This window comes from Gemmatimonadales bacterium (assembly GCA_036500345.1).
Classification (GTDB): domain Bacteria; phylum Gemmatimonadota; class Gemmatimonadetes; order Gemmatimonadales; family GWC2-71-9; genus Palsa-1233.
On the sequence record DASYCE010000032.1, the window covers coordinates 56,585 to 113,097 of the forward strand.

Annotated in this window: 57 protein-coding genes, 1 tRNA gene and 1 pseudogene (2 of these 59 running past the window's edge); 33 read left to right on the forward strand and 26 right to left on the reverse strand. The window is 66.7% G+C overall.

Features of this window, described 5'->3' with window-relative positions; all coding sequences use genetic code 11:
* The 3 genes from VGM20_14580 to VGM20_14590 all read right to left on the reverse strand — a co-directional run.
* Positions 1-226 carry the beginning of an HD domain-containing phosphohydrolase gene (locus VGM20_14580; protein HEY4102094.1) on the reverse strand. The gene continues 869 nt to the left of window position 1, outside the view, so the window shows 226 of its 1,095 coding nt (coding positions 1-226); its start codon is at positions 224-226; the stop codon falls past the left edge of the window.
* A gap of 259 nt (positions 227-485) precedes the next feature.
* A complete protein-coding gene (locus VGM20_14585; protein HEY4102095.1) occupies positions 486-1,331 on the reverse strand; it encodes an MqnA/MqnD/SBP family protein in 846 nt (281 codons plus the stop codon).
* Positions 1,331-2,167 carry a zinc ribbon domain-containing protein gene (locus tag VGM20_14590; GenBank protein ID HEY4102096.1) on the reverse strand — a complete coding sequence of 279 codons (837 nt, stop codon included), beginning with the start codon at positions 2,165-2,167 and terminating at the stop codon, positions 1,331-1,333. The genes VGM20_14585 and VGM20_14590 overlap by 1 nt, the downstream gene beginning before the upstream one ends.
* A gap of 110 nt (positions 2,168-2,277) precedes the next feature.
* Between VGM20_14590 and VGM20_14595 the strand changes: the two genes are divergently transcribed.
* The 10 genes from VGM20_14595 to VGM20_14640 all read left to right on the forward strand — a co-directional run bounded on the left by VGM20_14595 (position 2,278) and on the right by VGM20_14640 (position 10,097).
* Positions 2,278-2,541 carry a hypothetical protein gene (locus tag VGM20_14595; GenBank protein HEY4102097.1) on the forward strand — a complete coding sequence of 88 codons (264 nt, stop codon included), beginning with the start codon at positions 2,278-2,280 and terminating at the stop codon, positions 2,539-2,541.
* 68 nt (positions 2,542-2,609) lie between these two features.
* Complete coding sequence (locus VGM20_14600; GenBank protein ID HEY4102098.1) at positions 2,610-4,178, forward strand: BamA/TamA family outer membrane protein; 1,569 nt, start codon at positions 2,610-2,612, stop codon at positions 4,176-4,178.
* 45 nt (positions 4,179-4,223) lie between these two features.
* Positions 4,224-4,568: a copper resistance CopC family protein gene (locus tag VGM20_14605; GenBank protein HEY4102099.1), complete on the forward strand. Its 345-nt coding sequence runs from the start codon at positions 4,224-4,226 to the stop codon at positions 4,566-4,568.
* Positions 4,565-5,173 carry an SCO family protein gene (locus tag VGM20_14610; protein HEY4102100.1) on the forward strand — a complete coding sequence of 203 codons (609 nt, stop codon included), beginning with the start codon at positions 4,565-4,567 and terminating at the stop codon, positions 5,171-5,173. The genes VGM20_14605 and VGM20_14610 overlap by 4 nt, the downstream gene beginning before the upstream one ends.
* 33 nt (positions 5,174-5,206) lie before the next feature.
* Positions 5,207-6,001, forward strand: a complete 795-nt coding sequence (locus VGM20_14615) for a cytochrome c oxidase assembly protein (protein ID HEY4102101.1) — start codon at positions 5,207-5,209, stop codon at positions 5,999-6,001.
* A complete protein-coding gene (locus tag VGM20_14620) occupies positions 5,994-6,401 on the forward strand; it encodes a hypothetical protein (protein HEY4102102.1) in 408 nt (135 codons plus the stop codon). The genes VGM20_14615 and VGM20_14620 overlap by 8 nt, the downstream gene beginning before the upstream one ends.
* Positions 6,402-6,466: 65 nt before the next feature.
* A complete protein-coding gene (locus VGM20_14625) occupies positions 6,467-7,558 on the forward strand; it encodes an AI-2E family transporter (GenBank protein ID HEY4102103.1) in 1,092 nt (363 codons plus the stop codon).
* 163 nt (positions 7,559-7,721) lie between these two features.
* Positions 7,722-8,174 (forward strand): plastocyanin/azurin family copper-binding protein, encoded by a 453-nt coding sequence (locus tag VGM20_14630; protein ID HEY4102104.1) that lies wholly within the window; start codon positions 7,722-7,724, stop codon positions 8,172-8,174.
* A gap of 79 nt (positions 8,175-8,253) precedes the next feature.
* Complete coding sequence (locus VGM20_14635; protein ID HEY4102105.1) at positions 8,254-9,372, forward strand: histidine kinase; 1,119 nt, start codon at positions 8,254-8,256, stop codon at positions 9,370-9,372.
* On the forward strand, positions 9,369-10,097 hold the full coding sequence (locus VGM20_14640) for a LytTR family DNA-binding domain-containing protein (protein HEY4102106.1): 729 nt from the start codon (positions 9,369-9,371) through the stop codon (positions 10,095-10,097). Before VGM20_14635 ends, VGM20_14640 begins: the two co-directional genes overlap by 4 nt.
* Here the strand turns inward: VGM20_14640 and VGM20_14645 are convergent.
* Positions 10,089-10,652, reverse strand: a complete 564-nt coding sequence (locus VGM20_14645) for a DUF2127 domain-containing protein (GenBank protein HEY4102107.1) — start codon at positions 10,650-10,652, stop codon at positions 10,089-10,091. The two genes, VGM20_14640 and VGM20_14645, sit on opposite strands and share 9 nt — an antisense overlap.
* A 184-nt stretch (positions 10,653-10,836) precedes the next feature.
* On the opposite strand from VGM20_14645, the gene VGM20_14650 reads away from it, so the two are divergent.
* From VGM20_14650 to VGM20_14660, 3 genes are all read left to right on the forward strand, one after another.
* Complete coding sequence (locus VGM20_14650; protein HEY4102108.1) at positions 10,837-12,435, forward strand: hypothetical protein; 1,599 nt, start codon at positions 10,837-10,839, stop codon at positions 12,433-12,435.
* A gap of 37 nt (positions 12,436-12,472) precedes the next feature.
* Positions 12,473-12,543: transfer RNA gene (locus tag VGM20_14655), tRNA-Cys, on the forward strand.
* 84 nt (positions 12,544-12,627) lie between these two features.
* Entirely contained in the window at positions 12,628-13,692 is a 1,065-nt protein-coding gene (locus VGM20_14660; GenBank protein HEY4102109.1) for a hypothetical protein, read from the forward strand.
* A 3-nt stretch (positions 13,693-13,695) separates the two neighbouring features.
* On the opposite strand, the gene VGM20_14665 is transcribed toward VGM20_14660, so the two are convergent.
* Together VGM20_14665 and VGM20_14670 are read right to left on the reverse strand one after the other, a co-directional pair.
* Positions 13,696-14,403 (reverse strand): hypothetical protein, encoded by a 708-nt coding sequence (locus VGM20_14665; GenBank protein HEY4102110.1) that lies wholly within the window; start codon positions 14,401-14,403, stop codon positions 13,696-13,698.
* Complete coding sequence (locus VGM20_14670) at positions 14,400-15,455, reverse strand: zinc-binding dehydrogenase (protein HEY4102111.1); 1,056 nt, start codon at positions 15,453-15,455, stop codon at positions 14,400-14,402. Before VGM20_14670 ends, VGM20_14665 begins: the two co-directional genes overlap by 4 nt.
* Before the next feature lie 115 nt (positions 15,456-15,570).
* On the opposite strand from VGM20_14670, the gene VGM20_14675 reads away from it, so the two are divergent.
* The 7 genes from VGM20_14675 to VGM20_14705 all read left to right on the forward strand — a co-directional run bounded on the left by VGM20_14675 (position 15,571) and on the right by VGM20_14705 (position 20,569).
* On the forward strand, positions 15,571-15,987 hold the full coding sequence (locus VGM20_14675; GenBank protein HEY4102112.1) for a hypothetical protein: 417 nt from the start codon (positions 15,571-15,573) through the stop codon (positions 15,985-15,987).
* Between the two features lie 68 nt (positions 15,988-16,055).
* The gene (locus tag VGM20_14680) at positions 16,056-17,363 is read left to right on the forward strand and encodes an amidohydrolase family protein (protein ID HEY4102113.1); all 1,308 of its coding nucleotides are present in this window, start codon (positions 16,056-16,058) and stop codon (positions 17,361-17,363) included.
* Positions 17,364-17,382: 19 nt separating this feature from the next.
* Positions 17,383-17,610 carry a hypothetical protein gene (locus tag VGM20_14685; GenBank protein ID HEY4102114.1) on the forward strand — a complete coding sequence of 76 codons (228 nt, stop codon included), beginning with the start codon at positions 17,383-17,385 and terminating at the stop codon, positions 17,608-17,610.
* 26 nt (positions 17,611-17,636) lie between these two features.
* On the forward strand, positions 17,637-18,239 hold the full coding sequence (locus VGM20_14690; protein ID HEY4102115.1) for a ribonuclease H: 603 nt from the start codon (positions 17,637-17,639) through the stop codon (positions 18,237-18,239).
* A complete protein-coding gene (locus VGM20_14695) occupies positions 18,236-18,916 on the forward strand; it encodes a zinc ribbon domain-containing protein (GenBank protein ID HEY4102116.1) in 681 nt (226 codons plus the stop codon). Before VGM20_14690 ends, VGM20_14695 begins: the two co-directional genes overlap by 4 nt.
* A 52-nt stretch (positions 18,917-18,968) precedes the next feature.
* Positions 18,969-19,826 carry a hypothetical protein gene (locus VGM20_14700; GenBank protein HEY4102117.1) on the forward strand — a complete coding sequence of 286 codons (858 nt, stop codon included), beginning with the start codon at positions 18,969-18,971 and terminating at the stop codon, positions 19,824-19,826.
* The gene (locus VGM20_14705; GenBank protein ID HEY4102118.1) at positions 19,823-20,569 is read left to right on the forward strand and encodes a hypothetical protein; all 747 of its coding nucleotides are present in this window, start codon (positions 19,823-19,825) and stop codon (positions 20,567-20,569) included. The genes VGM20_14700 and VGM20_14705 overlap by 4 nt, the downstream gene beginning before the upstream one ends.
* Positions 20,570-20,582: 13 nt before the next feature.
* Here the strand turns inward: VGM20_14705 and VGM20_14710 are convergent, their stop codons facing one another.
* On the reverse strand, positions 20,583-21,377 hold the full coding sequence (locus VGM20_14710) for a DUF116 domain-containing protein (GenBank protein HEY4102119.1): 795 nt from the start codon (positions 21,375-21,377) through the stop codon (positions 20,583-20,585).
* Positions 21,378-21,430: 53 nt separating this feature from the next.
* On the opposite strand from VGM20_14710, the gene VGM20_14715 reads away from it, so the two are divergent.
* From VGM20_14715 to VGM20_14725, 3 genes are all read left to right on the forward strand, one after another.
* Positions 21,431-23,035, forward strand: coding sequence for an FAD-binding oxidoreductase (locus VGM20_14715; GenBank protein ID HEY4102120.1), 1,605 nt, complete (start codon positions 21,431-21,433; stop codon positions 23,033-23,035).
* Between the two features lie 9 nt (positions 23,036-23,044).
* The gene (gene thyX / locus VGM20_14720; protein ID HEY4102121.1) at positions 23,045-23,797 is read left to right on the forward strand and encodes an FAD-dependent thymidylate synthase; all 753 of its coding nucleotides are present in this window, start codon (positions 23,045-23,047) and stop codon (positions 23,795-23,797) included.
* A gap of 226 nt (positions 23,798-24,023) precedes the next feature.
* Positions 24,024-25,553, forward strand: coding sequence for an ATP-binding protein (locus tag VGM20_14725; GenBank protein HEY4102122.1), 1,530 nt, complete (start codon positions 24,024-24,026; stop codon positions 25,551-25,553).
* On the opposite strand, the gene VGM20_14730 is transcribed toward VGM20_14725, so the two are convergent.
* The gene (locus tag VGM20_14730; GenBank protein HEY4102123.1) at positions 25,550-26,563 is read right to left on the reverse strand and encodes a GAF domain-containing protein; all 1,014 of its coding nucleotides are present in this window, start codon (positions 26,561-26,563) and stop codon (positions 25,550-25,552) included. The genes VGM20_14725 and VGM20_14730 overlap by 4 nt on opposite strands.
* Before the next feature lie 110 nt (positions 26,564-26,673).
* On the opposite strand from VGM20_14730, the gene VGM20_14735 reads away from it, so the two are divergent.
* The 3 genes from VGM20_14735 to VGM20_14745 are packed head-to-tail and all read left to right on the forward strand — an operon-like array spanning position 26,674 to position 29,534.
* On the forward strand, positions 26,674-26,886 hold the full coding sequence (locus VGM20_14735) for a heavy-metal-associated domain-containing protein (GenBank protein HEY4102124.1): 213 nt from the start codon (positions 26,674-26,676) through the stop codon (positions 26,884-26,886).
* Positions 26,887-26,892: 6 nt separating this feature from the next.
* A complete protein-coding gene (locus VGM20_14740) occupies positions 26,893-29,238 on the forward strand; it encodes a heavy metal translocating P-type ATPase (protein ID HEY4102125.1) in 2,346 nt (781 codons plus the stop codon).
* The gene (locus tag VGM20_14745; GenBank protein HEY4102126.1) at positions 29,235-29,534 is read left to right on the forward strand and encodes a metal-sensitive transcriptional regulator; all 300 of its coding nucleotides are present in this window, start codon (positions 29,235-29,237) and stop codon (positions 29,532-29,534) included. The genes VGM20_14740 and VGM20_14745 overlap by 4 nt, the downstream gene beginning before the upstream one ends.
* Here the strand turns inward: VGM20_14745 and VGM20_14750 are convergent, their stop codons facing one another.
* From VGM20_14750 to VGM20_14765, 4 genes are read right to left on the reverse strand one after another with little or no spacing between them, the layout of a single operon-like run.
* Entirely contained in the window at positions 29,535-30,314 is a 780-nt protein-coding gene (locus VGM20_14750; protein HEY4102127.1) for a hypothetical protein, read from the reverse strand. It lies immediately after the preceding gene.
* 41 nt (positions 30,315-30,355) lie between these two features.
* Positions 30,356-31,900 carry an MFS transporter gene (locus VGM20_14755; GenBank protein HEY4102128.1) on the reverse strand — a complete coding sequence of 515 codons (1,545 nt, stop codon included), beginning with the start codon at positions 31,898-31,900 and terminating at the stop codon, positions 30,356-30,358.
* A 3-nt stretch (positions 31,901-31,903) separates the two neighbouring features.
* Entirely contained in the window at positions 31,904-32,665 is a 762-nt protein-coding gene (locus VGM20_14760) for a TIGR00730 family Rossman fold protein (protein ID HEY4102129.1), read from the reverse strand.
* Positions 32,658-33,806 (reverse strand): aminotransferase class V-fold PLP-dependent enzyme, encoded by a 1,149-nt coding sequence (locus VGM20_14765; protein HEY4102130.1) that lies wholly within the window; start codon positions 33,804-33,806, stop codon positions 32,658-32,660. Before VGM20_14765 ends, VGM20_14760 begins: the two co-directional genes overlap by 8 nt.
* Before the next feature lie 136 nt (positions 33,807-33,942).
* On the opposite strand from VGM20_14765, the gene VGM20_14770 reads away from it, so the two are divergent.
* The 5 genes from VGM20_14770 to VGM20_14790 are packed head-to-tail and all read left to right on the forward strand — an operon-like array spanning position 33,943 to position 37,862.
* Positions 33,943-34,227 (forward strand): hypothetical protein, encoded by a 285-nt coding sequence (locus VGM20_14770; protein HEY4102131.1) that lies wholly within the window; start codon positions 33,943-33,945, stop codon positions 34,225-34,227.
* Positions 34,227-35,510: an NAD(P)/FAD-dependent oxidoreductase gene (locus VGM20_14775; protein HEY4102132.1), complete on the forward strand. Its 1,284-nt coding sequence runs from the start codon at positions 34,227-34,229 to the stop codon at positions 35,508-35,510. Before VGM20_14770 ends, VGM20_14775 begins: the two co-directional genes overlap by 1 nt.
* Positions 35,511-35,512: 2 nt before the next feature.
* Positions 35,513-36,457, forward strand: a complete 945-nt coding sequence (gene queG, locus VGM20_14780) for a tRNA epoxyqueuosine(34) reductase QueG (GenBank protein ID HEY4102133.1) — start codon at positions 35,513-35,515, stop codon at positions 36,455-36,457.
* Complete coding sequence (locus tag VGM20_14785; protein HEY4102134.1) at positions 36,454-36,831, forward strand: VOC family protein; 378 nt, start codon at positions 36,454-36,456, stop codon at positions 36,829-36,831. The genes queG and VGM20_14785 overlap by 4 nt, the downstream gene beginning before the upstream one ends.
* A complete protein-coding gene (locus VGM20_14790) occupies positions 36,828-37,862 on the forward strand; it encodes an aminotransferase class I/II-fold pyridoxal phosphate-dependent enzyme (protein ID HEY4102135.1) in 1,035 nt (344 codons plus the stop codon). Before VGM20_14785 ends, VGM20_14790 begins: the two co-directional genes overlap by 4 nt.
* Here VGM20_14790 and VGM20_14795 read toward each other — a convergent pair.
* A complete protein-coding gene (locus VGM20_14795; GenBank protein ID HEY4102136.1) occupies positions 37,840-38,721 on the reverse strand; it encodes an ABC transporter substrate-binding protein in 882 nt (293 codons plus the stop codon). The genes VGM20_14790 and VGM20_14795 overlap by 23 nt on opposite strands.
* On the opposite strand from VGM20_14795, the gene VGM20_14800 reads away from it, so the two are divergent.
* The gene (locus tag VGM20_14800) at positions 38,720-39,370 is read left to right on the forward strand and encodes a phosphatase PAP2 family protein (protein ID HEY4102137.1); all 651 of its coding nucleotides are present in this window, start codon (positions 38,720-38,722) and stop codon (positions 39,368-39,370) included. The two genes, VGM20_14795 and VGM20_14800, sit on opposite strands and share 2 nt — an antisense overlap.
* A gap of 1,013 nt (positions 39,371-40,383) precedes the next feature.
* Here VGM20_14800 and VGM20_14805 read toward each other — a convergent pair.
* The 13 genes and pseudogenes from VGM20_14805 to VGM20_14865 all read right to left on the reverse strand — a co-directional run bounded on the left by VGM20_14805 (position 40,384) and on the right by VGM20_14865 (position 56,357).
* Positions 40,384-41,175: pseudogene (locus tag VGM20_14805) on the reverse strand (serine/threonine-protein kinase).
* 91 nt (positions 41,176-41,266) lie between these two features.
* Positions 41,267-42,763: a D-alanyl-D-alanine carboxypeptidase/D-alanyl-D-alanine-endopeptidase gene (gene dacB / locus VGM20_14810; protein ID HEY4102138.1), complete on the reverse strand. Its 1,497-nt coding sequence runs from the start codon at positions 42,761-42,763 to the stop codon at positions 41,267-41,269.
* Positions 42,764-42,827: 64 nt separating this feature from the next.
* Positions 42,828-43,988: an acyl-CoA dehydrogenase gene (locus VGM20_14815; GenBank protein ID HEY4102139.1), complete on the reverse strand. Its 1,161-nt coding sequence runs from the start codon at positions 43,986-43,988 to the stop codon at positions 42,828-42,830.
* A 79-nt stretch (positions 43,989-44,067) separates the two neighbouring features.
* Positions 44,068-45,903 (reverse strand): bifunctional homocysteine S-methyltransferase/methylenetetrahydrofolate reductase, encoded by a 1,836-nt coding sequence (locus tag VGM20_14820; protein ID HEY4102140.1) that lies wholly within the window; start codon positions 45,901-45,903, stop codon positions 44,068-44,070.
* Positions 45,900-49,598: a methionine synthase gene (gene metH, locus VGM20_14825; GenBank protein HEY4102141.1), complete on the reverse strand. Its 3,699-nt coding sequence runs from the start codon at positions 49,596-49,598 to the stop codon at positions 45,900-45,902. The genes VGM20_14820 and metH overlap by 4 nt, the downstream gene beginning before the upstream one ends.
* Before the next feature lie 4 nt (positions 49,599-49,602).
* The gene (locus tag VGM20_14830; protein HEY4102142.1) at positions 49,603-50,184 is read right to left on the reverse strand and encodes a YggT family protein; all 582 of its coding nucleotides are present in this window, start codon (positions 50,182-50,184) and stop codon (positions 49,603-49,605) included.
* Positions 50,185-50,190: 6 nt separating this feature from the next.
* Complete coding sequence (locus VGM20_14835; GenBank protein HEY4102143.1) at positions 50,191-51,165, reverse strand: acyl-ACP desaturase; 975 nt, start codon at positions 51,163-51,165, stop codon at positions 50,191-50,193.
* Between the two features lie 206 nt (positions 51,166-51,371).
* On the reverse strand, positions 51,372-51,641 hold the full coding sequence (locus tag VGM20_14840) for a hypothetical protein (GenBank protein ID HEY4102144.1): 270 nt from the start codon (positions 51,639-51,641) through the stop codon (positions 51,372-51,374).
* A 57-nt stretch (positions 51,642-51,698) separates the two neighbouring features.
* Positions 51,699-53,132 carry a magnesium transporter gene (gene mgtE, locus VGM20_14845; GenBank protein ID HEY4102145.1) on the reverse strand — a complete coding sequence of 478 codons (1,434 nt, stop codon included), beginning with the start codon at positions 53,130-53,132 and terminating at the stop codon, positions 51,699-51,701.
* Positions 53,133-53,204: 72 nt separating this feature from the next.
* On the reverse strand, positions 53,205-53,591 hold the full coding sequence (locus tag VGM20_14850; protein ID HEY4102146.1) for a hypothetical protein: 387 nt from the start codon (positions 53,589-53,591) through the stop codon (positions 53,205-53,207).
* A 46-nt stretch (positions 53,592-53,637) separates the two neighbouring features.
* A complete protein-coding gene (locus VGM20_14855) occupies positions 53,638-54,423 on the reverse strand; it encodes a heme ABC transporter ATP-binding protein (protein ID HEY4102147.1) in 786 nt (261 codons plus the stop codon).
* Positions 54,416-55,480, reverse strand: a complete 1,065-nt coding sequence (locus VGM20_14860) for an iron ABC transporter permease (GenBank protein HEY4102148.1) — start codon at positions 55,478-55,480, stop codon at positions 54,416-54,418. Before VGM20_14860 ends, VGM20_14855 begins: the two co-directional genes overlap by 8 nt.
* 1 nt (position 55,481) lies before the next feature.
* The gene (locus VGM20_14865) at positions 55,482-56,357 is read right to left on the reverse strand and encodes an ABC transporter substrate-binding protein (protein ID HEY4102149.1); all 876 of its coding nucleotides are present in this window, start codon (positions 56,355-56,357) and stop codon (positions 55,482-55,484) included.
* 100 nt (positions 56,358-56,457) lie between these two features.
* Between VGM20_14865 and VGM20_14870 the strand changes: the two genes are divergently transcribed.
* On the forward strand, positions 56,458-56,513 hold the beginning of the coding sequence (locus VGM20_14870) for a hypothetical protein (GenBank protein ID HEY4102150.1). 298 nt of this gene lie beyond the right edge of the window; 56 of the gene's 354 nt are visible here — the first part of the coding sequence; its start codon is at positions 56,458-56,460; its stop codon lies beyond the right edge, outside the window.

The following is a 56,513-nucleotide window of genomic DNA, read 5'->3' on the forward strand; positions in this document are numbered from 1 at the left end:
CGAGTCCGGAGCCGTCGGGAAGGCGCACATCGAGAAGAATGCACGAGACCTTGCGGCGCGCGAGTTCGCCGAGCGCCCCCGCAGCAGAATCCGCGGTGACCACTTCATGCCCGATGCTGGTCAGAAAGCGCTGCAGCGTCCCGCGGACCGGTTCTTCGTCATCGACGACAAGCGTCGTGACCAGCGAAACTTCGCCTGGCGCGGTCGAGGTGGATGCTGAATACATCATTCCTCCGAGAGCGGCATCACGATCCCTGCGGGAGCAGCAGGGAGACCAGCATCAGCTTCGTTGCGCCGACCCTGGCGCTGGAATCTTTGCAAGAGGCGTTCCCACGGCCGGGCGCGGCGCCATGGCCGCGCCACTGCCCCGATGACGGGGCAGAGCGAAGCTTCAGTACCGATTCATGGGTATCGGCTCCAACGGGCCGGGATGGAAGGTTGCGACTGGGCCGCGAATCGCGAGGGGCCTCGACCTGTCCGGTCGGTTACACGCCTGCAAAGTCGACGGCGACCCGCTGCGGAATGATCCCCGCGTCGGCGGCGCGGTCGAGGAGCAACTGGACGGCCGCGCGTCCGCGATCGCCGTAGTCCACCGTCCACTGATTCACGTACATGCCGACGAAGGTGTCGGTGCGCTCGTCGGAAATGCCCCGGTTGAACTGCCGCGCGTGATCAAGCGCGCGTTGCCGGTGCTCGAGTCCGTAGACGATGCTGTCTCGCAGGTCGCGCGCGACCTGGTCGATGATGACAGGACCGAGGTCGCGGCGGACGGCGTTGCCGCCGAGCGGCAGCGGGAAGCCGGTGTCGTGCAGCCACCACTCGCCCAGATCGGCCCACAGCTGCAGGCCGTCATCGGCATACGTGAGCTGGCCCTCGTGAATCAGGAGTCCGAGATCGACCTCGCCGCGATGCACCGCGTCCTCGATCTGGTCGAACGGCACCACCACCGCATCGAACTCGGGCTGATAGAGTCGCAGCGCGAGATACGCCGTGGTGAGCAGCCCCGGCACCGCGATCCGGCGACCGCGGACGCCATCGCGCGGGTCGCCGGCCGGCGCGTCGCGACCGACAATGCGCGGCCCGTATCCGTCGCCCATCGATGAGCCGCTGTTGAGCAGCGCGTAGTCCTGCGCGATATACGCGTACGCGTGAATCGACACGGCGGAGACGTCGAGCTCCTTGCGGCGGGCGCGCTGATTGAGCGATTCGATATCGGACAGTTCATGCTCGTAGCGCAAGTCGCCGGTGTCGATCTTCCCTTCGGCGAGTGCGTAGAACATGAAGGCGTCGTCCGAATCGGGTGAGTGCGCCACACGGATCGTCCGCGGCATCAGTGTGCTCCGTCCCCCTGGCGATACTGCTGCAGCAGCGCCAGATGTTCGGTGTATTCCGGCCGCTGCTTCTTCATCTCGGCGTCGAAATGGGAGCGGAATCCCGCGCGGGCACTTTTTGCGGCGGCGGAATCACCCGCAAATCCGGCGACGGCCGCGCGGATGTAGTAGCCGAAGAGATCGTCGGGTGCGAGTTGCATGATGGTATCGGCGAGCGCCTTGGCGTTGTCGAACATGCCGACCTGCGCCTCGAGGATGGCGGCGTGGAACCGGGCGTCGATGTCGCGATCGCCGGCCGGGAGGTTGGCGTAAGCGCCGAGTGCCATCGGAGTGAAGGTGATCACCGTCGCAGTGTCGCCCTTGTCCATCGCCTGCGAAATCCGGTCGACGAGCCGGGTGTACTGCTCCTTCGGCGTGAGACTGGAGATATCGGGGGCGCGCCCGGCCGGTGCGTTGGCGGTCGGATCATCCGCGACACCCTGCACCGCGTTGCCGGCATTGGCCATCGTCGGCACCACCGGCGCGTTGCGATGCCGCGCCGCGAGGACCACACCCACGATCACGACCACGACCAGCAACCCGGCGATCATCCACGGCGTGCGATCGCCCGCGGGGAGCGGAACGGCACCTCCGCGTCCCGGCCACGTCGCGCCCGGCGCCGGTCGCGCTCCGCCGCCGGCCGGTGCGCCGCACTTGTGGCAGAAGCTGGCATTGGGTGAGAGCGTGGTTCCACAGGCCGAGCACGTGGCGGCGCCAAGCGGCGCTCCGCAGGCGGCGCAGAAATTACCGCTCGCCGCGTTGCCGCAGCGAGCACATGTCGTCGGGGTCGGGGTCACCTGCGCTCCGGATCAGTCCCGCCGCTGTGGCGGGTGCCGCCCAATATAGTGCTCCTGCTGGCGCAGGCCGCGAGCTTCGGCTACCCTTGAGAACCTTTTGGGGCAGACCGATGACCACTCCGTCACCCGATACCATCGACCTCTCCAGCGCGGACCACATGGGCGATCTTGCCCGCGGTGGCACGACGTGGTCGGTGCATCTCGAGACCCGCCAGGACGGACCGGTCACGGCAGGACGCGTGCACTTCGTCGCCGGAGAGATCCGGCGATCCTCCGCCTGGATTTTTCGTGAATGGACCGTCCCCGACGTGAAGGCGCGATTCGCCGAATTTTCGCCGCTGGAACTCTGGCGATTGCTGGAGAGCCTGAGCTGAATTCCAGGAAGAGATCCTCCGCTGGGCCGATTCTCCGTCTGCGATATCCCTGGCTTCTCCTGCTCCTCGTGATCGGCCGCGCCGGTGCGCAGCAGGTCAGCCGCGATTCGACCCCCCGCATCACCGCCGTCACCCTCGATCGCTTCAGCATCTTCGATCGTTCGGACTCGAGCTGGCTGGCGCGATTCGGCAATTCACTGCACTACACCACGCGCGCCGGCATCATCCGCGAAGAGCTCCTCTTCCATCAGGGCGAACGATACGATTCGGCAAAGGTCGCCGAGACCGAACGCAACATCCGGGCACTCGGAGTATTTCGTGATGTCACCATCGATTCGGTGCCGTCGGATTCCGGCGTCACGGTGCACGTCGTGACCCGGGACGGGTGGACGACGCGACCGGATTTCCGGTTCCACTCGACCGGCGGTTCGGTCGCCTACACCGCCGCGCTGATCGAAGACAATCTCCTCGGCACCATCACGCAGACCGAGTTGCTGTACCAGAAGGATCCCGATCGCACCACGACGGTACTCGGATTCCACCGCAACCGTCTCATCGGCGGCAAGGTCCTCGCCGCGACGCAGTTTGCCAACCGTTCCGACGGCGAGCTCTTCTCCGCCGAACTCGCGGTGCCGTACTTCGCAATCGCGTCGCCGAGCGCGGCGTCGATCCTCCTCGACGACCGGCGTGACCGGATCCTCCAGTACCGCGATGGCGAAGCAGTCGCATCGGACACGACGCAGAACCGCTACCTGCTGGTGCGGGGCGACGCGGGGTGGGCGCTGCACGCGAACTCGAAGGGATATCTGAGGCTCGGCTTCGCCGCGCAGGTGCGTCGCGACGATTACGAGACCGAGCAGCTCTTCGACCAGGGCGCCGGACGGTTCGCCGGCAAGTCGGTGACCGGTGCCGCCGGCGTGTACCTCGAGGCGCGCCACGTCAACATCCCGAAGATTCGCGGATTCCAGTCATTCGGTCGGGCCGAGGATGTCGACCTGAGCACCATCGTCCGACTGTCCCTGTTCGCCGCACCGTCGTTTCTCGGTTACGACGCAGGCGGCGTCGCTCCAGGAATCTCGGCGCACATCGGCGCCCGCGCCGGGCACGCGCTCGGGTGGGCCGACGGCATCGCCGACGGGCTCTACACCTCGCGGGGACTCGACTCGGGACAGGTCTCCATCGCCGGGACCGTTGCGTTGCTGCCGTCACCGCGGCACGAGTTCATCGCGCACGGCGAGTTTGCAGCACTTCGCAATCCGCTCCCAGGAACCGAGTTTGATCTGGGACTTGGCGCGGGACCGCGTGCCTTCACGCAGCACTCGTTCACCGGGGATCGCGAATTCTTCACCACCGCCGAGTATCGCTACACCGTGTCACCCGAACTGCTCAAGGTGGTTGGTGTCGGGCTGGCGGCATTCGTGGACTATGGCGGCGCGTGGTGGTCTGATGAGGCGCGGCGAACCGGGTGGGACTACGGAGTCGGGCTGCGCCTCGGCGCATCGCGCGCGCCCGACGTCGAGGTCAACCGGATCGATCTCGCGTGGCGAGCCCCCCGTCCGGGGATCCCCGGAGGGTGGGTTCTCGCCGTCGGCAAAGGCTTCGTTTTCTCGACCGGACCACGCGGAACGTCGCGGTGAAGGGCATTATCTTGCGCTCGTGGTGACACCAACCGCGGAGTGATCGTGAATTTCCTTCTCACCCTGACGCTTGCCGCCGGGACCTTCTTCCATACCGCGCTCAAGTCGTCGATTCCGGCCAAGGGCGCCTCGGTGCACGCGCCGGCCAGAATTTCACTGACCTTCACTGAAAAGGTGATCCTGGCGCAATCCTCGATCTCCGTGCTCACCGGTGATTCGACGCTGGTGGAGAAGCTCGTGGTCAAGGGAACCAGCGATCCCGCCACGATCGAAGGGGCGGTCACCAAGCACCTCACCCCCGGCAAGTATGTGGTGCGATGGAAGACGGCATCGGACGACGGGCACGTGGTGCGTAACGTCTTCGGCTTTACCATCACCGCGGGACAGTGATCCGCCCAGCGGTCCCGCTCGCCGCCGCGCTCCTCTTCGGATGCGGCGGGGGCGGGGACCCGCCCCGTTCGCCGCACGGATTCGCCGGAACCGAACTCGCCACCCCGGTTCCCAAGCCCGACTTCCGCTTCACCGATTCGCGCGGTGCGCCGTTCAACTTCGATTCGGCGACCGCCGGCCGCGTCACGCTGCTGATGTTCGGGTACACCAACTGCCCTGATGTCTGCCCGGTCCATCTCAACAACCTCGCTGCGGTGCTCGACAAGATGCCGGACGAGATCCAGCGCCAGGTCACTGTGGTATTCGTTACTACAGACCCGCGGCGCGATTCGTTGCCGGTGCTCGATGCATGGGTGAAGGGGTTCGATCCCACGTTCGTGGGCCTCACCGCCCCTGACTCGGTGATCGAGGCGGCGCAACGGATGGTGCGGATACCGGCGGCGGAGCCGGGAGCGCCCGATGCCAAGGGGAAGTACGCCGTGGGGCATTCGAGCGTGGTGATCGCCTACACCAGGGATGGCGAGGGGCGTGTGGAGTATCCCTTCGGTACACGTCAGCGGGATTGGGCGCACGATCTGCCGCTGCTGGTGCGCTATGCCAGGTAGCCTCGCGGGAGCGGCGCGCGGCGGCGGCAGCTGATGCAATGGTGGTGTTCGGCCACGGATACGCCGTGGAGCTGGAGCTGGCAGTGGTACCCGGGAGTCGATCTGTTGATGGTGCTGGTCGCGATCGCGTGGTGGAACCTCGGACGGACGGGGCGGTGGGCGGCGCGTCCATGGGGGTGGTTTCTCGCCGCATGGCTGGTGCTCCTTGCGACCCTCGACTGGCCGATCGGCAAGCTCGGCGCCGGGTATCTCGCCAGCGTACACACCGGACAGTTCCTGCTGATGACGCTCGCGGTTGCACCGCTCCTCATCCGGAGCGTTCCGCGCGAAGGTTGGCTCGCGCTGGCGCCTGCCGGTTCGCGCGCATGGCGCGTGCTCCGGTACATGGGGCGGGCGCTTCCGGGCCTGCTGTGCTACAACGTCCTCGTCCTCTCGTCCCACATTCCCGGCGTCGTCGACACGGCGATGCGGTCCCAGCTGGGCTCGTTCGCCCTCGATCTTGGCTGGTTGGTTGCGGGGCTCTCGCTCTGGTGGCCGATCATCGCGCCGGAGGAGTTCATCAGTCTCGGGGTGTTCGGCAAGATCGGCTATCTCTTCGGCGCCACGATCGGCCCGACCATTCCGGCGATGATGATGGTCTTCTCCGACTGGCCGCTCTACCGCCTCTACGAGCTCGCGCCGCGCGTTGCCGCGCACTTCAGCGCCAACGATGATATCAAGCTCGCCGGCCTCTCCATGAAGCTGATTGGCGACCTCCCGATCTGGGGGGCGGCGATCGTCGTGTTCTTCCGGGGAACGTCGGCACAAGGAGAACTGGTCGATGCCTGAGCGTCATGTCCTGGTGAGTCTGTCCGCGCCCGGCGTCGAGCCGGCTCGTGCCGACGGCATGTTCGAGGAGTTCACGGTCGCCCACCGGGTGCGTCGCGCCGGCGTGGTGATGCTGTGCGGGATCGGCGTGGCGGCGATGCTGATTCCGATCCCGATCGTGCACCTCCTCGGCATTCCCCTGGCACTGGCGATCGGCGCGATCACCGCCGTCCGGCAGCTCTCGATGATCGGCCGCCTCAAGCCGCTGCGGATTCCCTGTCCCAAGTGTGGCGAGCCGAACCGCGTGGGTGGCGGTCTCGGCTATCGGTCGCTGGCACCCCGCGAGCGGATCTGCGACAGCTGCCGGCGCGGATTGACGCTCACGATCGACGTTGATGGCGGTGGCGTGGCCCCCAAGTGAGATGAGACGTCCTATGTGATGCGGTCTCGCCAGGGATCGTCCATCACTTGCCAGGGGCGAATCGCATGGCCGCTGTGACGCACCCGGCACCGCCGCGTCGGATTCGTGAACGTGCGTTGCATCAGCCGCGCGGCTGGATGCTCGCCGGGATCCTCGTCATCCTCATGATGGCGGTGCTGCGTCTCGCCAGCGCCTTCTTTCTTCCCGTGTTTGCCTCCGCACTTCTCGCGTTGCTGCTCGCCCCGCCGGTTCGCTGGCTGAGCCAGCGTCGCGTGCCCGCCGGACTCGCAGCCGGCCTGGTCGTCATCGCGGTGGTCCTGGTCACCACGACAGTCATCATTTCGCTGGCGCGACCCGCCGCATCGTGGCTGGCGCGGGCTCCGGAGACACTCGAGCAGGTGCAGCACCGGTTGCAGCAGATCGCCACGCCGTTGCACAACCTGCAGCGCACCGCAGCCAAGGTGCAGGAAGTGACCAGCACCCCGACGCCGGGCGATGTACGCGCCAAGGTGGAGGTGGCGCCGCCAGGCGTTCTCTCCTCGGTGCCAGGGACGACCATAGGGGTGCTTGGTGCGATCTCGTCGGTGATCTTCCTGACCTTCTTCCTGCTCGCTGCGGGTGAACGCTTCCGACAGAAGCTGGGCGACATCATGCCGGAGCGATACCGTCGCGAGACGGTCGACGGACTTCGCGACCTGCAAACGCAGATGTCACGCTACCTCTCTACCAGTGTCCTCATTCATGTCTCGCTCGGTACCGCGACGTGGGCGGTGCTGAAGGTGATCGGCCTCCCGAATCCGGCGCTCTGGGGCGCACTCGCGGCGATCCTCAATTTCATTCCCTATCTCGGGTCGCTGGCGATGCTCGCGGTGATCGGCGTGATGTCGCTCGCGACATTCGACGACACCCGGCATGTGCTGTACGCCGTTGGTGCATTCCTGGTGATCTCGGTGCTCGAGGGTAACGTGATCACGCCCCTCCTCCTCGGACACCGTCTGCCGCTCAATGCGGTGGCGATCTTCCTCGGCCTGCTGTTCTGGGGGTGGATCTGGGGGATTACCGGGGCCGTGCTCGCGGTGCCGCTGACGGTGCTGATCAAGGTGATCGCCGATCGGGTTCGGCCGCTGGCTCCGCTCAGCGTCCTGCTGGGCAACTGACCCGCCTCGGGCGCCACGTTCGTGGGGCTTTGGCGGGTGCCGGTCAGGGCCGGATAGCGCTTCGTCGTGCCGCCGTAGGTCTTCCGCAAGCCTCAAGCGATTCTTTGGGTACGACTGGCCTCGCCATCGCGACGCCGGATGCTCTTCGGACCATGAGGAATCTATGATCGGGACCAGGTGGCAGCGGGTTCTCACCGCGCTCGCGGCGGGTGGCGCGGTCGCTGGATGCAGCGGCAGCTCGCCGACGTCGCCAGGGACGGGCGGCGGAAACGGCAACAACGTCCAGGCGTCGGCGAACCTGACCTTTTCACCCAGCGTGATCACCATCCAGCCCAACCAGTCGGTGACCTGGGTCTTCGGGACCGTGGGACACACGGTCACCTTTGACGCGGTTGCCGGCGTGCCGGACAACATCGGCGCCGTCAACGCGCCCAATGCCAACACCAGCGCGTCGCGGACCTTCACGACGGCGGGCACCTACAACTACCACTGCTCGATCCACCCCGAGATGACCGGGTCGGTGGTGGTGACCAGCAACAGTGTGACCCCGCCGCCGCCCCCTCCTCCGCCACCGCCACCGGATTCGAACTACCCGTACGGTCGCCGAGTGCCGTGACCGGACATGACGGCCTTCCTCTTGCTCCGGACGCAGCGCAACGCCACACTTGACCAGTCCGGAGCTTGAGGGCGCCCCCATGTCACGCCGTGTACAGATCACCTCCCTTGCCGCACTCCTCGCGACCGCGATCGGGGGGGTCTTCGCCGTGCAGGAACAGGCGGTAATGCTCGCCGCCGGGCGCCCGATCTCCTTCGCCGCCGCGTTCGCGACCCAGGCGGTCCCCTGGTACATCTGGGTGCTGTTCGTCCCGATCATCCTGTACATCCCTGATCGCTGGCCGGTCTGTCCCGGATTGGTGCGGCTCCTCGCGATCAACATCTCGCTCGGCTTGACCCTGACCGGGATTCACCTCTTCCTGAGTCATGCGATTCTGACGACGCTCCAGATCGCCCCCGGTCCGGTGCCGCTCGGGTTCCCAGGCCTCGGCCCGCCGACGCCGGCCCAGGTCGCCGGCGGGATGATGATCTATGGCGTCCTGGTCGGGCTGGCCTATCTGGCGCACTACAGCCGTGCCTTCCACGAGTCGCAAGTGCAGTCGGCCCAGCTCAAGGCCCAGGTGGTCACCGCGGAGCTCACTGCGCTGCGCGCGCAGCTCTGTCCGCATTTCCTCTTCAACACGCTCAACTCGGCATGCGGCTTGATTCCGTCCGAGCCGGAGCGGGCCGAACTGATGATCACGCGGCTCAGCCAGTTGCTGCGGTTTGCCCTGCAGTCCGAGGGGATCGCCGAGGTGCCGTTGAGCAAGGAGATCGAATTCGCGCGTGCGTATCTCGACGTGGAGCGGATCCGATTCCAGGACCGGCTGCACGTCGCGATTCATGTCGACCCGGAGGTACGCGACGTCCTGGTGCCGAACTTCCTGCTGCAGCCGTTGGTCGAAAATGCGGTGCATCATGCGGTGGCACCGTCGCGCGAGCCGCGGACGCTCGAGCTCATCGCGCGGCGCGAGCGGGATTCACTGGTCATCGAGGTGCGGGATGACGGTCCGGGGCTTCGGCCCGGGGCGATCGAACATCGACGGGAAGCGATCGGGCTCAAGACCACGCGGGCGCGGCTCGAGCACCTTTACGGCACGGGCTTTTCCTTCGCCGTTCGCAACCGGAGCACGGGGGGCGCCGAGGCCGAGGTGATCATTCCGCTGCGGCCGGCGCGGGTCCCCGAGCCGCTCACGCAGCCGCAGGTGGCCTTCGCATGAACCGGATCCGGACGCTGATCGTCGACGACGAGGCGCTTGCCCGGCAGCGGATCCGCGAACTGCTGAGCGGCGACGACGATCTGGAAATCGTGGGTGAATGCGCCTTCGGGGAGGATGCGATCGCCGCACTGCAGCGCGACGCGCCCGACCTCGTCTTCCTCGACATCCGGCTCCCCGATGTCGACGGATTCGGTGTGCTCGAACGGATTGCCGGCCAGCCGTATCCGCTGGTGATCTTCGTCACGGCGTTCGACGAGCACGCGGTCAAGGCATTCGACGTCCGGGCGATTGATTACCTCGTCAAGCCGTTCGAACGCGATCGTCTCTACAGCGCAGTGGGGCGCGCCAAGCAGGCGCTCCGGTCCAGGCCGGCGGTGGCTGTGCCGCCGCGGGCACCGGGTGGCCGGATCGCGGTCCGGACCGATGGTCGCGTCGTCCGGGTGCGCCTGGATGACATCGAGCGGGTGGAGGCCGATCGCGATGTGTCGCACTTTCATCTGCGCGGCGGCACCACGCTCCTTGCGCGCGAGAGCCTCACTAGCGTCGAGCAGCGGCTCCCACCGGCGAACTTCCTGCGGGTGCATCGCTCGCATATCGTGAACGTGGCGCGGGTTCGCGAAGTGCAGCCGTGGTTCCAGGGCGAGTCGGTGCTGCTGCTGGAGGATGGCAGCAAGGTGGTGACCGGTCGAACCTACCGGGACAAGATCCGCGTCCTGCTACGATAGACCCCACCGCGATCCGCGCCGCAGCAGCACCACCAGATAGATCAGCACGCCGATATTGATCAGCAGCGCCCCGGCGCGCGGATACGTCACCCGTTTCACGAGTTCGAACACCTCGAACGGGATGAACGACGCGGTCGCGATCACCGTGAAGTATTCAGCCCACCGCCGTTGACGCCACAGGCCGATCCCCTCGGTGAGAAAGAGGGCGGCGTAGACGAACGCACCAACCCCCACGAGCCTCAGCTTTCCCGCCGGCAGCGCGCCAATGTTGCGCAGCAACCGAAGCACCGGCACCACATCGACGGCGGAGCCGAGCCCCTCGAAGACAGTCTGCGCCTGCTCGCGCACCGACGGCCGGATCAGCTGCAGCGCGCCGAGTCCGAGGGCGATCAAGGTGGTCGCCTTCACGAACTTGAAGAGCGCAATCAGCGTGAGGATCGGGTTCTGATCATGATGATTCGTCTGCTCTGATGATTGATCGCTGGTCAATTCGCCGCCACGAGTGATGCCAATGACGTGCTCTCCATCATGTGAGTCGACGGATGGGCGAGCCATGTCCCGGGCGTCGCGTCGTCGAGTAGTATTGTGGTCCACCGGTCGCGGGTCAGACCACGAGGAGCAATCCCTGCATCTTAGCGACGACATCCCGCGCGGGGACAGCACCGATCGGGATCATGGTCCGGCGCGGAGGCTCCGGATTGACCGTCTTGCCGTCGGATCTGCGGCTCTTGCGTGTGCCGTGGCGTCCTTCGTCGCGTGGGGGAATCGCTATCAGCTGAATCCCGACGGAATCAGCTATATCGACCTGGCCCGCGCGGTGGCCACGAACGGCCCGCACGCCGCCATCAACGGATACTGGAGTCCCGGCTACCCGTTGCTCCTCCTCCCGATCGTCGCTGCCTTCCGCGGGGATGTAGGCCTCCTCATTCCGGCCGTGCACGTCGTCAACCTGGTTCTTTCCGTGCTGGCGGTTGCGCTCTTCGCCGCCGTGCTGCGCACGCTCGCCTCGCGACCGCCGGCGGCGACGCCGCTGGCGCGACATGCAACCACCCTCGCCATCGCCGTCGGTGCCGTGACCGCAATCGAAACGATCGGTTTCGGGTTGCTCACCCCCGACGTTGCCGTGATGCTGGTTGTCGTGGCGACGGTGGCGTGCGTGTTCGCCCTCGAACAGGATGGTGCACGAAACGCCCCGTTCGTCGCGCTTGGTGTGGTCCTGGGCATCGGGTACTGGATCAAGGGAATCCTGCTGCCACTTGATCTGCTGCTGCTGTCGCTGTTGCTGACATTTCCGCCGCGCATCCGGGGCGCGCGCGCCCGGCTGATCGTGACGGGGATCGTGTTCACGATCGTTGCGGCGCCGCTGTTCATCGCGGTGAGCCATCACCTCGGCCGGATATCACCCGGCGACGTCGGCAAGCTCAACTACGCGTGGGCAGTCGACGGGATCACACCGTTCAGCGGATGGCAGGGTGATTCGGTGACGAGATTCGGCGCGCCGACACACGGGCCGAGAACGCTCTGGCCGGTGCCGCGCGTGATCGAATTCGCCACTCCTGTTCCGGGCACCTATCCACTCTGGTACGATCCCTCGTACTGGTACGCGGGTGTGAAGCCGGCATTCGATCTCGCCGGGCAGTGGAGTGCGATCCGGCAGGGCGCGCTGGATCTTGGCGTCGTTCTGCTCCAGCAATGGGCAACGATCGTTGCGGTGCTGCTGGTGTGGGGCGCGACCCGGCGCCGGCCCGGCGATACTGCGCGGTCGCGGATGCCGCTGGTCCTCGGGCTCTGGAGCGCCGGCGCAACGATCCTCTACGCCGCGGTGCACGTCGAGTCACGATATCTCGCCGGATTCATCCTCGTGGCGATTGCGGCGGGCTGGGCGTCGCTGGTCCAGCGCGAAGAGCGACCGCGATGGAACGTGCGACGCGCGGCTTCCGCGGCGCTCGGAGTCCTGGCGATCTCCCTGGCGATCAACGTCGAAGAGAACAGCGGCGCGCCGTCGCCGAGCTACCGTCCTCCCTATGTTGCCGAAGGGGATTCGCTTCACGCACTCGGCGCGCGATCCGGGAGCCCGGTGGCGGCAGTTGGCGACGCCTTCGAGCAGTATGCGACGTTCACCGCCGCGACACCGGTCCTGGCTCAGGTGCTCGATTCGACCGGCTTCTGGGGAGCAGCACCGTCGGTGCGCGCTGCGATCGCGCAGCGCCTCGCGCAGATCGGCGTCCGGGCGATTGTCGCCAACAATGTGGCGGCCGAATTCGGGGGCGAGGGGTGGCACATCATCGCGCGCCCGGACTCCGCAAATCTCGGCGTCCTGCCACTGTCACCTCCCTAGCCGCTCCGCGCGGGACCCGATAGCTTCCTCGCCATTCGGCGCCGTAGCCAAGTGGTAAGGCAGAGGTCTGCAAAACCTCCATCACCGGTTCGACTCCGGTCGGCGCCTCTCCCGCCATTTGCCATCTCACCGATCAGATTCCGCCACCCGCTCGAACGCCATTTGTCATCGCAGCACCGTATCTTCTGATCCATGCGACGCAGTCTCCTGCCACTTCTGGCCGCCGCCGCGGCCTGCTCGGCACCGAAACCGCCTCCGCCGGCAGTCGTCGTCGGTGCGACGGTCGATACCCTGGTCGTTCCAGCAGTCGAGGTCACGACGGCCATCGCGCAGCCCGATGGGAAATGGGTGCTCCTCGCGCCGATCGACAACAAGCTCTTCGTCGCGGATTTCGGCGCCAGGAGCGTTGCACCGGCGGCAGGAATCACCGCAACCGATGTTCCGCATCCGATCACGCTGATCGAAAGCGGCGATACCACCATCGTCAGCGATTGGGGGCTGCGCCGGTTCACTGCATGGGTCGGTGGACAGCGGATCGCGGCGTGGCCTGCACCGGAAGCGCTGCACGGCGCATTTCCCCGGGCACGGGATGCGGCTGGCCAATGGTATTTCCAGCTCTTCCCCGACGCGAAGGCCGATGGCAGCGGGTTGCTCGACAGCAGCTTTGTGGTGCGCGGTGATGCCCAGCTCACCCGGTTCGACACACTGGCGCGCATCTCGCCGGCGTCGGTGGTGCAGGTCATGGGTCCCGACGGCGAGCACTATCAGCGACGCGCGCTCGCGGGCGATGACGCATGGGGCGTTCTCCCCAATGGCACGCTGTGGATTGCGCGGGTCTTCCAGAATCAGCTCGAATGGCACCGGCCCGGCGTGAAGAAGGTCCTTCGTTCGCCGATGCTCCCCGATCCGGTGCTGACCGTGTCGATAATGGACCGCGAACTCTGGGTCCGCCGTTTCCCCGAGGATCAGCGCGATAACGCGCGCCAGATGCCGAACGTCGCAACCAAGCCGCCGTTCGAGCACGTCTTCGTCACGCCGGACCATCGGTACTGGCTCGCCAAGAGCGACACCGCTCTCGCGCCGGTCCGGCACTTCCAGGTGGTCGACAGCACCGGCGTCCTCGCCCTCGTCGCGGTTCCGAGCCGCGGTTCGGCGCTCGGTGTCGACGGGAACTACATCCTCATGGGCGAGGAATTTCCCGGCGGTGTTCGACTGCTGCGCTATCCCGTCCCGGCCGAGGCGAAGGGGCAGCAGTAACGATCATTCGTCGAGTGCTTCGGCGGCCCGTCGCGCCGCCTCGGCTTGGAGCCGGCGATCGCGATACGCCTGATACCATCGTCGCGTGACCTCCCCGGCCAGCGTGGTGTTGCCGAGCCCGAACGCCAGACCGACCGCGAGTGCCACGGCGCCAAGGACCACGGTGAACGCCGCGGTGATCAGTTCCTCGGCGACACCAAGCTGCTGCAACGCCATGAAGATGGCGATCACGACGACCGATCCCTTGGCGACATTGGCGAGGATCGGCACACCCTCGACGCCGCCCGCCGAGGCCATGATCAGACCTCGAACGAACTCACCCACCACGATGCCGAGGATCACGATCACGATCGCCGCGATCAGCGTCGGGATGAATCCGAGCATGATGCCGAACATGCGGTTGATGCTGTCGAGGCCGAGGGCCGCCGACGCCAGCAGGATCACCACCAGCATCACCAGCCAGAAGAAGAGCTTCCCGACGGCATGTACCGGATCGAGCCCGCTGGACGTGCGATCGACTGCTTCGCGCAGGCCGCCCGCTTCCGCCACCTTGTTGAAGTCGAGGCGCTTGAGGAGGCGATCGGTCCATTTCTCCAGCTGCTTGGCCACCAGGTAGCCGACCAGCAGGATCAGCGCGGCGACGAGCAGCGCCGGGAGGACGGACCACATCTGTTGCGCACCTTCGCGGAGGCGATCAGCCAGTTCGTTCACGGGGATACCTCAAGGACGAGTTTGCCGAATTGCTCACCGTGGGCCATGCGACGATAGGCCGCGGCGGCGGAAGTGATCGGGACAACCTGATCGATTTGCGGTCGAAACGATCCTGCATCGCCGAGGGCGGCAATTTCGGCGAATTCGCGCGAGGTTCCCATCGTCGACCCGAGGAGAGACCACTGGAACCAGAAGAGGCGACGAAGGTCGAGGTCGACAATCGGTCCGCCGGTGGCGCCGCACGTCACCAGCCTTCCGCCGGGACGAAGTGCCCGGAGCGATCGACTCCACGTCGGCGCGCCGACACTGTCGACCACGACATCGACACCGCGACCGAAATGCTGCTTGACCGCGCGTGGGACGTCGTCCTCCGCAGCGTGATTGACTCCCAATTCGGCGCCGAGCTGTCGGGCACGCTGCAGCTTTGCCGGTGAAGACGACGTCACGGCGACCCGGGCACCCAGGGACCGCGCGATCTGAAGTGCGGCAATCGCCACGCCGCCCCCGATCCCCCAGATCAGCGCCAATTCGTCGCGGCGCAGTTGTGCGCGGGTGGTCAGCATCCGCCACGCTGTGAGCGTCGAAAGTGTGAAAGCCGCGGCCTCGGGCCAGGTCCACGCGTTCCGGATCGGGATCACGTTTCGGCCGGGGACAACCACCTCTTCGGCCGCCAACCCGGGACGGTGCTCGCCAAGAATACCGAAGGAACGGCAATGGACGTCCTCGCCGGCCCGGCAGCTGTCGCATTCGCCGCAGGAGACTCCCGGATTGATCAGCACCCGGTCGCCGGGAACGACATGGGTCACATCGCTGCCGGTTTCGAGGATGACACCGGCGCCGTCGGTCCCCACGATGTGCGGCAGCGACGGCGGCGAGACACCCGGCGCCCCATCGGCGAGCCAGAGATCGAGGTGATTCAGTGCCGCGGCCCGGATGCCGATCCTCACATCTCCGGGGCGTTGCAGCGCCGGAGGCGGGAGATCCAGCACGGCAAGAGCGTCGGGTCCGCCGACGGCGGTGAGGCAGAGCGCGCGCATTCGACCGGGCGACACCTTGCAGAAGCGAGAGAGTGACGCGACATATAATAGCGATTCGCACCGCTCGACACGGTGCCGTCCCGCAGGCCACCCACAACCCTACTGACTGCTGCACAGCAGGAGAGCACCGATGGTGATGAGCGAAGGATCGTTCGACTTCCAGTACGGGTCGCTCGAAGGAGCGGCCGCCATGCCGGCGCCGTCGCCCCGGTTCGACATCCCCGAGCCCGCACCGGGGAAGGTCGTGTCCAAGCCCCGCAAGAAGGCGGCAAAGCCCGTTGCAAAGTCCGCTGCGAAGCCGGTGGCGGCGAAGCCCGCGGCGAAAGCGGCGGCCGCGCCCAAGCGAACCGCGCCGAAGAAGGCCGCCAGCAAGCGCGCCAAGAAGACGGCGAAGAAGGCCGCCAGCAAGCGCGCCGCGAAGAGCGCCAGGAAGAGCGCTCGCAAGCCCGCCAAGAAGCCCGCCAAGAAGGCCGCCAAGAAGAGCGTGAAAAAGTCGGCGAAGGGTGCGGCGAAGCGCGGCGCCAAGAAGGCGAAGAAGCGTCGGTGAAGCTGCGGGCTCCCGGTTCCACACTGCGCTCCGGTTGCTCCGGGGCGCGATGTGTTTTGGGCCTCGCGGTGCTCCTCGCCGCGTGTTCCCAGCCGCCCGGGGCGGGGATGGAAGCGCTGGTCGGCGCGACGGTGATCGACGTCGTCACCGGCCGCTCCCTCCCCGATGCGGTGGTGCTGGTGCGCGACGGGCATATCGTCGCGGTCGGCGACAGCGGCGCGGTGTTGGTTCCCCTCGGCGCGCAGGTCACCAATCTCGCCGGGCGTTGGATCATCCCCGGGTTGATCGACGCGCACATCCATCTGCAGCCCTGGGCGATCCCGCTGGTATTGCACTACGGCGTGACCACGGTGCGCGATCTACACGACGGCGAGCCGCTGGCGGACTCTTTGCGCGCCATCGCCGCGCGAGCGCCTGCGCCGCGCCTCTTCATGGCGGTGGCGATGCTGGATGTACCGCCCACGACCTATCCCGACGCGATTCCGGTGGCATCTCCCGATTCGGCCGCCGCTGCGGTGGCACGGGTGCAGCGGCTCGGCGCCACGTGGGTCAAGGTGTACACCCATGCGACGCCGGCGATTCTCGACGCGATCGTCAGTGCGGCACGCGCGGCGCACCTCCCGGTCGCCGTGCATCTCGGCCTGACCGATGCCGTGACCGCCGCGACCCTCGGCGTCACCTCGATCGAACATCTGAGCGGCATTCCCGAAGCGGCCGGCGATTCGGTCGCGCTCGACTCGGCGCACACCCAGAAATTCTTTCACGGTTGGACGGCGTTCGAACACAGCTGGGCCGGTCTCGACACCGTCGCACTCGGGCGCGTCCTCGAAGAGCTCGCGGCGCGCCGCGTCTATCTGGTGCCGACGCTCATCCTGCATGAGACCTTCGCGCATCTCGACGATTCCGCGACCTACCATCCGCCGGGGATCGAACTCGTTCCCGATTCTGCACGCCGCAACTGGAATGTTCCCGGGATGATTCAACGGGCGGGATGGACCGCCGATGATTATCCGGCGTTTCGCGCCGCGCGACCGGTTCAGGATCAGGCGGTGCGCGCCTTCGTTGCCGATGGCGGACGGATTGCGGCCGGGACCGATGCGTCCAATCAACTGCTCGTCCCCGGCAGCGCGCTCCACAGTGAACTGGCCCTCCTGGTCCGCGCCGGACTGCCGCCGCTCGATGCATTGCGGGCGGCGACGTCGTGGGCCGCCGATCTCCTCGGTGCCGATTCGCTCGGCCGCATTCGCGCCGGCGCAGTCGCCGACCTCGTCGTGCTGCGAGCCGATCCGCTCGCCGATATCACCAACACCCGATCGGTCGATCGCGTGATGCTGGGTGGCGTGTGGGTTGCACCGCCGATCGCGGCGAATCACTGAGGCGCACTACTTTCCTGTCATGGGGACTTTTCGCTGGACGCCGGAACGGATGGAACAACTGGAGCATGCCGTGCAGCATCACAAGCGCGTGACGCTCCGCCGTCGCGGCAACGAATACGTCGTCGTGGCATCGGCGATCACGCAATCACGAGGACGCGACGCCCTCGCGGGCGAGCTCGCCATGACCGGTGACGAATTGATCTTCGTGCTGGACGAACTGGACCACTTTCAGGTGATCGACACCTGACGCGGGCCGGCGCACAGATCGCCGTGGTGCATCTCGACGAGAGCTGCCTCGGCAACGGCAAGCCCGGCGACAATCGCGGCGGGGCGGGCGGCCTGATCGAAATCCGCGTCCGCGGCGCGATCGAACGGCGCGACGTCTACCTGCACTCTCCGGCGACGACCAACAACCGGATGGCACTGAGCGGTGCGATTGCCGCGCTGCAGTTGCTGGGCCAGAAGGGAAACCGGCTTCGCGTCTTGATCGTCTCCGATTCGGAATACCTCGTGAAGGGGATCCGCGAATGGGCACCCGCGTGGCAGGCGCGCAACTGGACCCGGAAGAGTGGCCCGATCGAGAATCTCCAGTTGTGGCAGACGTTGTGGTCGTCCGTGGAGAAGCACGAAACGCAGTTCACCTGGGTCCGGGGACATGCCGGGCATCCGAAGAATGAATACGCCAACGATCTCGCCGTGCGAGCGGCGACAGATCAGACGACATCCGCCGGAATCGTGACGTCCGGATTTCCCGAATGGCTGGCAACTCGCCAAGCTCGCGGAACCTTCCCGGGGTACGATCCCGACGAGGCGTTCGGCGCGCTCGAGCAGCGAATTGCGTCGGAGAAGCCGATCGGTCTCGCGGAGGACACATGACCGAATTGCAGCGTTTCACGGCCGCTGTCCTGGCTCAATGGCATGCGCGCGGAGGCAGTGGCGGCGGACCGATTGCCGTGGCTGATCTCCTGGAGCGGGTCCTTCCCTATCGCGTGGCCCGGCGCGAACTCGGGATAGATGTCAGCGAGGACTACGAAGCCATCATGCTTCGTCTCATCGCCGAAGAAGACCAGCTGGTTCGCACCGACCCGGTCGACGCCGCCGACATGGCGAAGGCGACGATCAATTCAAAGCTCCCTGACCTCGACGTTCTTCAGCTTCTTCGGGCCGCGACGATCACCGTGACGCCGCGAACGCTGGCGATCATCGCCGGCGAGGAGTCGCTCGAATCCGCCAGCGCAGTTGCCGTCGAGGAGACCGCTCCGGTCCAGCTTCCCGTGGTGGTTGATGCGGATCCCGAATCAACGTGGGCGCCGCCGCGTCCGCTTCCCTCAGCCGATCATGAGGAGCCGACTCCAGTGACGACGACGCCAGGTGCCGCGGACGAAAGCTGCTGGAGTTGCCACGAAGCGCTGCCGCCGTCGCGGAATGCCAAGTATTGCCCGCAATGTGGTGCCGATCAACGGGAGCCGAACTGCGCCGCGTGCGGTGGCGCGGTGGAGCGGCGATGGAAGCACTGTCCTGATTGCGGAGCAAAGCTCTGGGCCCAATCCTGAGCCGGGCCCGCGAATCGTCGCAACGGCTCCCCAGCGGCGCCATATTACCCGAATGGAACCGAACGTCCCCGTTCGCATCGACCGCGAGGCCTTCGACCGCATCCTGCAGCGAGCGGCGGAACTGCAGGGTGCGTCGCGAGACATCGGTGACGGGCTGACCGACGAGGAACTCCTCACGCTCGGCACCGAGGTCGGCATCCCGGTGCAACACCTCCGGCAGGCACTCCTTGAAGAACGCACGCGGATCACGGTGGCGAACCCCGATTCCACGCTCGACCGCTGGGTCGGCCCCGCCGATCTGGTGGCGCAGCGAGTGGTGCAGGGAACTCCCGAGACGATTTCGGCGGCGCTGACACGCTGGATGGAACGACAGGAACACTTCATCGTGCAGCGCGTCACCAGCGAACGACTCACCTTCGAGCCGATGGATCCCTTCGCCGGCGCCATGCGACGCGTGGCGCGAATGTTTGACGCGAAGCGGGGACGTCCGTATCTCGACAAGGCCGAGCTCGTCACCGCAGCGATCATGACACTCGAGCCGGGATTCTGCCATGTGACGCTCGCAGCATCGCTGCGTCGAGCCCGGGCAAGCCTCGTGGCAGGGGGTCTCGGCCTGTCGTTCACCGGACTCGCCACCGGCGGCGCGATCGCGGTGCTCGGCGCACCGATCTGGTTCGCTGCCCTGCCGTTCGTGCCACTCGCAGCGGTCGGGTGGGGAGTGGCACGAACCTTCCGCGGCCGTTCATCGCGCGCGCAACTCGGACTCGAGCGGGCGCTCGACGAACTCCAGCGACGGCCAGCGCTCCCGGGCCCGGGGCCGCAGCCGCCGATCACCGGCGGTCTCGCCCGGGGCGTGGGACAGGTGGTTCGCGAGGTTGCACAGGAAGTTCGGAAGGCGCTCGACAAGTGACGATCTCGGTGCGCGGGATCGCCATCGTCGCCGTTGCCATCGCCGGCTGTTTTCCGACGACGACCCGTCCCGACCTGGTGCCGCTCGCCGGTGCGCCGGTGACAGAGGTCGAACTCCAGGTGCCGGAGGCGACGCAGGCGATTGCACTGCTGCTCGATCAGGACTCAATTCCGATTCGCCGCACTGTCACCAAGGATGGATGGCTCGAATCGGAATGGCTCGACGCCAATACCTTGCGACCCACAGGCCAGCGACACCTCGGCCCCGATGTCGTCAAGGTACGGATCTGGGTCGATCCGTCGCGCCCGAATCATTCCAACGTCACGGCGGAGACGGTGTTCCTGCTGATGGTGAACCCGTCGCGCCCCGAACGGGAACTCGAGCGGGAGGCGCCCCCGGGCAACAAGGTCGCCGGGCGCGTGCTCTTTGCGGTGAGCACCCTGGCACGCCAGTACGGCGGCGTGGTGGATAGTGTCGTGCCGCCCACCGATACCGTGGTACCGATTCCGCTCAAGGGGCTGCGTGATACCGGCGCCGTCCGGCACGACACCACAGCTGCGCGGCCAGACACCACGAAACCAGTGCAGCAGAAATCGCGCGATACCACGATGACCCGGCCCGATTCCACGACGCCGGTGCGGAAGAAATTCCGCGACACCACGACGACCCGCCCCGATTCTACCACGCCGGTGCAGAAGAAATCGCGCGATACCACCGGAGTGGTACCGTCGCGAACGCCGTGAATGTCAGCCGAAATCAGTTCACGAACGCCTGGAGATAGCGTTCGAGCGTGGCGAGATCGAGAACGGCGTCCTTGCATGGCCCGGCCGGGAGCGTCATGGTGAGGCCGAGGACGGGGACCTTCGCCGCGACGTCGTGCAATCCGCTCACCATGTCGCGCTCACAGGCGACGGCAACGACGGCGCGCGGCCGCCGTTCCCGGATCACTCGCCGCGCCAGCTGCCCGCGCGTCGCGACGAAGACCGGCACGCGATACTGGCCTGCGAGTCCCAGGACGGCGTCGAGGGTCGTGCGCGAGAGGCATCGGGGAATGAGCAGGAGCAATTCACCGGTGTTGACTCGCTGCGCCCGGCGAAGCGCCAGTGCGTTGTACACCTTCACCGCCGCGTTCTCGACGCGGTCGCGCTGGTTGAATCGCGCGGCGATCCGCGAGGTGAGGCGCATCAGCGGCAGCAGCGCACCGCTCTCGGCGAGTGTCCCCGGGAGGAGATTGACCGGCCCAGCGAAGGAGATGGCGAGGAGGAGCCACCATGCGACCGACCCGGCGGCGCCGGCCGCGATGACGATCCATCCGATCTGCGGCACGACCGGCGCGATCGAAGCCAGTCTGGGAGCGAGGAGGTATAGTATCGCCGCCGCGACGACGAAGGCGGTGGCCATCGCGGCGAGGGTCCAGGCGAGAAAGATCCACGCCGGTGCGTCGAAGTTCCCCTGGTTGGGAAGCGGCCGCCCGTCCCATTCGTCCCATTCATGTCCCAGGCGACGGTCGACGTCGATATGAATCAGTTCAGTCTTGGGCGCGGTGGTCACGAAAGGAATCTATCGACCCGGCGGTCCCCGGCTTCATACCCCGGGGCGCCCCGATGACCGGCGCCGGCATCCGGACCGATCTCCCGACCCGCATCCGCTACAGTCAGGGCGCCGGTATCTACCGCATCATCCCGTGGGGCGTCGGCCGGCCGGAATCGATCGACGAACTCCGCGCGCTCCTCGCCTTGGCGCGCCACCACGGCCAGCCGGTGATCCCGAGAGGGGCCGGTTCGGCGATGCCGGGCAATAACGTCGGGCCGGGAGTGATTCTCGACCTCACCGCCCTCGATGCGGGACGATGCGTGGTCGACCCGGATTCCCGCCGGGCGACGCTGTCGCCGTCGATCCCGCTCAGTTCACTCAACCTCGCCGCGCGACGCCACGATCTCATCTTTCCCGTCGATCCTTCCAGCGGTGCGTGGGCTACCCTCGGCGGCATGGTGTCGACCAACGCCGCCGGGCCGCACACCGTTCGCGCCGGATCGGTCCGGAACTGGGTCGAAGAGGTCACGATCGAAACGGCCGACGGCCCGCTGGTGCTGACCCGTGGTGTCGAGCCCGATCCCGGTCATCCGGTCGTGGTACGGTGGCGCGCAGCGGTCGACCCGCTCATCCGGCACCACGCGGCGCGGCTGGAAGCGCGCATTCCCGCGGTGCGGAAGAACAGTGCCGGCTATGGTATTCATTACTATAGTACCTCGGGCGACCTGCTTGATGTCGTGATCGGATCCGAAGGGACGCTGGGCGTCCTGACCGGGATCGTTGTCCGGCTGGTCCCGGTGCAGGCGGATCGCGCGTCGCTACGCGTCGCGGCGCGCGCGCGTGGAGGGCTGCCGCGGGTCATCGAGCGGCTGCGCCAATTCGACCCGGCAACGATGGAATTTCTCGATCAGTCATTTCTCCAGTTCGTTGGGCCGGCAGCATTCGGCGCCGAGGATCCTGGACTCCTCAGCCGCGCCGGCGGCATGCTGCTCGTCGATTTCGAAGGGGACGACGCGGGAGAGGTTGGTCGCCGCGCACACGCGGCAGCGGCGGCAATGCTGGGCGATGCGCTGCACGTGCGTGTCGCCACGGATCCGCGCGAGATCGAGGCAATCTGGGCGGTTCGCCACGCCGCATCGCCGATTCTCGCCGGTCTTTCCGATGGGAGGCGATCGCTGCAGGTAATCGAGGACGGTTGCGTTCCTGTTGCGCGGCTTGCCGAGTATCTCGACGCCATTGATCGGATCACCGCCCTGGAGCAGGTCGACGCCGTGATGTTCGGGCACGCCGGCGACGGGCATGTCCACGTGAACCTCCTCCCCGATCTCAGCCGGGCCGACTGGGTCGACCGCGTGCGGCGGATCTTTGCCGCGGTCAGCCACGCAGTCATCTCGATGGGGGGAACGCCGTCGGGGGAGCACGGGGTCGGGCGGCTGCGTGAAGGGCTCCTCGCCGCATTGTACGGCCCTGAAATGATCGAATGCTTCCGGGCGGTGAAGGCGGCGTTCGATCCCGATGGGCGCTTCAATCCAGGCGTGATTCTTGGCAACGCCGATCCTCTTTCCGACCTCAAGGTTGGTGCCGACGCGGCCGCGGTCCCGGCGGCGATGGACCAGTATCTCACCGCCATCGAGAGTGAGGCGCGGTGGGGCGAAAGCCGCTGGCCGCCCCATTAGTTTTGGCCGATGCGTCTCTATCGCGAGCCTCAGGTCACGCTGATCGGCCGCCCCCAGTTCATCGAGCCCGAGCATCTTCGGGTCGACTGGGTCGAACCCGGCACCGATGGCGAGCGGCTCTCCGAATTCGCCGGGCGGCTCTGCTACATGAGCCAGCGGAATCCCGCCAATCGTTCCACGGCGGACTATCTCTCGAATATCCTCAAGCAGGGCCATGGATCAGTCTTCGAGCACGCGGTCTTCGTGGTGCTGATCGAAGGGGTGTCGCGCTCGCTGACGCACGAACTGGTGCGGCATCGCGCGGGGTTCGGCTATTCGCAGTTGTCACAGCGGTACGTCGACGAGTCCGATGCGGCGTTCGTCGTTCCGCCGGCGATCCAGGGCGACGAGGCCGCCGAGGCGGAATGGCTGCGGCAGATGGAGGCCGCGCAGGCGAGTTACGTCGCGGCAGTGGAGCGGCTGATGGAGCGCTACCACTGGGTGGAGAGCAAGGTGCACCGTCGCAAGATGGCTCGCGAAGCGGCGAGGTCAGTCCTTCCCAATGGTGTCGAGACGAAGATCGTGGTGAGCGGCAACATTCGCGCGTGGCGCACCATGCTCGAACTGCGGCTCGGCGAAGGAGCCGAACGCGAGATCCGGCGGCTTGCGGCGCGGGTACTCGCCGTGCTGCGCGGTGAGGCACCTCGATTCTTTGCGGATTTCGAATTGTACGACGCGGCCGACGGCGAAGAGGCCGCGCGCGTGGTGCACCACAAGATCTGACGGGGGGACCGGCGCTCACCATCGATCGGTGCGTCTGCCGGCAACGGCTGTTCGTCGACCTGTTGCCCCTGGCTCGGGCGCGCGGGTGGGACCTCGACGGGCTGATCGCCGCCACCGGATGCGGCGCCCAGTGCGGTCTGTGCCGGCCGTATCTTCAAGTCATGCTGCGCGACGGTACCACGGCATTTCACGCGATTCTGCCGCCACTCGGTGACGCAGGAGACGGATGACACCTGGAGCCCTGGCGATCCTCACGCTGGTGATGTTCTGGGTTGCGGTCGGCCTCCTCGGTACAGGCCACCGCGACCTCGGACTCCTTGCTGCCGCGGTGTCGAGCTACCTCACACTGGTGATCCTCCGTCGTGGCCGCGAAATGGCCCGCGGGCAGAAGGCGTCGCTCGAGAACGCCCTGGCCGCATCGGCGCGGCGCAATCGCGAGCTCGACCGGTTGCGCGATCTCTCATCGGCGCTGCTGGGCGGCAACGACCTGCCGACATTGAATCGCCAGATCGCGCAGGCCGCGGCCGACCTCCTCGGCGCCGAGGGCGGCGCCATCATGCTGATGGTCGAGGAAGGTCGGTTCGTCCGTGTCGTGGCGGGGGCGGGGCCGCTGCTCTCCGCGGTCGGTTCGCTCGTCCCGGTCGACAAATCGCTTGTCGGCGATGTCATCATGAAGGACGACGCGATCCTGGTCGACGACATGGAGAAGGATCCGCGCAACCATCCACACGAACAATTGACCGGCCGGCTCACCAGCGCCGCGATGGTTCCGCTGCGCTCCGCGGGCCTTGTGGTCGGCGCTGTCTGCGCCTACAACCGCAAGGATCGTCAGCCATTCAACGATTATGACCGACAGCTGCTGCGCACCCTCGGTGACCAGGTCGTCCTGGGGCTCGACCGCACCTCCGCGCTCGAGGAGTTGCGTCGCAACGAACGGATGCTGGCTGCCAAGAACAAGGAGCTGCAGCGCGTCACGCAGCTCAAGAGTGAATTCCTGGCGAACATGTCGCACGAGCTTCGCACGCCGCTCAACGCGGTGATCGGCTTTTCCGATCTGCTGCTCACCGAAGGTTTGGGACCGCTCGAAGGACAGCAGCGCGAATTCCTCGAAGCGATCCTGCGCAACGGACAGCACCTGCTCGGGCTGATCAACGCCGTGCTCGACCTGTCGAAGATCGAGGCGGGGCGCATGATCCTGTCGCTCACGCCGTGCGACGTGCGCGAGGCAATCACCGGCGCCGTGGCCGACACGATGTCGCTGCGCGCGGCGAAGCATCAGGAATGCGCCATCGATCTCGGCGACACCGCGTCGCTCGAGATCCTGGCGGACGGCACCCGGATCCGGCAGGTGCTGTTCAACCTGCTGTCGAACGCCTCGAAGTTCTGCAACGAGGACGGGAAGATCACCGTGTCCGCCGTGCGGACCGTGGCGCCGATGCCGGGATCACTCCCCGCCGCGGGCGGCGGCCTGCCGCGGATGGCGACGCGGGACGTGGTGTGGGTATCGGTCTCTGATACGGGGATCGGGATCAAGGCCGAGGACATGCCGCGCCTCTTCCAGGAATTCTCGCAGGTCGATTCGTCATCATCGCGCGCGGCGCAGGGGAGCGGCCTCGGCCTCGCCCTCTGCAAGCGCTTCGTCGAGATGCACGGCGGGCAGATCGGTGTGGAATCGATTTTCGGGAAGGGAAGCACCTTCTGGTTCATCCTGCCGGTGGACGGGCCACCGAAGGATCGGACGCAGGCAGCGGCCTAGCTCCAGGCCCCAGCGAGTTCCGCGCGCGCTTCCCACGCGGCGACACGCGGCGCGAGGATTCCAGCCGCCAGCCGCGCCACCGCTTCGTCCTCTTCGCGGAACCAGCGCGCCGTTTCACTCGCCAGACAGAGCCAGCCGACGAACTCTCCGCCGACTTCGAGGCGCGCCGCCAGCACCGACCGGATCCGCTCCGCGCCGCGGTGATTGGTCGACGCCGGCCAGACGCGATCAATGTCGTGCAGATCATCGATGCGCAGCAGCTCGCGTGCACCGAGATGGTGGGCCAGCGAATCGATGGCGTCGGAGACTTCCGGATCGACCGTGAACCGCGGCGCGGCGGTCCGATCGAGGCCAAGGAGCGCCCAGCACTCGGGGGCCGGCGCCACGGCGAGGAGTTCGAGGGCGTCGTGCGGCGTCTGATTGGCCAGGGCATCGGAGACCAACTGGACAAGTTCTGCGCCGTCCCTGGCGCGGCTCATCGCCGCGAGGATTCCCTCGGTCACGCCGGCAACGACACCATTCCGATCATCGCCGGCCGGGTTGGGGATGACCCACGGTTGCGCCGCCAGCCGACGGCAGCTTGTGGCGATCTGTGCGGCGATCCGATGCAGGGCGCGGTGATCGGCAAGGGTGTAGGCATCCGGCGCAAAGCTGCCGGCAACGAGAAGGCCGACATCCTGCACTTCGGAGCGAATCGGTACCGCCATGACCGCCCCGTAGCCGCTGCCGGCAATGCGGTCTTCCAGCGCAAAGAGCGCGTCCTGCGCCACCAGCGGCTCGGCCGGCGGGGGGACGAGCCGGTCGGCGGCGAGGGCCGCGGGACCCACCAGAATCGATCCGCCGCGCGATGGGTAGAGCCAGCAGGCGAGGAGGTCGACCGGCATCACCGTGCCGACCGCGCCGCGCAACGCCTCGTGCCAGGTCCCCAGCTCTGCCAGCGATGGCCGCCGCCCCGGCCAGGCCAGGACCGGGACAAAGGTGTCGATCGGCAGAACGGCTTCATCATCCATGGGGTCGACGCAGGTCGCACGGGCTGTGCCACGCCGACGCACCGCGGCAGGGAGGGCGAGTTGATACCAATACCCCCTACTGGTATACTTCATCTCTTCCGGGAGGAATGATGATCGATGTGACGTTGCATATCGAAGGGATGAGCTGCGGACACTGCCTCAATGCGGTCAACGGAGCGCTGAACAGTGTCCCCGGCGTCAGGGTGATCACGGTACAGCAGGGCCGGGCGACGGTGCAGGTGCCGTCGGCCGACGTCACCGGCGCGCTGGTCAAGGCAGTCGAACACGCCGGATACCGCGCCACAGCTGTGGCGGCGGCGTAGCACGCGATGGCCGCGCACACCACGCTCGCCGTCACCGGGATGACGTGCCCGGCCTGTCAGGGCCGGGTGCAGCGTGCGCTCGAGCACGAGCCCGGGGTCGAAGAGGCTGCGGTCAATCTCCTGCTGGGAAATGCGGCGGTCGCCTACGACCCGGCGCGCACCACACCCGGGCGGCTCGTCGCCGCGATCCAGGCGACCGGCTACGGGGCCGAGGTGCCGCACGCGGGCGCGGCAGCACACGACCACGCGCTGATGCACGGAGAAGCGCAGCTGGAGGAGTACACGGCGTTGCGCCGCAAGGCGAGCGTCGCGCTGGTCGCCGGCGCGCTGGCGATGGTCCTCTCGGTGCCGCTGATGACATCGACTTCCGCTCCGTCGATCGATCCATTGATGCATGGCGTGATGGACGGTGTGGCCCGGCTCATTGCCACAGCACTTCCGTTTCTCTTCGCGATGCCGCGCGCCGCAATCGCCTGGTCACTCATGGTGATGACGGCGCTGGTGATCGCGTGGGCTGGTGGCGCGTTCTATCGCCGGGCGTGGTCGGCACTTCGTCACGGTACCGCTGACATGTACACACTCATCGTCCTGGGGACGAGTGCGGCGTTCGGCTATTCAGCGGTCGCCACGATTGCGCCGGAGATCTTCACCCGGCACGGGCTCGCCCCCGATGTGTATTACGAGGCGGTGATCCTCATCGTCGCGTTCATCCTGACGGGGAACGCACTCGAGGCGCGGGCGCGACGCCGGACAACCGACGCGCTTCGCTCGCTCGCGGCCCTGCAGCCGGCGACGGCGCGCGTGCGGCGTGACGGCGTCGATCTCGACGTGTCGATCGATTTGGTGCACCGCGACGACGTGGTCGTGATCCGCCCCGGTGAACGGCTCCCGGTCGATGGGGTGGTGGTTGAGGGCGAGAGCGCGGTTGACGAGTCGATGTTGACCGGCGAGCCGATTCCAGTCGGCAAGCGCGCGGGCGAGAGCGTCACCGGGGGGAGCATCAACGGGACCGGAGCGCTGCTGGTCCGGACATCGCGTGTCGGGGATGATTCGACACTCGCCGCCATCGTCCGGCTGATGCGTGAGGCCCAGCGGTTGCGCGCACCGGTGCAGCTGCTCGCCGACCGGATCAGCGCGGTCTTCGTGCCGGTGATCGTCGGCATCGCGGTACTGACGTTCGTGACATGGGCACTCGTCGCGCATCAGTCGCCGTTGCTGCGCGGCTTTTCCGCCGCCGTTGCCGTGCTGATCATTGCCTGTCCCTGTGCAATGGGGCTGGCTGTTCCGACCGCCATCATGGTCGCGACCGGTCGAGGAGCCTCCGTCGGCGTGCTGGTGAAGCGCGGCGAAGCCTTGCAGCGCGCGGGTGAGGTCGACACCGTCGTGCTCGACAAGACCGGAACGGTCACCGAGGGGCGCCCGGTCGTGCACGAGGTGATCGTGGCGGGCGCCGCGGAACTCGGGGCCGACGAGATCCTCGCGGCAGCGGCCGCGGTCGAATCGTTGTCACAGCACCCCCTCGCCGCAGCGATGATCGCCGAACGCGACCGGAGGAAACTCCGTGTGCTGCATGCCACCGGCTTCGCTTCGCGCAGCGGAATGGGAGCGTCGGGCGAGGTGGAGGGGCGCGTCGTGTCGATCGGCAACGAACGCTATCATGCCGAGCGCGGGACCGATGTCAGATCGCTGGGCGACGCGGCGGATGAGGCGGCACGGGCGGGGCGCACGCCGGTGCTGGTGGCCGTCGACGGACACCCCGCGGGGATCATCGTCGTGAGCGACCCGATCCGCGCCGGCGCGCGCGAAGCGGTTGCGCGTCTTCGGGCGACGCACCTCGGCGTCGTCCTCCTCACCGGCGATCGCCAGGAGGTTGCCGACGCGGTGGCACGCGAGCTGGCGATCGACGGCGTGATCGCGCGGGTCCTCCCGGAGGGGAAGGTCGCGGCGATCGAACGCCTGCAGCACGAGGGGCGTGTCGTGGCGATGGTCGGCGACGGGATCAACGACGCGCCGGCGCTGGCACGCGCCGACGTCGGCATCGCCATGGGCGGGGGAACCGGTGTCGCCGTGGAAGCGGCCGATCTCGCGCTGATGCGTGACGATCTCGGCGCGGTCGCCGATGCGATCATCCTGTCGCGCCGCACCATGCGCGTGATCCGGCAGAACCTTGGGTGGGCGTTCGGGTACAACCTGCTTGCGGTGCCAATTGCCGCCGGCGTGCTCTATCCCGCCACCGGCCTGCTGCTCAGTCCCGTCATCGCGAGCGTAGCCATGGCGTTGAGCAGCGTCAGCGTCGTGGCGAATTCGCTGCGACTCAGATCCGTCGCGCTCCGTTCACCGAGGATGCAATGACCGCTCCCCATCCGACCCACGCCGTGGCACTCCCGACCGACACCAAGGCTGCGCTGGCCAAGCGGCTCCGACGCATCGAAGGTCAGGTGCGCGGCCTGCAGAAGATGGTGGACGATGAGCGCTATTGCGCCGACGTGCTGGTGCAGATCTCATCGGTCCAGGAAGCGCTCCGCGGCGTGGGCCGGGTGCTGTTGCACAATCACCTGACCCACTGCACCACAACGGCGATCAGGTCAGGTGATGAGTCAGAAGCGGCGCGGGTGATCGACGAACTCATCGACCTCTGGGGCCGATGATCACGGCGTCTTCGTCCAGTGCGTGACGGTGTTCCACGATGACGGATCGAAGAGTTTGGGATCGAGCGGCATCCGCGTCTTCCAGTCTGAATACTCCTCGGTCTGTACCGGCGATCCGTTGCGCAGCATCGTCACCTTGGTGGCGAGCCAGCCGCCGCCGGTCGGCTCGATATTGTCGAGATGCACGTCGAGCGGCGGTGCGGTCGGGCTGAACGTGACGAACATCCGCACCAGCACCAGGCGATCCTTGTCGATCCAGAACTGCGGCGACGTCGTATCGGTGGGCGAGCTGGCGCCGACCGCCCACGCCGGGCGCCCCTCCCACGTCACATTGGCAACCTTCGAAAAGTCGATGTGCTCTTCGGCGAGCTGCTTGATCGTCTCGTCGACCGGCTGCAGGTAGACGTTCTCGATCAGCGGGATGAACGCATTCCCGTTGGCATTGCCCGGCTGCGCCACACCCGCGCGAACCGACCAGCTCGAATCGGACGTGTAGAGCACGCCATTGCCGGCTGAGGGTTCGCCGGTGTCGATCCGGAGCTTGGCCCCGCTCGGCGTGGTGAACCACATCGCTTCATACCACGTGGCGACGGTCGGCGCCCCGCCGTTGCGACCGGCTCGGGTGGTTTTCTGGGAAAAGGTGAGAGTGGTGAACCACTTGCCGGCGTATTTGTCGTGCATGCGCTTGAGCACGCCGGCGCCGGCCGTCTGCGCCGGGAGCGTGACGGGAGCGATCGCGACCAGCGCGGCCGGGATGAGACAGGCGCGGAAGTACCGCATCCGGGGACTCCATTTGTTGGAATGGTGGGGTGACAGTTCGACTACGGACGCGCGGCGGTCCCGGTTCCAGCGCCGGCCAGCCGCGAACCACGTCGCTCCAGCCGCGCCATGTCCCGGGTGATGGTCCGCAGCGCGCCGAGCGCCACGACGCCGCCAAGGAGTGCGACGATGGGAAGGAGGATCACCACGCGCACCAGGGAAAAGCGGTCGGAAAGTGATCCGATCAGCGGGAGGGCGATGCCGTCCCCGGCCAGGTGGATGAAAAGGAGATAGGCGCCGACGACGGTCGATCCGATGCTGGCGGGAACCACGTCGAAAATCACGGCCGACATCGGGCCGTTGTACCACGAGAGAAAGAAAAAGGCGATCGTGAATCCCGGCACGAAGAGCTTGAGGTCGTGCAGCGTGAGCACCCAGATCGCCAGCGGCCCGCCGATGATGAATCCGCCCGCAATGGTGATCACGCGTCCCTTGTCTGTGCGGTGACGCAGCCAGTCGGCGATCAATCCTCCGGCGAGCGTGCCGAGCACACCCGCGACGAGTCCCCACGTGCCGAGGAGCTCTGCCGCTGCTGCCGTGGTAAGCCCGAACTTGCGGGTCATGAACGATGGCCCCCAGCCGACCAGCCCGTTGGTACCGAACGAAATCATGGCGCCCGAGAGGAAGACGAAGATCAGCGTCGGTGTGCGGAGTACCAGTCGCGCCGCGCGCGAGAGCTCGTCGACGGCGTCCTCGAGTTCGGAGGTGAACGGCGTTTCATCGCGTCGATCGAGCTGCACCAGCCGCACCCAACGCCAGATCGTCAGCACCGTACCGAGCCCGATCGCGACGGCGAGTACGATCGTGTCGCTCGGTGCTTCGGTCCCGAACCAGTGGGTGAGTCCGACCGCCGCGACGAGTCCGATCGCGGTCAGCACGAGCAGCGGTGCGATCTGCTGCATCAAGCCGAGGGTGCCGAGGCCGAGTTTGCGGGCGAGATTGCGGATGTGATGCGGCGCTTCCTTGCGGGCCGGATCGACCAGCCCCATGACCAGCGCGGCACACGCGAACCCCGGAATGCCGACCGCCATCAGTGCGACGCGCCAGCCGTAGATCCCTTCGAGGTAACCACCCAGCAGGATGCCGAGGACGCCGCCGATCGGAATCCCGGCGTTGAGGATTCCCATGGCAAAGGCACGATTGCGTCCCGGGAAATAGTCGGCGACCATCGACGTCGACGCCGGCGCGTACGCCGCTTCACCGATGCCGACCAGCGCCCGGCAGGCGAAGAGTTCAGTGAAGCCGCGCACCAGTCCGCCGAGCGAGGTGAATGCGCTGAACAGTGCGGTTCCCGCGGCGATCACCGTCTTGCGGCTCTTGAGGTCGCCGATCACCCCGAACGGGAGCGCGGCCACCGAGAAGACGAGGATGTAGGCGGCGCCGAGCCAGCCGAGCTGCGTGTCGTTGAGCGAGAGGTCGCGCTTGATCGGCTCGAACAGCGCGAAGATGATGTTGCGGTCGAGGTAGTTGAGCAGGTTGATGAACGCGAGGAGCGCGAGCGCCCCCGTGGCGCGCCACTGACGTTGAGCGACCGTCGCGGCGTGCACGCGCTAGAGCCCGACCTTGGCGATGCCCAGGCGTTTCCGGCTTTCCATCAGGATCTTGACGACGGTCTCCGGGCGGTCGGTGACGTGCAGCAGCTTGTCATCGCCGGGCGAGATCATCCCCTCATCGAGCAGGGTATCCTTGATCCACGCCATCATCCCCGACCAGTACGCCTTGCCGAAGAGGACGACCGGAAAGTCGGTGAGCTTGTCGGTCTGCATCAGTGTCAGCGCTTCGAAGAGCTCGTCGAGTGTCCCGTAGCCGCCGGGAAAGACCGCGAAGCCGATCGCGTACTTGACGAACATCGTCTTGCGAACGAAGAAGTACTTGAAGTCGAGTGAGCGCGTGAGATACTGATTGGGGCGCTGCTCATGCGGCAGCTCGATATTGCATCCGATCGAAAGGCCGCCGGCTTCGTACGCGCCCTTGTTGGCGGCTTCCATGATCCCCGGACCGCCGCCGGTGATGACCGGCACGCCTGCCTTGGCAAAGAGCTGCGCGGTCCGTTCGGCGGCCTTGTAGTACCGATCGCCGGGCTTGGTTCGCGCCGATCCGAAGAAGGAGACGCCGCCGGCGACATCCTGCAGGTTGTCGAAGCCCCAGACGAATTCTCCCTGGATGCTGAGGACGCGCCACGAATCCGACGTGCGGCGCAGGCGGAGAATGTCTTCCGCCACCGGGACGTTGAGCAGCTGCTCGTCTTCGGTGGGACGCGACTTGCGAGTGGTCTTGGGCGGAGGTGCCGTCTTCGTCTTCCGTTCACGCATCCAGCAGGACCTCGAGGAGGGCGCGGTGATCATCCGCGACGTTGTAGAAATAGGGTGAGACGCGCACATGTCCCGGGCGCGAATCGACGATGAATCCCGCTGCGGCGAGTCGCGCCACATCGGCGCGCGGGTCGTCCCGCGGCAGCATCACGATGGCGCTGCGATCGGCAGCAGATGCCGCAACGCGCGGTGACAGGCCGCGACTGCGGGCGTCGGCGATGAGGTCTTCCGTGAGCGCAGCGGTGGCGCTTCGAATCGTTGCGACACCGGCACCCTCCACCAGATCGAGCCCGCCAAGCTGGGCGTGCACCGACGGAAGCGCGGGCGTCCCGGTCTCGAAGCGCCGGGCGTCGTCGTGCGCCACGAAGGTCGTCGGATCGAAGGCAAACTGGTCGCGGTGGGCGAACCATCCCGATGCCTGGGGAATCACGGCCGCCGTACTCTCCGGCCTGGCATACATGAAGGTGATCCCCGGTCCGCCGAGGAGCCACTTGAGGCCGCCAGCGAGATAGAAATCGACATCCAGCGCCTGCACGTCCACGGGGATCTGTCCCGCAGCCTGGTAGCCGTCGATCAGGGTGAGCGCTCCAGCGCGCCGGGCCAGCTGCGCAATCGTTGCGACATCCTGGATGGCGCCCGACGCATAATAGACGTGGCTCGTGGCGACGAGCGCCGTATCACCGTCGATCGCTCGTTCGAACGCCTCGACCGGCACGGTGACGCCGTCGGGCGATTCGAGGAAGACGACCTCGGTGTCGCGCGGCAACCACTGATAGGGGAGCGTCGGAAAATCGATCGACGTGGTCACGATGCGGCGGCGTCGCGTGGTGTCGAGTCCGCTGCCGATCACGCCGAGGATGCTGGAGATCGAAGGGTGCAACGCGATCTCGCTGCTCCGGGCATTGATCAACGCACCGTATCGGATTCGCAGCTCTTCGAGTGCGTTCCACCACACATCGTACCAGTTGGCAGCACCGCGGGCGGCCCACTGATCGAGGAAGGTGTCGACCCGTTGTCGCGCGCGGCGGGAGAGGGCGCCGAGTGAGCAGGAATTGAGATAGATGGTGTGCTCGAACACCGGAAACTCGGCGCGCCAGTGTGCAAGCGGGTTGGCGACCGGGTGTGGCGCGGCGACAGGCATGGAGCGCAATCTACGGACACCGGCCTCCAGTCGCGATCCGGCCGGTCACGTCGGAACTGTTGGCGGAGCCGGCAGGCCCCCGGTGTGATCGCGCGACTCGGTGGCGAGCAGTCGGGCGCCGCTCTACGTTCCACCCGTGTCGAGCACCCCTGACCTGCGCCTGTCGCGCTCCTGGACCGAACTCACCGTGCAGCTTGCCGGTCGCGCAGTGGTCTCGCCGCGGCTCGCCATCGACCTCGTCCGGACGGCATGGGCGTTTCGCCGGAAGCGATGGTGGCAAATGGCGCCGTTCCTCCCCGTGCCCGACCGCACCTACCTGCGCTGGCGGATGTACACCGCGTACGGTGACGAGGATGCCGTGCCCCCCGCGGGGGATGTCGTGCGTTTCGCCCGGTGGCGCCGTACCACGATGAGGGTGTGATGGCCGACCAACCGCACCTCGTGATCCTCGGCGGCGGCTTTGCCGGCCTGTACATGGCGAAGGCACTCCGCCGCGCGCCAATCCGGATCACGCTGATCGACCGGCGAAATCATCACCTCTTTCAGCCAATGCTGTACCAGGTCGCGACCGCCGCGCTCAATCCATCGGATATCGCGTCACCGATCCGGTCAATCCTTCGCCGGCAGCGCAACGTGGAAGTGCTCCTCGGCGAGGCGGTCCGCGTCGACACCGCCAGTCGTGTCGTGCACCTCGCCGACGGGGCCGACATCACATACGACTATTGCGCCATCGCCACCGGAGCGCGGCACTCCTATTTCGGCCATCCTGAATGGGCGGCGCTCGCGCCGGGGCTCAAGAATCTCGAGGACGCGCTCGAGATCCGCCGCCGGATCCTCGTCGCGTTCGAGCGCGCCGAACGGGAAGCTGATCCGGCGAAGCGGCACCATCTGCTGACGTTCGTGATCGTCGGCGGCGGACCGAGCGGCGTCGAAGTTGCCGGCGCCGTCGCGGAAATCCGTCGCTACGCGCTGGCTCGCGACTTCCGGCACATCGATTCGCGCGAGGCGACTGTCGTGCTTCTCGAAGGTGGGCCGCGCCTCCTGACGGCATATCCGCCCGCATTGTCGGAGCGTGCCAAGACTGATCTCCGCAAGCTCGGCGTCGAGGTGCGAGAGAACACGTTCGTCACGTCGATCACCCCCGAAGCCGTGGAAGCCGCGGGGTGGCGCATTCCCACCACCACGGTGATCTGGGCCGCGGGGAACCAGGCGAGTTCACTGCTCAAGACGCTCGATGTTCCGCTCGATAAACAAGGACGCGTCGTTGTCGGCGCGGATTGTTCCATCCCCGGTCATCCCGAAGTGTTCGTCCTGGGCGATGCTGCAGCCTGTCGCGATCGAGGCGAGGGTGCGCCGGTGCCTGCGGTGTGCCCCGCCGCGATCCAGATGGGTGACTACGCCGCGCGCGCGGTCCGCGACACGATCGCCGGGCGGCCGCGGATGCCGTTCCACTATCGCAACAAGGGTGAGCTCGCAGTGATCGGGCGCGGCGACGCCGTCGCGAATCTGCCGGGGATCAAGTTCGGCGGCTTCTTCGCGTGGTTGATCTGGATCTTCCTCCATATCGCCTATCTGATCGGATTCCGGAATCGCGTCCTGGTGCTGGTGGAGTGGGCGTGGTCGTATTTCACCTATGCGCGCGGCGCACGATTGATCACCGGCAACGTGGCGCCAACCGCTCCCGCGCACCCGTCCTCCACGTGACGATGGTGACCACCGCGGAGATCAAGGCAGAAGCGTCGCGGATCGGCTTCGTTGCGTGCGGCGTCACGGCGCTCGATGCCAACCGTCACGGCGCCGAGCTCGATCGCTGGCTGGCAAATGGATACGGTGGCACGATGCGATATCTTCACCGCCAGGCGAAGAAGCGGAAGAATCCATCGTCGATCACGCCGGGCGCGCGTACGGCGGTGATGGTGCTCGACAACTATGCGCCGCGTCCCGATGAGCGCCCCGCCGCCAATGACACCTTCAAGATTGCGGCGTACGCGCGCGGGATGGACTATCACATTGTCACGCTGGGCCGACTGCATATCCTGACCGAATGGCTCAAGGCGCGCGGCGCCGCGATTGCGCACGGCTGGGTCGATGACGGACCGGTTCCCGATCGGGAGCTTGCGGAGCGCGCGGGGCTCGGCTGGATCGGCAAGAACGCCATGCTGATCAATCCCAAGGCCGGATCGTACACCTTCATCGGGTCGGTGTTCACCGACCTTGAGCTCGAACCCGACACCGCGCTGCAGACGGATCTCTGCGGGTCGTGTACTCGCTGTCTCGACGCCTGTCCCACGCAGGCGTTCGTCGAGGAACGGATCCTCGACGCCAACCGATGCCTGTCCTATCTCACCATCGAATATCGCCGTGAGGCGCCGGCGGAATTGATGGAACAGGCAGATGGCTGGGCGTTCGGCTGCGACATCTGCAACGACGTCTGCCCGTGGAATGTGAAGTTCGCGACACCGACGACCGTGCCCGAGTTCGAGCGTCGTCCCGACCCGGACCGGCGCGACGCGGACCTCTTCGAGCGAATGGACGACGCCGAGTTCACCCGGCGCTTCGCGGACACGCCGCTGATGCGGACCGGCCTCGCCGGGATGCGACGCAACCTGCGGGCAATTCACCCTCAACGTGCTGGTGCAATCAAGCGATGACAGTGGCCATGCGAAGTGTTGCCGTGTTCGTGACCGATGTGGAGCGGGCGCGCATCTTCTACGAGGACCAGCTCGGACTTCCGGTGCACACGGCCGGATCGTTCGGCTTCGAATTCTTCGATCAGTCTCCCCACCTCGGCGTCCATCCGGCAGCACACCCCGACTCAAGGGCACTGGTCGGCCGCCACACCGGCGTGACGCTCCAGGTCGACGGTCTGCTCAACCTCTGCTCGACACTCGGCGAACATGGCGTGCGCTTTGTCGCCGAGCCGACGCAACAGGAGTTCGGCATCATGGCACTTGTCGCCGATCCCGACGGCAACATCCTCGCGCTGTGGGAAGACAACACGCAGGCCGGTGAGGAGCCGCAATGAGCCTCCCGCGCGGGTTCGCGAGCGACAATACCGCGCCGGTGCATCCGGCCGTGTTCGACTGGCTGGCGCGCGTCAATCACGACCCCGCGCCCGCCTATGGTGATGATAAATACAGTGAGCAGGTGCGCGCCTGGTTCGTGGATCAGTTCGGACCGACGGCGGCGTCCTTCCTGGTCTGGAATGGCACCGGTGCCAACGTCGTGGCACTTCGCGCCATCACGCGGCCATGGCACGCCGTTCTCTGCTCCGAGCAGGCGCACGTGAACGTCGACGAGTGCGGCGCGCCCGAACTGCTTACCGGATGCAAGATGATCGGCCTGCCATCCGCCGATGCCAAGATCACGCCGGATCAGATCCGCCGCGCCGTTCACCGCCTCGGCGACGAACACGCCTCGCAGCCCCATGTCGTGGCACTGGCGCAGCCGACCGAGTACGGCACGGTGTACACCCGCGATGAGGTGCTCGCGATTGCCGCCGCGGCGCACCAGCTCGGGCTGCGCGTCTTCATGGATGGCGCGCGGATCGCCAGTGCAGCAGCGTCGCTGGGATTGCCGCTGCGCGCATTCACCGTCGACGCGGGGATCGATGCGCTGGCGTTCGGCGCGACCAAGAACGGTGCGATGGGGGCGGAAGCGGTCGTCATGTTCAATCATCAGCATCCCGACGAACTCAAATTCCTCCGCAAGCAGTCGGCGCAGCTGTCGTCGAAGGGCCGCTACCTCGCGGCACAGTTCCTGGCGCTCGCCGAGGGCGATCTCTGGCTCGCGAACGCAACCAACGCCAATGCCATGGCGCAGCGGCTTGCGGCGGCGGTCCGGGAGATTCCGGGAATCCGCATCACGCAGCGCGTCGAGGCGAGCGCGGTCTTCGCGGTGCTGCCTCGCGCCGTGACGCTGGAGCTCCAGCGCGATTTCAATTTCTACATGTGGAACGATGCACTCGACGAAGTCCGCTGGATGACCAACTGGGCGACCTCGGCGGACGACGTCGACGAATTTGCTGCAGCGATCAGGCGGGCGATGAACGTGTAGCGGTGGATCGAAACGCCGCCGCCATCAGGGCAATCCCCTCCACCAGCCGCGGTCCCGGACGGCTGGTGTACGCGTTTCCATCGATCACGATCGTCGGACGGGTGCGAAGCCACTCGCGCGCGCGTTGATCGGCGAGCGAGTCAAGCTCCCGGCGAGCTCGCGCTTCGTCGAAGCCGCAGAGCGCGATGACAATCGCATCCGGGTCGAGCGCCATCACGTCGTCCCAGCGGCGGATGGTGGAGTGATCGCCCGGCTGCGCGCCGACGTCGATCCCGCCTGCGGCAGCGACCATCTCCGGAACCCAGTGCCCGGCCAGAAAAAGTGGATCGAGCCATTCGATCACGACGACGCGCGGCCGGCGGGCGACAGCGGCTGACGACAGTTCGCGAACGCGACGGTCGAGTTCAGCCGCCACCGCGTCAGCCGCTCCCTCCCGTCCAATGGCCCGGCCGATTGCACGGATGTCATTCCAGACACCGCCAAGCGTCGTCCCGGACAGCACCAGCACCTCCGGCGGTTCGGCCATGACTCGCGCGAGACGGACCGCCTCGCCATCCGCGACCGCGCAGACGTCGCAGAGCTGCTGCGTGATGATCAGATCGGGCCTGATCGCCGCCAGCAGATCGGCATCGATCCCGATCACCGCCTTCCCGGCGGCAACCGCCTCCCGAACGGCGCGATCGATGGCAGCCGAGGACTGCGTCGCGTCAATCGGCGTGACGGTCACGCGCGGCAGCGTCCTCACGTCGGGCGGCCAATCGCACTCGTGCGACACGGCCGCGAGCAGTCCCGCGCCGCCGATCGCGGCCACCATCTCCGTGGCGCCCGGAAGGAGCGAGACGATTACCTTGCGCGCCATGCGCCGGCCGCAGCTTTCGGTTTATTCAATCGGCTTTCTCGCGCTCTTCGCCATCATCTCGGTCCTGGTGGTGAGCGGAACGACGCGCCTCTGGGACAATCAGGCACTCCTGGCCGTCGCGACACTCCGCGACCCGGCCCGCACTCGCATCATGCGCTGGCTCTCGGATCTCGGCAACTGGCAATGGGAAGTGCCGCTCGCGTTCGGCATCGCCATGGCGCTGGGCCTTCGCTCGAAAAGGAACGCTGCGCGACGATTTCTCGCGATCGGCGTGTCGGGCGAACTCCTCTACGCGGCCAGCAAGTTCCTCTTCCATCGGCCCCGGCCAACGATCATCCCGCACCTGGGGCAGGCCGGCTGGTATTCCTACCCATCGGGCCATGCGATGCTCGCGGTGATTCTGTGGGGGTATGGGCTGGCGGAACTCGCCACGATCGTCGACTGGCGCGGGGGCAAGATGGTAATGTGGCTTCTCGCCGTTGTCCTGCCGTGCGCCATCGCCTCGTCGCGCGTCTATCTCGGCGTACACTACCCGAGCGACGTGCTCGGTGCGCTCTGTCTCGGCGTGGCGTGGGTCCTGCTCTGGTCGGCACCGCCATCGGAATCGCCCAGCCAGCTGGAGACTTCGGCCGCACCCTCGATCAAGTAGCCGATCCGATCCGAAAGCTCGCGCGCCGCGTCGAGGTCGGCAGTGAGCGACGAGGCCGCGGTGTGATCGGTCGTCATCCGCAGCAGCCCGAGGCGCAACGTCTCGATCGCCGCCACCGCGCGTTGCAGACGATCGGCCCACGCCGGATCATCGCCGTGCGCGAGATGGGTGCGGGCCCGTGCCGCAGCGTCCTCGAGCCGCGCGACAACATTCGGGAGGTCCGACAGGACGTTGCGGTCGGCCTGCGGCAACGCACCGAACAAGGTCGCGGTGATGTCGCCAAGGGCTGTCTCGGTCTTGCGCCAGCCGGTCCAGCGCCGCACGACGCGCTGCTTGAGCCCGGCCGACGCCACGCGCCCGGCGAGGTCACCAAGCGGCGAATTCCAGAACCAGAGTCGCACCCTCGCGAAGTGATCGCGGATCCCGACGCGCCGGCCGGGAAAGACCAGTCCGAAGAGTGCGCCCCCTATCGTTGCCGTGGTGAACGCCGCGAAGAGCGCGAAGAAGTCGCGCGACATCGGCCCGCCGGTGCTGATGAAGACGCCGCCGAACAACGACGCGACCGCGCCACAGAATGCGAAGTACGTGAGCACGCGGATCAATCGCGCCAGCGGGTGCACCGGGCGCGACGCCTCGTAGCGTAGCTCCTCTTCGCGACGCTCCAGCGCCACGAGCGTGCCGTGGCGGAGATCATCGAGCGTGGCGCCGGCTTCGATCGCCTTGCGCGTTTCGCTCAGCCGCCACAGCGCGTGCGCGATCCACGGGGCCACCGTTGCCGCGGCGCACATCGCCATGAAGGCGACTGCCTGCCACGGCCAGAGTCCGGTGAGGAGCGCTCCCACCAACGCCATCGTGCCGACGCCATAGAAGAAGCACGACCAGATGACATAGATCCCCTTGAGCTCGCGACCGCGCTCCACCCAGACGCGCACCGGGACCGAGAGTTCTCCACTGGTCGTGATCGACGCGCCGAGCGCTTCGGCAAACGCTTCCGCCGAGTCGAAGCGGAGGTCGGGACTCTTCTCGAGCGCGCGATCGATCGCGTTGGCGAAGATCGACGGCGTGCCCGGGGCCGCCTCGATCAGCGGCGTCGCGCGCCGGGTGATATGCTGCGCCAGGAGCTGCTGGATATCGCCTTCAAATGGCGGCCGCCCCACGATACAGTGATATCCGACGGCGCCGAGGGCATAGAGATCGCTCCGGCCGTCGACCTCTTCGCCTGCGGCCTGTTCCGGCGCGACGTATTCCGGCGTGCCGACCACCGGGTGCCGGAGGCCGTCGCCCGCTCCCATCAGTCGCGCGATGCCGAAATCGGTGACGACAGCGCGATCACTTCCCGCCTCGAGGAGGATGTTGTCGGGTTTGACGTCACGGTGGATCACATGCTGCGCGTGGGCGTAGGCAAGCGCGTAGGCGGTGTCCCGCAGGACCCTCGTGGTAGTGACATGTCCGAGATTTCCGACGCGACGCAGTCGCTCCCCGAGCGTCTCGCCTTCGACGTACCGCATGGCGTAAAAGACGAACGGTCCCGCCTCCTCGACGGCGTGGATCGGGACGATGTTGGGATGGGCAAGGCGCGCCGCCATTCGCGCCTCGTCGAGGAAACGCTGGCGAAGGTCGACGCGAGAGGCACGTTCCGGCGGCAGGAGCTTGAGCGCCACTGGCCGATCGAGGCGGACGTCGCGGGCGAGATAGACGATGCCCATCCCGCCGCGGCCGATTTCGCGCTCAAGTGAATAGCGCCCGGCGAGCGCCTCCTGCAAGGCGAGAAAGACGGCGTCGGGGCGAGAGGTAGGGTCGGGCATCGGTGCTGTAGAATACCTAACGTCAACAGCCGGTCGCAGATTCGCGGCCGGCTGTCCGTTGACTCACTCCCCGGCGGTCGCCGGAGTGCCGCTACTTGTTGCTGACGTTCGGTCCGCCGAGTTCGCCGTCGTCACCGAGATCGGCCGGGACCACGACGCCATGGGCGCCGAGCTTCCGGAAGAGATCCCATTGCGCTGCCTTGGCTGCCGACTCGGCGCCACCGTTGTACATCGCGGCGATGATCAGCGTCCCGTCGTTGCGACCGAGGTATCCCACCAGCGTCGAGACGTTGGTCAGCGTGCCGGTCTTGGCGCGGACCACGCCCGCTTCCGGCAACCCGCTGGCGAGCCGGCGCAGCGTACCGAAGCCGTTTGCGGGGAAGAGCATCGGGAAGTTTCGCCCGGCCGCTGTCTGCGGGATCTTCGCGAGGTACGTGGTGAAGACGATCGGCGCCACGCGATCCTCTTCCGAAAGGCCGCTGCCATCCACCATGTGCACGCCATCGAGCCCGGTCACCTTGCGCACGAAGTCGGTGAGCTGACTCGCGGGCGTCGTATTGCTGCCGCCCCAGAGGAGCATCATCTCGGCGCCGATGTTGAGCGAGCGGGTGTTGACCTCGTGCGCGATCGAATCGAACGTCGCCGACGCGACCTCGGCGAGGACGCGCTTGTTGGCCATCCCGGGCGCCGAGATTCCCGACGCACGGGTCCACTGAATCCCGGCCGCAGACGTGGCGTGCTGCCAGACCGCTTCGAGAACGGCGGTCGGATCGGTCGACACCGCTTCAAAACGCCGGGCGCGGCCGTGCAATCCGATCTTGCCGCTCACCACCCAGTGGCCATCCTTGCCGGCCGAGAAGTGCAGGCCGGTGCCGCGACCCGCCACGGTCTTCGCCGCCATCTCGACCAGTGATCCGACGCCACTCGGTGCATCACCGATGACGACCGGGCGCGCACCAAGCTTGGCGCCGGGACCGACGGTCACCGAGACGACATTTTCGTTGAGCGTGATCGGACCGATCGGCGGTGCGTAGATCCGGCCGCGGAAACGGTCGGACCAGACCGCGGGATAAATCGAGCGCGGCGCACCGACGGTCGTCGCCGAGCTGGTCGTGACGTCGAGCGGCCCGACAAGACGGCGAATACCGATTGCAGCGAGCTGCTGGGCAAGCTGTTCCAGGGTCGGCCCGGCGCGGTCCGCGCGCTCGAGGGTCGGATCGCCGTTCATCTCCAGCGCCCACCGCCCCACCCAGGTTCCGCTTGCCGAATCGACGTGTCCCGACCCGATCACCCGGGTGGCGCGGCGTGCATCGCCGCCGACCTCGGTCCGCGTGAATCCCGTGGTGAGCACCTTCGCGGTCGACGCCGGGATCATCGGCGTGTCGGCGTTCATTTGCCAGAGGACCTTGCCGGTCTGATCGGCAATGACGATGCCCCACGTCCCCGGCGCGCGGTGCGACGCCCGGGTCCACCAGGCGTTCATCACCGGCGTCACATCGGCCGCGGTCGTCTGCGCCTGCAGTCGCGGAGCATGCGCCGCGGCCGGGACGGCGACGAGGAGGGCGGTGATGGCGGCGCGACAGGACATCGGAATCCGTGGTGAGTGGTCCATTGGCATTAGAACAAGACGATTTCGACCGCTGTTCCTAGACCTATTTCAAATGCAACTTCGCGATCGTCTGGAGCTGCATGTTGCTGGTGCCTTCGTAAATCACGCCGATCTTGGCGTCGCGGTAGAACTTTTCTACTGGATATTCGCGGCTGTAACCGTAACCGCCGAAAAGCTCTACGGCCTGACCTGCGATCCGGTTGGCGGTCACTGATGAGAAGAGTTTCGCCATCGCCGCCTCCCGGGTGAAGGGAAGGCCGGCATCCTTGAGCCGAGCGGCGTTGTAGACCATCAGGCGGGCGGCCTCGAGGTCGGTCGCCATCTGGGCCACCTGGAACTGCACACCTTGAAACTCTGCAAGTGTCTTGCCGAACTGCTTCCGCTCCCGGATGTATCGCAAGGCCGCATCGAGCGCGCCCTGCGCGACGCCGACCATCTGCGCCCCGATCCCGATCCGCCCTTCGTTGAGCGTCTCGATCGAGATCTTGTACCCCTGGCCGACCGGGCCCAGGACGTTGGCTGCTGGGACGCGGCAGTTTTCGAGGATCAGCTCCACCGTGCTCGATGCCCGGATACCGAGTTTCTTCTCGCGCTTGCCGACGGAGAAGCCGGGAAACTCGCGCTCGACCAGGAAGGCCGTGATCCCCTTGTACCCCTTGGACGGATCGACGTTGGCGAAGACGATGAAGATGCCGGCCTCCGCGCCGCTGGTGATCCAGAACTTCCGGCCGGTCAGGAGCCAGTCATTGCCCTCTTGCGTTGCGCGACATTCAAGGGCGAACGCGTCAGATCCCGACGCCGGCTCGGAGAGCGCGAAGGCGCCGAGCAGGTCGGTGGTAAGGCGCGGGAAGTAGCGCGCCTTCTGCTCGTCATTCCCCCAGCGGATCAGCGCGTTGTTGAAGAGCGTGTTGTGGACGTCAACATAGATCGCCGCCGACGCGTCGACGCGGGCAAGTTCCTCGATCGCGAGCATGGCGAGGAAGATCGTCGCGCCCGCGCCGCCGTATTGCTCCGGGATCTCGATCCCCATCAGGCCGAGCTCGAAGAACTTGGTGATCAGGTCGGGGCGCATCTGCGACGCTTCATCCATCTCGTGGACGTGCGGTGCCACCTCGGTTTCTGCGAATTCACGCACCGTCTGGCGGAAGAGTTCCTCTTCCTCGGAGAGGACGGAGAGTGGCGTGGCGGCGGCGGCGACGGTCATCGAGCGACTCAGCTGTGGGAGAACGGAAAAGATAAAAGAGAACCGGGGCGAGAGAAGGGAACGGGTGGTACGCGTCGAGCTACTGCAGCACCTCCAGGGCGACGTCCACCTTCCCGAGCGGGGCCGATACCTGCACACCAGCCATCTGCCCGCGGATCGCGGCCAGCATCTCTCGCGCAATGGCAATCCCCTCGGCCAATGCTGCGTCCTTGCCGCGTTCGCTGGCGGTTCGCATCCGGTGCAGCGTGCTCGCCGGCACGGTGACCCCGGGGACTTCGTTCGCGAGGAATTCCGCGTTGCGCAGCGACACCAGCGGCCAGATCCCGGCGATAATCGGAATCCGGAACGCGGCAGCTCGCTCGAGGAACCGCTCCAGCTGCGCCTGGTCGAAGACGGGCTGCGTCATCGCGAAGCGCGCCCCCGCTTCGACCTTCCACGCGAAGCGGCGCAGTTCCCGATCGAGGTCGACCGCCGCCGGATTCACGCCCACGCCGGGGACAAAGCGCGTTGGTGCGCCGATCGGATTGCCGCCCGGATCGAGGCCGCGGTTCAGCCGCGATACCAGGTTGGTCAGGCCGATCGAATCGATGTCGAAGACCGCGGTGGCATCGGGATACGGCCCCATCTTGGGCGGATCGCCGGTCACGATCAGGAGGTTGCGCAGTCCCGCCGCTGACGCGCCCAGAAGATCGGAGAGCATGCCGAGGAGGTTGCGGTCCCGGCAGGCGTAGTGAACCACCGCTTCGAGACCGACATCGCGCTCGATCAGCAATCCGGAGATCAGCGCCCCCTGCCGGCTTTGTGCCCGCGGGCCGTCGGGAATGTTGACCGCATCGATCCCCGCCGCCTTGAGCGCCCGTGCCTGAGCCAGCATCGGCCCGGGATCGACGCCGCGCGGGGGCACCACTTCCACCGTGGTGATCCACGAACCGGTCGCCAGCTTGGCGCCGAAGTTCGATCGCTGGTCGAGTGCGACTTCGGAGGTCCCCTGCGCCGTGCCGGCCACGGCAGAGACCGGTATTGTCGTCGACGGAGTTCGTGGCTGGGTACTCCGCACGAACGATCGGATCGCGCGCACGTGCGACGGCGTGGTCCCGCAGCATCCGCCGACAAATCGCACGCCGAGTTCAACCATTCGGCGCGCGTACTCGGCGACGTACTCCGGCGAGGCCATGTAGATCTTGCGGTCGGCGACATCGCGCGGCAGTCCGGCGTTCGGTTGCGCCGATACCGGGACGCTCACCACGCGCACCAAACGCTCGGCGGTCTCGAGCACCACCTGCGGGCCGATCGAACAGTTGACCCCGATCACGTCGGCGCCGGCACCCTCCAGCGCCGGACCGAACGCCTCGGGGGCGGTACCATACGCGGTGCGTCCATCGAGGCCAACCGTCACCTGCGCGATGATCGCGAGGTCGCTCCGGTCGCGCACCGCGCGGATGGCGGCTTCGAGTTCGGCCACATCGGAGAACGTTTCCAGGCAGAATCCGTCGACGCCGCCGGCAAGCAGGCCGTCGATCTGCCGCCCGAACATCGCAGCCGCTTCGTCACGCCCCAGTTCGCCGAACGGTTCCAGCCGGACACCGAGGGGACCGATCGCTCCGACGATGGTGCAGGAGGAATCGACCGCACCGCGGGCGAGACGCGCCGCCGCCGCGTTGAGTGATTCGACGTCGGCGCCGAGCCCGTACTGTGCGAGCTTGGCCGGATTGGCGCCGAAGGTGTTGGTCTCGATGATTTCCGCGCCGGCGTCGGCGTACGCCGCGTGGACGCTCGCGACGACATCCGGCGCCTTCGTCACCAGCTCGTCGAAGCAGGCGTTGAGGAAAACTCCCTTGTCGTACAGCATCGTCCCCATCGCGCCGTCGATGAGATGGACGCGGCGGTCGGCGATCAACTCGCGGAGCGTGGTCATCGCCCCGCCCGCGCGTAGCCGAGGACCGGCGAGAGCCACCGTTCGGCGGTGGCAAGGTCCCACCCTTTGCGGCGCGCATAATCCTCGACCTGGTCGCGGCCGATCCGGCCGACGCCGAAGTACCGCGCGTCCGGCCGCCAGAAATACCAGCCGCTCACCGACGCCCCCGGCCACATCGCGAACGATTCCGTCAGCGTGATCCCGGTGGTGCGTTCGAGGTCGAGGAGCGCGCGGATGGTTTCCTTTTCGGTGTGATCAGGCGTCGCGGGATACCCGGGGGCAGGGCGGATCCCCTGATAGCGTTCGTGGATCAGCGCATCGTTGTCGAGGCATTCGTCGGGCGCGTATCCCCAGTGCGTCCGGCGGACCTCTTCGTGAAGCCGTTCGGCGAAGGCCTCCGCGAGCCGGTCGGCGAGTGCCGACAGGATGATCGCGCGATAATCGTCGTGCTGACGTTTGGCGGCGTCGGTCAGCTCGGTGAGTCCGTGCCCCGTGGTCACGGCAAATGCGCCGACATAGTCTGCGACCCCGGAGGCCACCGGTGCCACAAAATCGGCGAGCGCGATGGACGGACGGTTGTCCTTGCGCTGCGCCTGCTGGCGAAGGGTGTGCACCCTCGCCCGTTCGGTGTCGCGACTATCGTCCTGGTACAGGATGATGTCGTCGCCCCACGCGTTCGCCGGCCAGAACCCGACGACACCGCGCGCGACCAGCGTGCCACGCGCTTCGACCTCGTCCAGGATCCGCGATGCATCGGCAAAGAGGTCGCTCGCCGCGCGACCGTGGTCGGGATGCGTGAGAATCGCCGGATACGCGCCGGGCATCTCCCACGCCTGGAAGAACGGCGTCCAGTCGATGCGGCGCCGCAGATCGGCGAGCGGCCACCGGTCGAACGCGCGGATCCCGACAACACTCGGCACCGGCGGCGGAATCGTGAGATCCACGGGGAAGGCGTTGCGGCGGGCGGCCTCAATCGTCAGCAGCGTTCCTTCGTGCTCACCCGCCCGTGCCGCGCGAATCCCCGCATACTCCGCGGCAACCGACGCGGCAAAGGCCGGACGTTGCGCCGGATCGCGGAGTGCATTCGCCACGGGGACCGCGCGCGACGCATCGAGGACGTGCACCACCGGCCCGGTGTACGCCGGTGCGATGCGCAGCGCAGTGTGGGTGCGGGATGTGGTCGCACCACCGATCAGGATCGGGACGTCGAACCGCTCACGCTCGAATTCCGACGCCACGAACGCCATCTCGTCGAGCGACGGCGTGATCAGCCCCGATAATCCCACCATGTCGACCTGCTCGCGGCGCGCCGTTTCGATGATCGTTGCCGCGGAGACCATCACGCCGAGATCGATGACTTCCCATTCGTTGCACTGCAACACCACGCCGACGATGTTCTTGCCGATGTCGTGTACGTCGCCCTTTACCGTGGCGAGGAGGATCCGGCCGCTGCGGCGCGGCGACCCACCGCCACGCTGCGCCTCGAGGAACGGAATCAGGTAGGCGACCGCGCGCTTCATCACGCGCGCACTCTTCACCACCTGGGGAAGAAACATCTTCCCGGCCGCAAACAGATCGCCGACGATGTTCATCCCCGCCATCAGCGGCCCTTCGATCACGTCGAGTGGTCGCGCCGCGAGCTGCCGCGCTTCTTCGGTGTCGGCTTCAATGAACTCGACGATGCCATGCACCAGCGCGTGGGATAGTCGTTCGGAAGGCGTGCCATTGCGCCAGGAGAGATCGGCGGTCGCGGCGGCGCGGCCCTTGGCACGATCGGCGACCTCGAGCAGCCGCTCGGTCGCGTCGGCGCGCCGATTCCAGAGGACGTCGGCGACGCGTTCGCGCAGTTCCGGATCGAGATCGTCGATCACCGGAAGCTGGCCGGCGTTGACGATCCCCATGTCGAGTCCGGCGGCAATCGTCCGCTCGAGGAAGACAGCGTGGATCGCCTCGCGGACCGCATCGTTGCCGCGGAAGGAGAACGAGACGTTGCTGATCCCGCCGCTGGTGAGTGCGCCGGGACAGCGCTGCTTCACCTGGCGAACCGCTTCAACGAAGGCATTGCCGTAATCGGCGTGCGCTTCGATGCCGGTCCCCACCGCGAAGACGTTGGCGTCGAGAATCACATCGCCCGGCGCGAACCCGACGCGATCGACCAGGATGCGGAACGCCCGCTCGAGAATCGCAACCCGCTGCTCGACCGTGTCGGCCTGGCCATGCTCGTCGAACGCCATCACCACTGCCGCAGCACCGTAGCGCCGCACCAGGCGCGCCTGCTCGAGGAATCTCGCCTCCCCCTCCTTGAGCGACAGCGAATTCACCACGCTCTTCCCCTGCAGCGCCTTGAGCCCGGACTCGATTACCGACCACTTCGACGAATCGACCATCACCGGCACCCGCGCGATCGCAGGGTCGGACGCGATCAACCGGAGGAAGGTCGACATCGCCGCCTCGCCGTCGAGCAGCCCCTCGTCGAAGTTGACATCGATCATCTGCGCGCCGGCATCGACCTGCTGGCGTGCCACTTCGAGCGCCGCTTCATACTGCTGGTCCTGGATGAGTTTCGCGAAGCGTCGCGATCCGGTCACGTTGGTGCGCTCGCCGACGTTGACGAAGAGCGAATCGGGACGAATGAAGAACGGCTCGAGGCCGGCGAGCGCGGTGATTGCCGGCGCGGACGACGGAACTCGCGGCTTGACGCCGCGGATCGCCTCCGCGATCGCCGCGATATGATCGGGCGTCGTGCCGCAACAACCGCCGACGATGTTGACCAGCCCAGACCGCGCCCACTCTCCGATCTCGTTCGCCATCGTCGCCGCGTCGAGATCATAGCCGCCGAGGGCGTTGGGCAGCCCCGCGTTGGGGTGGGCACTCACCGCCACATCGGCGATGCGTGCGAGGTCCTGTACATGCTGCCGGAGCAGGTCGGGTCCGAGCGCGCAATTCAGCCCGATCGACAGCGGGCGCGCGTGTGCCAGGGAGATCCAGAACGCTTCGGCTGTCTGTCCCGAGAGGGTCCGCCCGCTGCGATCGGTGATCGTCCCCGAGATCATCACCGGGACGCGGAAGCCGAGGTCGTCGAAGAGCTGCTCGACGCCGAAGACCGCCGCCTTCGCGTTGAGCGTGTCGAACACCGTTTCGATCAGCAGCACGTCGGCGCCGCCATCGATCAATCCACGCGCCGCCTCACGATACGCCGCCGCGAGCTGATCGAAGGAGACATTGCGGAAGGCGGGATCGTCGACGCGAGGCGAGAGCGAGGCCGTCCCCGAGGTCGGGCCGAGGACACCAGCGACGTACCGTGGTCGATCGGCGGTCTCGAACGCGTCAGCCGCGTCGCGCGCCACCCGAGCCGCAGCGACGTTGATTTCGTGAACCGCCTCCTGCGTGCCATACTCCGCCTGCGAGATCCGCGTGGCATTGAACGAATTCGTCTCGACGATGTCGGCGCCGGCGCGGAGATATGCGGCGTGTATCTCCCCGACCACGTCGGGCCGGGTGATGCAGAGGAGATCGTGATTTCCCTTGAGGTCGCGATGCGAATCGGCGAACCGCTCGCCGCGATAGTCGGCTTCGGTCAATCCGACCCGCTGCAGCATCGTTCCCATTGCCCCGTCGAGGAGCAGGATGCGCTCGGCGAGCAGCGGCTCCAGCCGATGCAGGCGCGACGTACGCTGATGAAGAGGGTCGGTCACGTGGCTAGAAGAGTCCCCGCATCACGACGCCTTCGGCCACATACAGCAGGAAGTACGCGACGATCGGGGTCACGTCGAAGATCCCGATCGGCGGAATGACGCGGTGCAGCGGCTCGATGAGCCAGTCGGTGAGGATGTTCACGATCCGCATCGGACCGGCATGTGGGTTGATGCTCAACCAGGAGGCGATCACGCGGATCATGATCGCGAACATGAGGATCTCGAACACCGAGTGCACCAGCAATGCGACGAGGAAGCCGCTCTCCGCGCTCTGGTAGGCACTCACGATGAAGCCGATCAACCAGTTGATCAGCGCGATGAACGCCAGGCCGGCAACCACGACCACGCCGACCAGCCAGATCGGGGCATCCTGGGGATTGGCGCCGGCGCGCGCGAGGCGCCGCTCCAGCGGGACCACGACCGGATCGCTGCTGCGGCGCACCAGGCGCGCCCAGCCGCCGAACGCCGACAGCGATCCGCGGCGCACGGCCCAGTGCGTGAGTGCCACGACCATGGCGCATGCAAAAGCGCCCGCCACAAGGATGCGGGCGCCGTAGACGATGTCGAGGAGCAGGCTGTCGGACAACCGCTGCTACTCCATCACGAACTCGCGTGCGAAGGCGACTTCGAATGCGAAGGTCTTCGCGCGCGAACGCGTCTCCATCAAATCGGCGATTCGCTTGAGTCGCTCCGGGACCTCGAGCATCCGCTCCTGCGCCTTGCGGCCCCAATCATCGAGCCCTTCGAGCGCCTCGATCCGCCAGTGCGACAGCTGATCCTGCACGATGCGCAGGTAATCGCGCGGCCCGTAGATCCCTGACCGGCGAATCACGTCGGCGAATTCCTTGAAGCCGGGAATCGTGACGCCCGGCATGTCGATCGCCGGCAGCACCTGTGCCGCCGAGCGAAGTGCCTCGCTCGGATCGCGCTTGAGGATCTCGGTGAAGACCTTCCGGTAGAACGTGAAATGCCGCGCCTCTTCCATCGCGATTTTCGCGAGAATGCCCCCGAGGAGCGGTTCGTATTCCTGGATCACGCGTCCCGTGTTGGCGTGCGAGTATTGCGTGGCGCGCTCCTGAAGCGTGGTGTAGACGAAGACGCGGTACGGGTCCTTGTCCCACTCCGGGTTGAACCCCGCCTTGATGTACTCGAACTTGAGCTGCTCCATCTTGCGCTGATCCACAACGTTGGTGTCGCGCATGTATTCGCTCAACACCGTGCCGTGACGATCTTCTTCTGCGGTCCAGAGATTGTTCCAGTTGCGCCAGTGGGAATCCTCGCCGAGATAGACGGCGATGATCCGGTGGAAATGCGGCAGCCCTTCCTCGGTCAGGGTGTTGAGGGCGAGCGCTGCCCGGCAGGCGTCCGGGATCCCGGCCACCCGCTCCCGGAGCGAACGCAAATGCTCCGCGGGGTCGACGCCGGCCGGTGCCGCGAGGAGCTCGGTCGGAAACCAGAGCTCTCGCTTCCGGTCGTGCTCGACCATCATCTCGTGCACGGTGTTTTCGAGGTCCCGGAGAACCTCGACCTTCCGTGCCATCCGCCGTGCTGCGTCTGTCAGACTCATCAGCGTCCCGGTTGAACTTCCACGTTGCCGACCCGACGATCGTCCGCTTCACGATCCGGGCCAGCGGAGCCTTGGGCCGCGATGACGATCCACCGCGGATTCGAACGCTATAACAATGGTGAATTGCGGGCCGTTCCGAAAGGCATGCGACTCGAACCGCTGCCAACGCAAAGCAGTCTAATGGATTATCAGACAACGACTTACGACTATTTTGCCCGGCACTGCTCCGAGATCGCTTCGCGGTTCTGGCAGGCGATGGCGTCGTTCATTCCCTGGGCGAGAGGGCCGCATGCCGTGGTCTGGGCCGACCGGGCGGCTTCGGCCTCGGTCTCGTGGGATGCGGTGGCACAGTTGGTTTTGCCGTTGTAGGCGACGCAGACCTTGCAGGTCACTTTCTGGGCCGAGAGCGTCGACCAGGCGAGAAATGCGATGAATGCCAGGATCACGGCAGCGGTGATGAGGGGCTTCGGCTTCATGCGCAGAATCTAGCGGGCCAGGAAGGCGTCAGCCGGGATGGCAACATCCTCGCGGCGTCACAGCAGCAGCGTGCCGTGCAGGATGGCGAAGGCCACGGAGAAGTAGATCACCAGGCCGGTGACGTCGACCAGGGTGGCGACGAATGGCGCCGACGCGCTCGCAGGGTCGAGCTTGCAGGCCCGCAGCACGAACGGCAGCATCGACCCGGCCACCGAACCGAAGAGGACGACGCCGATCAGCGCCGCGAAGACCGTCGCTGCCACGAGCATGTAGTGCGGGCCATAGTCATAGCCGAGTTCGAGCCCGAGCAGTGTGCGGTGGTGCTTTGACAATACCTGCCAGAGGAGGACCCGGCAGAAGCCGATGGTCCCGAGCATGGTGCCGAGCGCGGCGCCGGTCGGAATGTCCCGAACCAGGGCGCGCCACCAGTCGCGAAGCGTGAGCTCGTTCACCGCCATCGCGCGGATCACCAGCGACGTCGATTGCGAACCCGAATTTCCTCCCGACGAAATGATCAGCGGTATGAAGAGCGCCAGCACCGGCGCGGCAGCGATGTCGGCCTCGAAGTGTCCCATTGCCTGCGCCGTCAGCGTCTCGCCGACGAAGAGAATCGCCAGCCATCCCGCGCGCTTCTTGAGCATTTCGAGGAAGGAGATCTGCAGGTAGGGCTCGTCGATTGCCTCCATGCCGCCGAACTTCTGGGCGTCCTCGGTCTGTTCCGACACCAGCGCGTCGATGATGTCGTCCACCGTGACGATGCCGAGCATCCGGTGATGATCGTTCACGACGGGCAGCGCCAGGAGGTTGTACTTCGAGATCAGCCGCGCCGCTTCTTCGCGGTCGATCAGCGGATCGACGGACACCGGCGTGCGATCATCGCCGATGTCCAGCACGTTGGTATCGCCGGGGACCATCATCACCTCGCGCAGCGAGATCACGCGCGTGAGGGTGTTCTCCGCGGGGTCGATGATGTAGATCGCGTAGACCGTCTCCTTCGCCTCGCCGACCTCTGCGACGTGACGCTTCACTTCGTCGGCGGTCCACGTCGACGGGACGCTCACGAATTCAGTGGTCATGATGCCCCCCGCCGACGTCGGCGGGTAGTTCATCAGCGTTCGCAGTGTCTCCCGCGTTCCGGCTTGCAGGAACGGCATCAGCCGCGACCGCGCATTGGCCGAAAGGGCGCGATAGACGTCGACCTGCTGGTCGGCAGAGAGCGCGTCGAGGAGGCGGCCGGCGGTGGCGACCTGCAGTTCTTCGAAGATCTCGCCGCGCCGCTCGAGTTCGGGCTCGTCGAAGAGCTGGACGCCGAGATGGAACGGCACGGCCCCCACCACGCGCGCCGCCGCTTCGAGCGGGAGGTGGTTCACCGCCTCCGCGATATCGGCAGCGCGAAGGTCGGCCGTCGCGTCAGCGAGGTCGGCGGCGTCGCCGCTCAGGAGATACAGCAGTTCGGGGGTGAGTTCCGGAGGGGGGCTGTTGGTGGTCATGACGCGGTCCCTCCGGCTGCGTGCAGCGCGGTGTGATGCGTGGCGAGTCGAGCGGTCCTGCGTGCAGTTGCGCTATTTGCCCTTCGGCAGATTCGCCGTTTGGTCGCCGCTCTTCCCGTCGGTGATCGGCGTCACCTGGGTCGCCCATCCATCAGCGAAGGTGACGACGAGCCGGAACCCGAGCGAATCGGCGGTCACGTTCGATACCTGCGAGAACTTCTTCGCATAGGTGATCGCGGCATCCGCCTGCTTGCCGAAGTCCGCCGCGCTCCGTCCCGCGTAGGCCTTGCCGTACTCTCGGCCGATCGCCATGGCGATCGCCTGGTCGGGGCCGTACCGTGCGTACTCGTCGGGCGAGATCATCCCCTTCTCTGCGGAGACGTAGCCGTACCGATCGTAGTCACGGCACCCCGCGACAACGAGCCCGGTGGCGAGGAGGAGAGGGATCAGGCGGCGCATCGGTCGATTCTCCGGCAAAGTCGGGACAAAGGTAATGAGCGGAGGGCTACAGCGAAAACTCCCACAGGGTCCGGCCCGCGACGGGGTCGATCACCTGATGGGCCCGCACCTTGAAGACCTGCTCGAGGAGCTCGCGCGAGATGGCGTCGCTCCGATCGGTGGCACACGCCACCCTCCCCGCGGCGAGGAGCGTGAAGGTGTCGCCGTAGCGCAGCGCGACATTGAGGTCGTGCAGGATGGCGATCACGGTGCATCCGTCGGCGAGGAGCCCGCGTGCCACGTCGAGGAGATGAATCTGATAGTGCACGTCGAGCGACGCGGTCGGCTCATCGAGGAAGAGGTACTTCGGCCCCGCTGTCTCGTCGCCCGCCCAGATCTGCGCCAGCACCCGTGCGAGATGCGTCTTCTGCCGCTCGCCACCCGACAGCGTCGAATAGACCTGGTGGCGCCGGTCCGCCATCCCCACGAGTTCGAGCGCCGCCGTGACGATCTCGCGATCGCGGCGCGCCGGCGTTCGTCCGTAGTGCGGATACCGTCCCATCAGCACCACGTCTTCGACCGGCAACGGAAAAGCGAGCTCCATCTGCTGCGAGAGGACCGCGCGCCGGCGCGCGAACGCCTCGGGCGACCACGTCGCGGCATCGGCGTTGTCATACCGCACCGATCCGGTGGTCGGCTGGACGGTGCCGGTCGCGATCTTGAGGAGCGTCGATTTCCCGGCGCCATTGGGACCGAGGATGACGTTGAACTTTCCCGCCGCGAATCGCACGTCGATCTGGTGCAGGATCGGCGTCCCTCCGGCCATGAACGACACGCCGGAGAGCTCAACCATAGAACGCACCACCACTGCGACGCTGCTGGCGGATCAGGATGCCGAGGAACACCGGCGCGCCGATCACCGCGGTGATGATCCCGATCGGCAGCTCCGCCGGCGCGATCACCAGGCGCGCGACCACATCGATCACTTCCATCAGCATCGCGCCGAGGAGGGCGGAGCCGGGGATCAGGAAGGTATAGTCGGATGACTTGACCAGCCGCAGCAGATGCGGCACCACCAGCCCGATGAACGCGATGACGCCGACCATCGCCGTCGCCATTGCGACCATCAGGGTGTTGATCACCAGCAGCGGCCAGATGAAGCGCGCGGGATCGAGGCCGGTGTACGCCGCCTCCTCTTCGCCGAGCATCAGTGCGTTGAGCGCCTTGCCGTAGCGCCGCGCGAGGACGTAGCAGATGGCGAATGTGACCGTCACGATCGACGCGCCGCGCCAGTCCGCGGTGGTGAACGTTCCCAGATTCCAGAACGTGATATTGCGCGCCTGTGGATCGCGGGCGATGTACGAGAGAAATCCGGTCCCGGCCGACGACACGGCGTTGACCGCGATCCCCGCGAGCAGGAGGGTGAAGACGTTCACCTTGCCGAAGCTCCGCGACACGCGATAGACCAGGATCGTCGCGGCGAAACCACCGGCGAAGGCGAGCACGGGAACCGCCGCCGATCCGAGCGGCGCCGTGAACGCCAGTGTCGCCTTCCCGCCGAGGACGAAGACCAGGGCCGCGCCGAACGCGGCACCGGCCGATGTGCCCACCAGTCCAGGTTCGACGATCGGGTTGCGGAAGAGGCCCTGCATCAACGTGCCCGACACCCCGAGCACCGCACCGGTCACGGTACCGAGGAGGACCCGCGGCAGGCGAAGCTGGAGGAAGACATTGCGGTCGAGCGCGTCGGCGGTGGTGAGGGGTGCGAGATGCAGACCCTGGCCGATGAACCGCACGATGTCGCGGAGCGGGAAGTAGAAATCGCCGATCGAAGCCGACGCGAGCATCGCGACGCCAAGTCCGATGGCGAGGAGCGTATGGAACGATCGATGGCTGAGCCGCTTCAGCATCTCATTTGTGCACCATGTCGGCCAGCTCGCGGACCACCGCCGGCGTGCGTGGCCCGAAGTACATGATCTTCTGCTCCGTGATGCGGTAGATCTGGTTCGACGCTCCCGCCGGCGTGAGTGCCACACCGGGAAGCGTCTTGAACTTCTCGACCGAGCCGTAGCGATCGAAGCCGACTTCGGTTGCGATGATCACGTCGGGCGCGGCGCGCGCAATCAATTCCGGTGTGAGCTGCGCCATGCCGCCGACCGAATCGATGGCATTGTCGGCACCGGCCCAGTGCAGCATCTGATCGGCGGGGCCACCGCGCTTGAGGGCAAGATAGTTGTTGCGGATCTGTCCGAAGTGGATGATAAGCACCCGCGGGCGATGCGTGCCGACCCACTTCATCGTGTCGGCGAAGACCGAATCCATCCCCGCCTTCATCGCGGTGACGACCGAGTCGGCCTGATGATCGCGGTGGAAGAGCGTACCGAGCTTCGTGATCAACGCCTCGGAACTGTCGAGCGTGTTGCCCGGATTGAGCGTCAGCGTGGGAATCCCGACCTTCTTCACCTGCTCGCCGACAGCATCAGGCCCGAAGTTGCCGTCATTGAGGAAGAGTGTCGGCTTCATCGAAATGATCCCCTCGGCATTGAGCGCCCGATGATAGCCGACGTTGGGGAGCCTGGTGATCTGGTCGGGATAGACCGATGTCAGGTCGCGGGCCACGAGGACGTTCTCGGCGCCGATGGCGTAGAGATCTTCATTGATCTGTTTCGAGACGGAGACGACGCGATCACCGCCGCCGCCGCTGCCACGGGCGCAGGCGGCGAGGGTGAGGGCGGCCAGCATCAGCATCCGGGCGGTGTGCCGGATGACCCGGGGCTCAGACGTCATCAATGTCAGCTCGCTGCAAGGTTGGGGGAGCGAAGTCTACCGGGCGCCGAGGCGGTGCGCCATCGGCCGGTATATTGGTACCGTCGAAGGAGGTGCTGTCATGAAACATCTGATTTCATCGCTGGCCATCGCCGTCTGTGCCGGCTGCGCAAGTTC

Bases quoted from the DNA above. Each gene is read 5' to 3' on its own strand.
- VGM20_14765 (HEY4102130.1), bottom strand. From the start codon at position 33,806: ATGCCTGTCGCCGCGCCACACCCGGTCGCCAACCCGCTTGCACACTGG.
- VGM20_14740 (HEY4102125.1), top strand. From the start codon at position 26,893: ATGGCCGCGCACACCACGCTCGCCGTCACCGGGATGACGTGCCCGGCC.
- VGM20_14840 (HEY4102144.1), bottom strand. From the start codon at position 51,641: ATGAAGCCGAAGCCCCTCATCACCGCTGCCGTGATCCTGGCATTCATC.
- VGM20_14685 (HEY4102114.1), top strand. From the start codon at position 17,383: ATGGGGACTTTTCGCTGGACGCCGGAACGGATGGAACAACTGGAGCAT.
- VGM20_14735 (HEY4102124.1), top strand. From the start codon at position 26,674: ATGATCGATGTGACGTTGCATATCGAAGGGATGAGCTGCGGACACTGC.
- VGM20_14815 (HEY4102139.1), bottom strand. From the start codon at position 43,988: ATGACCGTCGCCGCCGCCGCCACGCCACTCTCCGTCCTCTCCGAGGAA.
- VGM20_14785 (HEY4102134.1), top strand. From the start codon at position 36,454: ATGACAGTGGCCATGCGAAGTGTTGCCGTGTTCGTGACCGATGTGGAG.
- VGM20_14635 (HEY4102105.1), top strand. From the start codon at position 8,254: ATGTCACGCCGTGTACAGATCACCTCCCTTGCCGCACTCCTCGCGACC.
- VGM20_14620 (HEY4102102.1), top strand. From the start codon at position 5,994: ATGCCTGAGCGTCATGTCCTGGTGAGTCTGTCCGCGCCCGGCGTCGAG.
- VGM20_14750 (HEY4102127.1), bottom strand. From the start codon at position 30,314: ATGCGGTACTTCCGCGCCTGTCTCATCCCGGCCGCGCTGGTCGCGATC.
- VGM20_14630 (HEY4102104.1), top strand. From the start codon at position 7,722: ATGATCGGGACCAGGTGGCAGCGGGTTCTCACCGCGCTCGCGGCGGGT.
- VGM20_14715 (HEY4102120.1), top strand. From the start codon at position 21,431: ATGACCGGCGCCGGCATCCGGACCGATCTCCCGACCCGCATCCGCTAC.
- VGM20_14700 (HEY4102117.1), top strand. From the start codon at position 18,969: ATGGAACCGAACGTCCCCGTTCGCATCGACCGCGAGGCCTTCGACCGC.
- VGM20_14795 (HEY4102136.1), bottom strand. From the start codon at position 38,721: ATGGCGCGCAAGGTAATCGTCTCGCTCCTTCCGGGCGCCACGGAGATG.
- VGM20_14730 (HEY4102123.1), bottom strand. From the start codon at position 26,563: ATGGATGATGAAGCCGTTCTGCCGATCGACACCTTTGTCCCGGTCCTG.
- VGM20_14860 (HEY4102148.1), bottom strand. From the start codon at position 55,480: ATGCTGAAGCGGCTCAGCCATCGATCGTTCCATACGCTCCTCGCCATC.
- VGM20_14625 (HEY4102103.1), top strand. From the start codon at position 6,467: ATGGCCGCTGTGACGCACCCGGCACCGCCGCGTCGGATTCGTGAACGT.
- thyX (HEY4102121.1), top strand. From the start codon at position 23,045: ATGCGTCTCTATCGCGAGCCTCAGGTCACGCTGATCGGCCGCCCCCAG.
- queG (HEY4102133.1), top strand. From the start codon at position 35,513: ATGGTGACCACCGCGGAGATCAAGGCAGAAGCGTCGCGGATCGGCTTC.
- VGM20_14645 (HEY4102107.1), bottom strand. From the start codon at position 10,652: ATGGCTCGCCCATCCGTCGACTCACATGATGGAGAGCACGTCATTGGC.
- VGM20_14820 (HEY4102140.1), bottom strand. From the start codon at position 45,903: ATGACCACGCTCCGCGAGTTGATCGCCGACCGCCGCGTCCATCTCATC.
- VGM20_14660 (HEY4102109.1), top strand. From the start codon at position 12,628: ATGCGACGCAGTCTCCTGCCACTTCTGGCCGCCGCCGCGGCCTGCTCG.
- mgtE (HEY4102145.1), bottom strand. From the start codon at position 53,132: ATGACCACCAACAGCCCCCCTCCGGAACTCACCCCCGAACTGCTGTAT.
- VGM20_14595 (HEY4102097.1), top strand. From the start codon at position 2,278: ATGACCACTCCGTCACCCGATACCATCGACCTCTCCAGCGCGGACCAC.
- VGM20_14760 (HEY4102129.1), bottom strand. From the start codon at position 32,665: ATGCGTGAACGGAAGACGAAGACGGCACCTCCGCCCAAGACCACTCGC.
- VGM20_14615 (HEY4102101.1), top strand. From the start codon at position 5,207: ATGCAATGGTGGTGTTCGGCCACGGATACGCCGTGGAGCTGGAGCTGG.
- VGM20_14800 (HEY4102137.1), top strand. From the start codon at position 38,720: ATGCGCCGGCCGCAGCTTTCGGTTTATTCAATCGGCTTTCTCGCGCTC.
- VGM20_14725 (HEY4102122.1), top strand. From the start codon at position 24,024: ATGACACCTGGAGCCCTGGCGATCCTCACGCTGGTGATGTTCTGGGTT.
- VGM20_14775 (HEY4102132.1), top strand. From the start codon at position 34,227: ATGGCCGACCAACCGCACCTCGTGATCCTCGGCGGCGGCTTTGCCGGC.
- VGM20_14585 (HEY4102095.1), bottom strand. From the start codon at position 1,331: ATGCCGCGGACGATCCGTGTGGCGCACTCACCCGATTCGGACGACGCC.
- dacB (HEY4102138.1), bottom strand. From the start codon at position 42,763: ATGTCCTGTCGCGCCGCCATCACCGCCCTCCTCGTCGCCGTCCCGGCC.
- VGM20_14835 (HEY4102143.1), bottom strand. From the start codon at position 51,165: ATGAGTCTGACAGACGCAGCACGGCGGATGGCACGGAAGGTCGAGGTT.
- VGM20_14675 (HEY4102112.1), top strand. From the start codon at position 15,571: ATGGTGATGAGCGAAGGATCGTTCGACTTCCAGTACGGGTCGCTCGAA.
- VGM20_14850 (HEY4102146.1), bottom strand. From the start codon at position 53,591: ATGCGCCGCCTGATCCCTCTCCTCCTCGCCACCGGGCTCGTTGTCGCG.
- VGM20_14640 (HEY4102106.1), top strand. From the start codon at position 9,369: ATGAACCGGATCCGGACGCTGATCGTCGACGACGAGGCGCTTGCCCGG.
- VGM20_14790 (HEY4102135.1), top strand. From the start codon at position 36,828: ATGAGCCTCCCGCGCGGGTTCGCGAGCGACAATACCGCGCCGGTGCAT.
- VGM20_14695 (HEY4102116.1), top strand. From the start codon at position 18,236: ATGACCGAATTGCAGCGTTTCACGGCCGCTGTCCTGGCTCAATGGCAT.
- VGM20_14745 (HEY4102126.1), top strand. From the start codon at position 29,235: ATGACCGCTCCCCATCCGACCCACGCCGTGGCACTCCCGACCGACACC.
- VGM20_14855 (HEY4102147.1), bottom strand. From the start codon at position 54,423: ATGGTTGAGCTCTCCGGCGTGTCGTTCATGGCCGGAGGGACGCCGATC.
- VGM20_14865 (HEY4102149.1), bottom strand. From the start codon at position 56,357: ATGACGTCTGAGCCCCGGGTCATCCGGCACACCGCCCGGATGCTGATG.